Origin of the sequence: Mesorhizobium sp. BAC0120 (assembly GCF_033542235.1) — a bacterium.
In the GTDB taxonomy this organism is placed as follows: domain Bacteria; phylum Pseudomonadota; class Alphaproteobacteria; order Rhizobiales; family Rhizobiaceae; genus JAWRCU01.
This window is the reverse complement of sequence record NZ_JAWRCU010000016.1, coordinates 1-56117: the sequence shown is the minus strand read 5'-3', so window position 1 is coordinate 56117 and position 56117 is coordinate 1. Positions and strand designations below refer to the sequence as shown.

53 protein-coding genes and 1 tRNA gene are annotated in these 56117 nt (G+C 62.4%); 25 read left to right on the top strand and 29 right to left on the bottom strand.

The features are described 5' to 3' along the window. Positions 1-116: 116 nt before the first annotated feature. Positions 117-4415, bottom strand: a complete 4299-nt coding sequence (locus SAZ10_RS26910; protein WP_318612512.1) for an autotransporter domain-containing protein — start codon at positions 4413-4415, stop codon at positions 117-119. A gap of 273 nt (positions 4416-4688) precedes the next feature. Here SAZ10_RS26910 and SAZ10_RS26905 point away from each other — a divergent pair, with 273 nt between their 5' ends. Further along, positions 4689-5483 (top strand): hypothetical protein, encoded by a 795-nt coding sequence (locus SAZ10_RS26905; protein WP_318612511.1) that lies wholly within the window; start codon positions 4689-4691, stop codon positions 5481-5483. A gap of 136 nt (positions 5484-5619) precedes the next feature. Here the strand turns inward: SAZ10_RS26905 and SAZ10_RS26900 are convergent, their stop codons facing one another. The 4 genes from SAZ10_RS26900 to SAZ10_RS26885 are packed head-to-tail and all read right to left on the bottom strand — an operon-like array spanning position 5620 to position 7448. Further along, positions 5620-6000, bottom strand: a complete 381-nt coding sequence (locus SAZ10_RS26900; protein ID WP_318612510.1) for a DUF2255 family protein — start codon at positions 5998-6000, stop codon at positions 5620-5622. 5 nt (positions 6001-6005) lie between these two features. After that, on the bottom strand, positions 6006-6233 hold the full coding sequence (locus SAZ10_RS26895; protein WP_318612509.1) for a tautomerase family protein: 228 nt from the start codon (positions 6231-6233) through the stop codon (positions 6006-6008). A 42-nt stretch (positions 6234-6275) separates the two neighbouring features. After that, positions 6276-7019 carry an SDR family oxidoreductase gene (locus SAZ10_RS26890; RefSeq protein WP_318612508.1) on the bottom strand — a complete coding sequence of 248 codons (744 nt, stop codon included), beginning with the start codon at positions 7017-7019 and terminating at the stop codon, positions 6276-6278. Positions 7020-7052: 33 nt separating this feature from the next. Further along, on the bottom strand, positions 7053-7448 hold the full coding sequence (locus SAZ10_RS26885; RefSeq protein WP_318612507.1) for a cupin domain-containing protein: 396 nt from the start codon (positions 7446-7448) through the stop codon (positions 7053-7055). 141 nt (positions 7449-7589) lie between these two features. On the opposite strand from SAZ10_RS26885, the gene SAZ10_RS26880 reads away from it, so the two are divergent. Then, positions 7590-8483, top strand: coding sequence for a LysR family transcriptional regulator (locus SAZ10_RS26880; protein ID WP_318612506.1), 894 nt, complete (start codon positions 7590-7592; stop codon positions 8481-8483). 235 nt (positions 8484-8718) lie between these two features. On the opposite strand, the gene SAZ10_RS26875 is transcribed toward SAZ10_RS26880, so the two are convergent. The 5 genes from SAZ10_RS26875 to SAZ10_RS26855 all read right to left on the bottom strand — a co-directional run bounded on the left by SAZ10_RS26875 (position 8719) and on the right by SAZ10_RS26855 (position 18877). Next, the gene (locus SAZ10_RS26875; protein WP_318612505.1) at positions 8719-9006 is read right to left on the bottom strand and encodes a hypothetical protein; all 288 of its coding nucleotides are present in this window, start codon (positions 9004-9006) and stop codon (positions 8719-8721) included. 826 nt (positions 9007-9832) lie between these two features. Then, positions 9833-15706, bottom strand: a complete 5874-nt coding sequence (locus SAZ10_RS26870) for an autotransporter domain-containing protein (RefSeq protein ID WP_318612504.1) — start codon at positions 15704-15706, stop codon at positions 9833-9835. A 257-nt stretch (positions 15707-15963) separates the two neighbouring features. Further along, a complete protein-coding gene (locus SAZ10_RS26865; RefSeq protein WP_318612503.1) occupies positions 15964-16740 on the bottom strand; it encodes a helix-turn-helix transcriptional regulator in 777 nt (258 codons plus the stop codon). Positions 16741-17140: 400 nt separating this feature from the next. Further along, positions 17141-17217, bottom strand: a tRNA-Arg gene (locus SAZ10_RS26860). Positions 17218-17350: 133 nt separating this feature from the next. Continuing rightward, the gene (locus tag SAZ10_RS26855) at positions 17351-18877 is read right to left on the bottom strand and encodes a sensor histidine kinase (protein WP_412535305.1); all 1527 of its coding nucleotides are present in this window, start codon (positions 18875-18877) and stop codon (positions 17351-17353) included. 490 nt (positions 18878-19367) lie between these two features. Between SAZ10_RS26855 and rpmH the strand changes: the two genes are divergently transcribed. The 3 genes from rpmH to yidC are packed head-to-tail and all read left to right on the top strand — an operon-like array spanning position 19368 to position 21680. Then, the gene (gene rpmH, locus SAZ10_RS26850; protein ID WP_008833937.1) at positions 19368-19502 is read left to right on the top strand and encodes a 50S ribosomal protein L34; all 135 of its coding nucleotides are present in this window, start codon (positions 19368-19370) and stop codon (positions 19500-19502) included. A 14-nt stretch (positions 19503-19516) separates the two neighbouring features. After that, entirely contained in the window at positions 19517-19882 is a 366-nt protein-coding gene (gene rnpA / locus SAZ10_RS26845; RefSeq protein WP_318612493.1) for a ribonuclease P protein component, read from the top strand. Then, a complete protein-coding gene (yidC, locus tag SAZ10_RS26840; protein ID WP_318612492.1) occupies positions 19866-21680 on the top strand; it encodes a membrane protein insertase YidC in 1815 nt (604 codons plus the stop codon). The genes rnpA and yidC overlap by 17 nt, the downstream gene beginning before the upstream one ends. A 296-nt stretch (positions 21681-21976) precedes the next feature. On the opposite strand, the gene SAZ10_RS26835 is transcribed toward yidC, so the two are convergent. Next, positions 21977-22672: a TetR/AcrR family transcriptional regulator gene (locus SAZ10_RS26835; RefSeq protein WP_318612490.1), complete on the bottom strand. Its 696-nt coding sequence runs from the start codon at positions 22670-22672 to the stop codon at positions 21977-21979. Between the two features lie 115 nt (positions 22673-22787). Between SAZ10_RS26835 and SAZ10_RS26830 the strand changes: the two genes are divergently transcribed. The 3 genes from SAZ10_RS26830 to yihA all read left to right on the top strand — a co-directional run bounded on the left by SAZ10_RS26830 (position 22788) and on the right by yihA (position 24660). Continuing rightward, positions 22788-23273 carry a DUF1772 domain-containing protein gene (locus tag SAZ10_RS26830; RefSeq protein ID WP_318612489.1) on the top strand — a complete coding sequence of 162 codons (486 nt, stop codon included), beginning with the start codon at positions 22788-22790 and terminating at the stop codon, positions 23271-23273. 89 nt (positions 23274-23362) lie between these two features. Beyond that, positions 23363-24001 (top strand): CatB-related O-acetyltransferase, encoded by a 639-nt coding sequence (locus SAZ10_RS26825; protein ID WP_318612488.1) that lies wholly within the window; start codon positions 23363-23365, stop codon positions 23999-24001. Next, positions 23998-24660, top strand: coding sequence for a ribosome biogenesis GTP-binding protein YihA/YsxC (gene yihA / locus SAZ10_RS26820; RefSeq protein WP_318612487.1), 663 nt, complete (start codon positions 23998-24000; stop codon positions 24658-24660). Before SAZ10_RS26825 ends, yihA begins: the two co-directional genes overlap by 4 nt. A gap of 155 nt (positions 24661-24815) precedes the next feature. On the opposite strand, the gene SAZ10_RS26815 is transcribed toward yihA, so the two are convergent. Beyond that, complete coding sequence (locus SAZ10_RS26815; protein WP_318612486.1) at positions 24816-25511, bottom strand: TetR/AcrR family transcriptional regulator; 696 nt, start codon at positions 25509-25511, stop codon at positions 24816-24818. 114 nt (positions 25512-25625) lie between these two features. Between SAZ10_RS26815 and SAZ10_RS26810 the strand changes: the two genes are divergently transcribed. Together SAZ10_RS26810 and SAZ10_RS26805 are read left to right on the top strand one after the other, a co-directional pair. Beyond that, positions 25626-26867: an HlyD family secretion protein gene (locus tag SAZ10_RS26810; RefSeq protein ID WP_318612485.1), complete on the top strand. Its 1242-nt coding sequence runs from the start codon at positions 25626-25628 to the stop codon at positions 26865-26867. Positions 26868-26887: 20 nt separating this feature from the next. Next, positions 26888-28471, top strand: coding sequence for a DHA2 family efflux MFS transporter permease subunit (locus tag SAZ10_RS26805; RefSeq protein ID WP_318612484.1), 1584 nt, complete (start codon positions 26888-26890; stop codon positions 28469-28471). Positions 28472-28735: 264 nt separating this feature from the next. On the opposite strand, the gene msrB is transcribed toward SAZ10_RS26805, so the two are convergent. Together msrB and SAZ10_RS26795 are read right to left on the bottom strand one after the other, a co-directional pair. Then, positions 28736-29236 (bottom strand): peptide-methionine (R)-S-oxide reductase MsrB, encoded by a 501-nt coding sequence (msrB, locus tag SAZ10_RS26800; protein WP_318612483.1) that lies wholly within the window; start codon positions 29234-29236, stop codon positions 28736-28738. 290 nt (positions 29237-29526) lie between these two features. Beyond that, entirely contained in the window at positions 29527-30105 is a 579-nt protein-coding gene (locus SAZ10_RS26795) for a helix-turn-helix domain-containing protein (protein WP_318612482.1), read from the bottom strand. Positions 30106-30333: 228 nt separating this feature from the next. Here SAZ10_RS26795 and SAZ10_RS26790 point away from each other — a divergent pair, with 228 nt between their 5' ends. Beyond that, the gene (locus SAZ10_RS26790; protein ID WP_318612481.1) at positions 30334-31080 is read left to right on the top strand and encodes an MBL fold metallo-hydrolase; all 747 of its coding nucleotides are present in this window, start codon (positions 30334-30336) and stop codon (positions 31078-31080) included. On the opposite strand, the gene SAZ10_RS26785 is transcribed toward SAZ10_RS26790, so the two are convergent. Continuing rightward, complete coding sequence (locus tag SAZ10_RS26785; RefSeq protein WP_318612480.1) at positions 31067-31726, bottom strand: helix-turn-helix domain-containing protein; 660 nt, start codon at positions 31724-31726, stop codon at positions 31067-31069. The genes SAZ10_RS26790 and SAZ10_RS26785 overlap by 14 nt on opposite strands. A gap of 114 nt (positions 31727-31840) precedes the next feature. On the opposite strand from SAZ10_RS26785, the gene SAZ10_RS26780 reads away from it, so the two are divergent. Further along, positions 31841-32833: an NADPH:quinone oxidoreductase family protein gene (locus tag SAZ10_RS26780; protein WP_318612479.1), complete on the top strand. Its 993-nt coding sequence runs from the start codon at positions 31841-31843 to the stop codon at positions 32831-32833. 166 nt (positions 32834-32999) lie between these two features. Next, positions 33000-33890 carry an acetylglutamate kinase gene (gene argB / locus SAZ10_RS26775; protein WP_318612478.1) on the top strand — a complete coding sequence of 297 codons (891 nt, stop codon included), beginning with the start codon at positions 33000-33002 and terminating at the stop codon, positions 33888-33890. A 390-nt stretch (positions 33891-34280) separates the two neighbouring features. On the opposite strand, the gene SAZ10_RS26770 is transcribed toward argB, so the two are convergent. Continuing rightward, positions 34281-34757: an Lrp/AsnC family transcriptional regulator gene (locus tag SAZ10_RS26770; protein WP_318612477.1), complete on the bottom strand. Its 477-nt coding sequence runs from the start codon at positions 34755-34757 to the stop codon at positions 34281-34283. Positions 34758-34886: 129 nt separating this feature from the next. Between SAZ10_RS26770 and phhA the strand changes: the two genes are divergently transcribed. The 4 genes from phhA to SAZ10_RS26750 all read left to right on the top strand — a co-directional run bounded on the left by phhA (position 34887) and on the right by SAZ10_RS26750 (position 37650). Continuing rightward, positions 34887-35720 carry a phenylalanine 4-monooxygenase gene (gene phhA / locus SAZ10_RS26765; protein ID WP_318612476.1) on the top strand — a complete coding sequence of 278 codons (834 nt, stop codon included), beginning with the start codon at positions 34887-34889 and terminating at the stop codon, positions 35718-35720. Positions 35721-35797: 77 nt separating this feature from the next. Beyond that, positions 35798-36181: a VOC family protein gene (locus SAZ10_RS26760; protein WP_318612475.1), complete on the top strand. Its 384-nt coding sequence runs from the start codon at positions 35798-35800 to the stop codon at positions 36179-36181. 166 nt (positions 36182-36347) lie between these two features. Then, the gene (locus tag SAZ10_RS26755) at positions 36348-36722 is read left to right on the top strand and encodes a nuclear transport factor 2 family protein (RefSeq protein ID WP_318612474.1); all 375 of its coding nucleotides are present in this window, start codon (positions 36348-36350) and stop codon (positions 36720-36722) included. A 217-nt stretch (positions 36723-36939) separates the two neighbouring features. Next, on the top strand, positions 36940-37650 hold the full coding sequence (locus SAZ10_RS26750; protein WP_318612473.1) for a pyrimidine 5'-nucleotidase: 711 nt from the start codon (positions 36940-36942) through the stop codon (positions 37648-37650). 41 nt (positions 37651-37691) lie between these two features. On the opposite strand, the gene SAZ10_RS33655 is transcribed toward SAZ10_RS26750, so the two are convergent. After that, the gene (locus SAZ10_RS33655; protein ID WP_412535304.1) at positions 37692-38162 is read right to left on the bottom strand and encodes a helix-turn-helix domain-containing protein; all 471 of its coding nucleotides are present in this window, start codon (positions 38160-38162) and stop codon (positions 37692-37694) included. A 226-nt stretch (positions 38163-38388) separates the two neighbouring features. On the opposite strand from SAZ10_RS33655, the gene SAZ10_RS26745 reads away from it, so the two are divergent. From SAZ10_RS26745 to SAZ10_RS26735, 3 genes are all read left to right on the top strand, one after another. Beyond that, positions 38389-39408: an ABC transporter substrate-binding protein gene (locus SAZ10_RS26745; RefSeq protein ID WP_318612472.1), complete on the top strand. Its 1020-nt coding sequence runs from the start codon at positions 38389-38391 to the stop codon at positions 39406-39408. Between the two features lie 187 nt (positions 39409-39595). Continuing rightward, complete coding sequence (locus SAZ10_RS26740) at positions 39596-40468, top strand: ABC transporter permease (protein WP_318612471.1); 873 nt, start codon at positions 39596-39598, stop codon at positions 40466-40468. Continuing rightward, positions 40465-41517 (top strand): betaine/proline/choline family ABC transporter ATP-binding protein, encoded by a 1053-nt coding sequence (locus tag SAZ10_RS26735; protein ID WP_318612470.1) that lies wholly within the window; start codon positions 40465-40467, stop codon positions 41515-41517. Before SAZ10_RS26740 ends, SAZ10_RS26735 begins: the two co-directional genes overlap by 4 nt. A 20-nt stretch (positions 41518-41537) precedes the next feature. On the opposite strand, the gene SAZ10_RS26730 is transcribed toward SAZ10_RS26735, so the two are convergent. Together SAZ10_RS26730 and SAZ10_RS26725 are read right to left on the bottom strand one after the other, a co-directional pair. After that, on the bottom strand, positions 41538-42029 hold the full coding sequence (locus SAZ10_RS26730; protein ID WP_318612469.1) for a copper chaperone PCu(A)C: 492 nt from the start codon (positions 42027-42029) through the stop codon (positions 41538-41540). A 71-nt stretch (positions 42030-42100) separates the two neighbouring features. Continuing rightward, entirely contained in the window at positions 42101-42940 is an 840-nt protein-coding gene (locus SAZ10_RS26725; RefSeq protein ID WP_318612468.1) for an LOG family protein, read from the bottom strand. 147 nt (positions 42941-43087) lie between these two features. Here SAZ10_RS26725 and dapD point away from each other — a divergent pair, with 147 nt between their 5' ends. Together dapD and SAZ10_RS26715 are read left to right on the top strand one after the other, a co-directional pair. After that, positions 43088-43942 carry a 2,3,4,5-tetrahydropyridine-2,6-dicarboxylate N-succinyltransferase gene (dapD, locus tag SAZ10_RS26720; protein ID WP_318612467.1) on the top strand — a complete coding sequence of 285 codons (855 nt, stop codon included), beginning with the start codon at positions 43088-43090 and terminating at the stop codon, positions 43940-43942. 4 nt (positions 43943-43946) lie between these two features. Beyond that, positions 43947-44312: a DUF805 domain-containing protein gene (locus tag SAZ10_RS26715; RefSeq protein ID WP_318612466.1), complete on the top strand. Its 366-nt coding sequence runs from the start codon at positions 43947-43949 to the stop codon at positions 44310-44312. Between the two features lie 64 nt (positions 44313-44376). Here SAZ10_RS26715 and SAZ10_RS26710 read toward each other — a convergent pair whose 3' ends face one another. Further along, positions 44377-45408, bottom strand: coding sequence for a 2-dehydropantoate 2-reductase (locus tag SAZ10_RS26710; RefSeq protein ID WP_318612465.1), 1032 nt, complete (start codon positions 45406-45408; stop codon positions 44377-44379). A gap of 153 nt (positions 45409-45561) precedes the next feature. Between SAZ10_RS26710 and dapE the strand changes: the two genes are divergently transcribed. Then, on the top strand, positions 45562-46749 hold the full coding sequence (gene dapE, locus SAZ10_RS26705) for a succinyl-diaminopimelate desuccinylase (RefSeq protein WP_318612464.1): 1188 nt from the start codon (positions 45562-45564) through the stop codon (positions 46747-46749). Continuing rightward, complete coding sequence (locus SAZ10_RS26700; RefSeq protein ID WP_318612463.1) at positions 46749-47357, top strand: transporter; 609 nt, start codon at positions 46749-46751, stop codon at positions 47355-47357. The genes dapE and SAZ10_RS26700 overlap by 1 nt, the downstream gene beginning before the upstream one ends. Here the strand turns inward: SAZ10_RS26700 and truA are convergent. The 3 genes from truA to fmt all read right to left on the bottom strand — a co-directional run bounded on the left by truA (position 47338) and on the right by fmt (position 49664). Further along, positions 47338-48108, bottom strand: a complete 771-nt coding sequence (gene truA, locus SAZ10_RS26695; RefSeq protein ID WP_318612462.1) for a tRNA pseudouridine(38-40) synthase TruA — start codon at positions 48106-48108, stop codon at positions 47338-47340. The two genes, SAZ10_RS26700 and truA, sit on opposite strands and share 20 nt — an antisense overlap. Positions 48109-48231: 123 nt before the next feature. Further along, entirely contained in the window at positions 48232-48732 is a 501-nt protein-coding gene (locus SAZ10_RS26690) for an N-acetyltransferase (RefSeq protein WP_318612461.1), read from the bottom strand. Beyond that, positions 48729-49664 (bottom strand): methionyl-tRNA formyltransferase, encoded by a 936-nt coding sequence (gene fmt / locus SAZ10_RS26685; RefSeq protein WP_318612460.1) that lies wholly within the window; start codon positions 49662-49664, stop codon positions 48729-48731. The genes SAZ10_RS26690 and fmt overlap by 4 nt, the downstream gene beginning before the upstream one ends. 263 nt (positions 49665-49927) lie before the next feature. Here fmt and SAZ10_RS26680 point away from each other — a divergent pair, with 263 nt between their 5' ends. Beyond that, entirely contained in the window at positions 49928-50536 is a 609-nt protein-coding gene (locus tag SAZ10_RS26680) for an inorganic diphosphatase (protein WP_318612459.1), read from the top strand. Between the two features lie 56 nt (positions 50537-50592). Here SAZ10_RS26680 and SAZ10_RS26675 read toward each other — a convergent pair whose 3' ends face one another. From SAZ10_RS26675 to SAZ10_RS26650, 6 genes are all read right to left on the bottom strand, one after another. Further along, positions 50593-52179, bottom strand: coding sequence for a TerC family protein (locus SAZ10_RS26675; protein ID WP_318612458.1), 1587 nt, complete (start codon positions 52177-52179; stop codon positions 50593-50595). Positions 52180-52215: 36 nt separating this feature from the next. Further along, positions 52216-52878 (bottom strand): exopolysaccharide biosynthesis protein, encoded by a 663-nt coding sequence (locus SAZ10_RS26670; RefSeq protein ID WP_318612457.1) that lies wholly within the window; start codon positions 52876-52878, stop codon positions 52216-52218. Between the two features lie 135 nt (positions 52879-53013). Beyond that, positions 53014-53571 (bottom strand): DUF2076 domain-containing protein, encoded by a 558-nt coding sequence (locus tag SAZ10_RS26665; protein ID WP_318612456.1) that lies wholly within the window; start codon positions 53569-53571, stop codon positions 53014-53016. A gap of 27 nt (positions 53572-53598) precedes the next feature. Then, positions 53599-54315: a Bax inhibitor-1/YccA family protein gene (locus SAZ10_RS26660; protein ID WP_318612455.1), complete on the bottom strand. Its 717-nt coding sequence runs from the start codon at positions 54313-54315 to the stop codon at positions 53599-53601. A 24-nt stretch (positions 54316-54339) separates the two neighbouring features. Beyond that, entirely contained in the window at positions 54340-55113 is a 774-nt protein-coding gene (locus SAZ10_RS26655; protein WP_318612454.1) for an anti-sigma factor, read from the bottom strand. Beyond that, positions 55097-55642 carry a sigma-70 family RNA polymerase sigma factor gene (locus SAZ10_RS26650; protein ID WP_318612453.1) on the bottom strand — a complete coding sequence of 182 codons (546 nt, stop codon included), beginning with the start codon at positions 55640-55642 and terminating at the stop codon, positions 55097-55099. Before SAZ10_RS26650 ends, SAZ10_RS26655 begins: the two co-directional genes overlap by 17 nt. Positions 55643-56117: the final 475 nt, after the last annotated feature.

Sequence of the window (56117 nt, the reverse complement as noted above, 5' to 3'; positions counted from 1 at the left end):
AGTATTCGGTTTGAGCGCATTCTCAGCCGAAGGGAGAGCCTGCTGAATTGAGGATCGTCGCCATGGCGGCTACCGTCGCGATGGCCGTTGCAGTGTTCGTGCTGTTTTTCCTGCCATCAGAATCGTACATTGAAATCAGCTCTGAAGCCGTGCTGCCGGGCATCTTGGGCAATCTGTCCGCTGTAGGAAAGACCGAGGATGGTGGTCGGCGCCGGCTTGAAATCGAGCCCGGCCTCGATGACAGCCGCATCCTCTGCGATCGGCACGCCTGCAATGGTGAAGGCGTCACCCACCGACAAAGCCTGGGTGGAAAGTGGCGTGAGGTCGCCAAAGGCATGCCGCCAGCCGAGCAAGCCCCGCGCCGTCATCGCCACGCCGCCGAGATCGAAGTTCGTCGCGGCTCGCAGGCCGAGCGTGGAGAAGGTCGTGTTGGTGGTCTGGCCATCGCCATGAAGTGCCGCCGCGCCCCCCTGTTCTGTGAACCCGTCGGTGTGCAGGCTGACATGAGCGAGGTTGGCGAAAGGCTCGAAGGAGGCGAGGCTCGCGTCGAGGCGGTAGCCGAGATCGCCAAAGGCCTGGAAGGTTCCGGCACGATAGCCGCTCGCCAACCGATCGCTGAAGCCCGGAAAGGCGATGGTTCGGCTGGTTGAGATGTCCTGCCATGTGTAGGCGAGACCGGCGCGCAAACCAAGATTGCCAGATTGCGTGCCGCCATAGAGGCCGAGGTGATAGTTATCGCTGTCGCCCGACGAGGCGCGATCTCTTGCCGAAAAGCTGGAACGGCTGTAGCCGCCGAGCACGCCGAGACGCCATGTATCGAAGACCGGCGCATCGACACCAACCAGGAAACCGCCCGTGTCATGGCTGAGGTTTCCGGCGTTGCCGTCGCCGTCCAATTGGCCCCATGAGCCGAAGCCCTGTCCCCAGATCGCAAGGCCGTCGTCGGTCGGGTCTGCGGTCCTCGCCCGCTTGTCGTCATAAACCGTGACAGGAGCCGAGGATGCGCCGACATCTCCGAAAGCGGCGCGGATGCGGTCTGTGGCGGTTTCCCGGACGAAACGGCTGTCGTCGATCAGCGCCGTCGTCGCGCTGGCATATATCTCTCCGGAGAGTTGGTCGAAGCTTTGGCGGATGAGGTTTGTGTCATCGGGAAGCAGCGCGATGGCGTCGTAGACGGCGTCGCCTGCATCAAAGCCGATGCTCTCGATCCCGGTAGCCGTGGCGCGCTGGTTGCGGGTTTCCGCCATCGACGCAAAGTCGCGATTGTTGTGCACCAGTTCGAGCGAGACCGTACCCGCCCCGTAATCATAGGCGAGGTCCGGCGTCACGAAGGCATAGGCCGAAGTCGCATTGTCGAACCGGCCGGTTAGCTTGCCGTCCGCCGACAGGATCGTGTAGCTGGAATGCAGCCCATATCTGCCGGGATAGCCGACATGGACCACCAGCCCGCCATCGAGTGTGGCGTTGCCGGTGACATGGACCAGGTCGGACGTCGTGCCTTGCGGATCGACTTCGACGGCAAAGTGCGAGCCCTTCTCGATGATGAGATCACCATTGACGGTCAGGGTGCCGATAGAATTGCCGGGCGCCAGCGTCCCACCCGCAGCGACGGTGATCACCGAGCCGGCGCCCGAACCGATGATGCCCGTGCCGTGAAGCAGCCCCCCTGCGCCAATGATGGTCGAGCCGCCAAGAACTTCGTCGACTCTCAACACCGCGTCCGTGACCGTGGACAGCCCCGTGAAACCGGAGCTGTCGCCAGTGAGCTGTACCGCGCCCCCGCCGATGAAAGAAAGACTGCCCGATCCCGAGATCATCCCCGCATAGACACCGGCGTAAGCCTGATCGAAGACGAAGCTTGAACCAGCGGCCAGCGTCACGTCCCCGGTAAAGCGATCGGTAGCAGATATCAACCCGCCCGCCTCGACTGACCAGTCGAGATTGGAGATGCCGCCGAGCTTCAGAACGCCCGCCCCCTTTTTGATCATCGCGCCGCGTGTGCCGTTCAGCCCAAGGATATCGCCAGCAAAGGACCCGTCGGCCGCCTGCTCGAACACCACTGTGCCGGCATTGCCGATGTCACCGCGTATCGATGAGGCATTTCCGACCAGCGTCCCGGCCTCGACGAGGGTATTTCCGTATCCGTTTCCGGTATTGTCGAGGCGCAGAACGCCGTTGCCCAGCTTCACCAGATCACCCGAGCCGGAAATCGTGCCGGACAGGCCGAGTTCGGTGCTCGCGGCCACGTTGACGCTTCCGCCCCGTGTCAGCATGATCGCGCGGCTCGTATCGAAACTGGCCGTCGTCGCCAGCGTGCCACCGGAGAAAGTCAGGCCGCCGGATGCGGCGCCGAGATTGTTGTCTGCCGAGACCTGCAAGATGCCGGCGCGCAGTTCCGTCCCGCTGGAATGGGTATTGGCTCCCGTGATCACCAGAGTACCAAGGTCGTCTTTGACCAGGGCGGAAACACCGCTCAGACTTGAGGCAATGGTTGCCGTCATCGACACGCCCGCCGCCGTGCCGTCGCCGACCCTGATGATAGTCACGCCGTTCGTACCCTGGAGCGCCAGCGGGTCGCCTTCGATCCGGTAGCCGTTTGAGGCAAATTGCATCCCGCTCACGCCAAGGGCACCGGCATCGTCATCGACGGTCACGGTTCCGGATGCACCCTGAAATACCGCAAAGGTCGGGTTGGGCTTGAAGCGACCATTCACCATACCGCTCTGGTCGGTCCAATTGCGGCCGTCCGCGCGCCAGGAGCCGGAGCCACCGTCCACCCTTCCGTTGTCGTGCATGCTCGCATCGGCGCCATCCCAGAAGCCGAGCGTTGCACCTGCCGAGGAAACGAGATTGACCTGGTTTGTCACGGCCGTCTGAACGGAGAGGCTGTCAGCGCCTACCCCCGCAGGTTTCGTTCCAATGTCGAGGCCGTGGTCGATGAGGGTCCCGCGATAGTCGATGAGGCGATAGACGCCCGCGCCGAAGCCGCCCGCGTCCGAAACATTCAACTTCCCATCCAATGTGAGATCGCCGCCGACGCTGAATAGCGCGGCGTTGCCCGGCAGGCCGAGGCTCACATCGACAACAGAACTTGGTGCCAGCGACAGGTTGCCCCCAATAGAAAGCGTCTCACCGGAACGGCCGTGAAGGGTGCCACCACCGTAGATCTGCACGGTTCCGGCAATGCTGCCGTGGCCGCTAAGCGTTCCCCCCGTGCCGACATCGACGAGCCCGCTGGCAATCGATCCATCCACCGCCAGCGCGCCGCCGCTTACGAGGACCGCTTGTTGTGAATCGCTGGTTCCAGTCAGCGTGAAGGTGCCACTGCCCGTCTTCGTGAGACCATAGAGCGGCGGAAAGCCCGGCCTTGCCGGATCTCCGCCCGATATGTTGCCCGCGAACGTAAAATCGCGATCTGTGGCTCCGACCGTCAGCCCCAGATCGCCGGCATAGGTAATGTCGACCACACCGGCCCCGGCAAGCTCGCCGATCGTTTCCGCCTTCTGGAAGGCGATGACCGCGCCGGCGTCGACTGTCACGCGTGCGGTGTCGGCGATGGCGCGGTTGGGCTGGGCAGCCCAATTGTCGACCCAGAGCCTGCCTTGGCGGACATGAACGTCGCCCGCAAAGCTATTATCGCCATATAGGCTGAGTGTGCCGAGGCCGGTCTTGGCGAAGCCACCCGCGCCCGAGATCGTCCGGTTGAGCGATGCGTTCCGATACTGGTCGACCTCGAACGTGACATCGCCGCCAAGATCGACAGCGCCCATCGTCTGCCAGGGAGAGGTGGCGAAGCTGAGGGCAGTTCCCGCCAGCATGTTGATCGGGCCGCTCCCGAGCGCGCGGTCGTTCAGAATCCGTACGGTACCGGATCGGATGACGGTCCCGCCGGTATAAGTGTTGGTTCCGGCCAGCGCGAGCGTGCCGAGATCATCCTTGACGAGGCTGGAGTTGCCGCTGAGCACGGCTCCTATGGTCGCCGTCATCGACGCTCCCGCAGCTGTGCCGTCGCCGACACGGATCACGGTCGCATTGTTCTGGCCGTGAAGCGTGAGCGGGTCGCCCTCGATGCGGTAGCCATCCGACGCGAAATGCATGCCGGTGACGCCGACCGCCCCCGCCGTGTCATCCACCCTCACTGTACCGGCCGCGCCTTGGAACACGGCGAAGGACGGATTGAGATTGTAGCCGCCGTTCGACGCCCCGGTCTGGTCGGTCCAGTTGCTGTCGAGAGGTCCGAGCCCTGCAGTCCAGACGCCCGAGCCGCCGTCCACCACGTCATTGTTGTGCGAATCCGGGTCGCCGCCGTCCCAGTAAATACTCGGCTGAGCGAAGGACTGATCCTGCGACCGCGCCGGCTGACAACAGAGCACAAGCGAGAGGGTCGAGACCCCCGCCGCCAACGTCTTGGCCATGGCCGTCGTCCCGTATCCCGACCACCGAAGCCTTGACGACCGAACGGGCTCGAGCACCCCAACCGAGGCATGCGCGCAACGATCCTCAATGAACAGGGAACCAGGTCTTCTCGTCCTCGGCATTCCTTGCGAACTTTCCCGCTCTCGTCGCGTCTCACAGACTCGTCGTCCTTATCGCGGAACCGTGGGGGCGTTCGCCAATCCAAACTTTGCACCATTCCGGCTTTTCGTTACATATCGCGCGAAAGCATGTTACGGGCACCCAAGGGCCCCATGAGAGACAGCGCCAAGTTCAGAGAGTCCGCCGGGCAGTATTGCGAGACGATGATCGAGCCCTCCCCATTGAGTTGGCCGATCAGGAAGCTTCTCAATCAATTCGACAGATACTACGCCGCCTACATGCTCATCTGGAATTTCTACGGCTGGCGTGAACAGGGCGGTCCGGCTCCCACCTTGTCGCGACTGAAAACGGTTTCCAGCCTCAGTCCTCGCCAGTTGACGAGTTTCGTGAACCTCCTCAAGGACTCCGGGCTGGTATCTGCAGAGCCGGTGACGGGAAATCGGCGCCAGTCGGTCCTGCGGCCGCAACCGCGCCTCGTGCGGGAAATAGGCAGATCTTGCGTCGCCTTCCTCGCAGCCTACGATCATATCCATGGAGCCGCGCTAGCCCGTCTTGCCGAGTCGTCCGCGGACAGGATCGGCAGGATGATCTGGGGCTCGGCCCGGCATGTGCTCGAGGCGGGCACCGTCATCGCTCCGTTTCCGACGGTTTTTGCGATGGCCGGCTACGACGGCGGTTATCCCGTGCTAACCGCCATCATGGCCGATCATTACAGGCGGCTGGCCGGCAGGGACCGGATTGCGCTCACCTACTCGGCGCTGGCCGAGCGGTTTCAGGTTTCCCGTTCACATGTCGGAAACGTCGTCACCTGGCTGCACCGGTCGGGGGCCATCGAGGCCGACCGCTCCGCGAGCGCAGCGCTCGTGGATGAGTTCGAGCGCTGGTGCGTTGCCGAAATGTCGCATTACGCAGCGTTGGCGCCGTCTCTCGGGGAACCCATTCGATGATGGCCCCAGTCATCGCTCTCCGGAACACGCTCTGCTGATCCGACAGCGTCACACCGAGGCGATGGCGAGTGTCTCGCCCGGGACGCCGAGCGAGATCAGTGCCTTTTTGGCGATCAGGAGGGCCAGCATCGCCTGATCATGATATGGCTTCGCGTGGCTTGATCCTGACCGTGGCCGCGCGTGCACGCGCGCTTATCATGGGATCGAGATACTGGCTTTGCCGGTATTTCGAGCGGTAGGCGTCATCGACGCGGTCATTGATGTCCCCCTCAACCGTCTCGAACGTCACGTCCTTCGTCATCCCGGCGGCCGCGATGCGGCCGACCTTCTGGCTCTTGGCAGCCTTGTACCAGCGCGAGTCCTGGCCGTTATAGGCCCGCACATAAAGGTCGCCATCGACAGCGACCGACCAGATCCAGGTCGGCGTGCCGTAGGTCTTCCCATCCTCGCGCAACGGCGCGATGTGCAGATCGTCGGCGGCGGCGATCTGGGCGAATTCGGCTTTGTCCCACGGCATGGCAATCACATGCGGTAGCCGGGCTTCTTGTAGAGCGTCTCGTCCTTGGCGACGATATCGGGCTGATAGACCCGGTCGCGCCACGCATCGGCGCTCACCTCTTCGAAGCCGACAGAGACGGATTCCTCGCCATAGTTCAGGATGCTCATGACGTCCTGGGTGATGGCTTCAGCCAGCCTGGTCTTCTGCTCTTCGGATTTGCCCGGCCAGAGTTTGACTATGACGTGCGGCATGCGTTTCTCCTTTGTCTGGTATGTGCGGCCGACTTCTGCCTCTCACCAGGGTTGGTTCGCCGGCCCGACCGTGAACTCGTTGACCGTGGTATCTTCGGGAAGGTCGAGCGCAAAGGCGACGACATCGGCAATCCGGTCCGGCGAGATGCCGAACTTGGCGTACAGCCCATGCATCGCTTCGGAGACCTGCTTGTCGGTGATGGTGTCCAGCAGTTCGGTATTGATCGCGGCCGGATAGATCGTGGCCGTCCGGATGTTCGTCCCTTCCATGGCCGACTCCATGCGCAGCACCTCCATGAAGTCACGCAGGAACCATTTGGTCCCGCCATAGACGGCGCTGTTCGGGTAGGCCTTCAGCCCCGCAACCGACGAGGTCGCAATGAGATGTCCGGATTTCTGCTCGATGAAGGTCGGCAGCACGGCCGCGACACCGTTGAGGACGCCCTTGATGTTCACGTCCACCATCTTGTGCCACTCATCGGTCTTCAGCGCCGAGACTGGAGAACTCGGCATAAGCCCGGCGTTGAGAAAGATGGCATCGACGCCGCCAAAGGAAGTCTTTGCGAACGTCACGATGTCATCATTGTCGGACTGTCTGGTGACGTCCAGCACCTGATAAACGGCCTGGCCGCCCTCCTTGCCGATCTCCTCGGCGATGGACTTGAGCTTGTCTTCGCGCCGCGCGCCGAGGACGACTTTGGCGCCCTTCCTGGCGAGCAGCCTGGCGGTCGCTTCGCCGATTCCCGATGACGCGCCGGTGATGATCACCACTTTGCCTTTGATCATGGTATTTGCCTTCTCGAGCGCTGATGAAACTGATCAGGCGCCGTATTGTTCGTCTGTCACTTTCTCCATCCAGTCGACGGGCGATCCGTTCAGCTTCTCCTGGATGGCGATATGCGTCATTGCGGTGGCAGGCGCGGCGCCATGCCAGTGCTTCTCGCCCGGCTCGAACCAGACGACGTCGCCGGGACGGATTTCCTCGATCGGGCCCCCTTCGCGCTGCACCCGGCCGAGACCGGAAGTGACGATTAGCGTCTGGCCGAGAGGATGCGTATGCCATGCGGTGCGAGCGCCGGGCTCGAAGGTCACGTTCGCCCCGGCGACACGCGCCGGCTCCGGCGGGCTCATCAGGGGATCGATTCGAACGGTGCCGGTGAAATACTCTTCCGGTCCTTTTGAGGATGGCTGCGAACCGCTGCGCTGAATCTTCATATTTGGCTCCTTTGGCTCGACGCTCTGGTTCTGTGGTGTCTTGGGATGTGGGGCGCCGAACCTTTCCAGGCCAAAGTAGTTCCTTTCCTTACTCTCGATTAGCCTGTATTATTCGAATAGACTTATAAGGCAGGCTAATGAATGCCGCGTGCGGAGCTGAACGACCTGGCGGCTTTCCTGGCGGTGGCCCGGGAGCATAGCTTCACGAAAGCTGCGGCGAAGCTGGGAGTATCGCAGTCCGCACTCAGCCAGACCGTCCGGAATCTGGAAGCCCGCCTGGGATTGCGCCTGCTCACCCGCACGACCCGGAGTGTTCAGACGACCGAAGCAGGCGAGCGGCTCGCCCGCGCGCTCGGCGCCAGGCTGGACGAGATCGACGCGGAGCTGGCAGCCCTCAGCGAATTGCGGGAAAAGCCCGCCGGCACGATCCGCATCACAGCCGACGAACACGCCGCAAACATGGTGCTATGGCCGGCGCTCGAAAAATTCCTGCCGAACTATCCCGACATCAAGGTGGAGATCGTCATCGATTTCGGCCTGACCGACATCGTTGCCGAGCGATACGATGCCGGCGTCCGCAACGTCGAAATGGTCGCCAAGGATATGATCGCGGTGCCCATTGGCCCGGAAATGCGCATGGCGGTCGTCGGCGCTCCGGAGTACTTTTCAGAGAACAAGCACCCGCGGACGCCGCAGGAGCTGACGGCCCACCGGTGCATCAATCTCCGCCTGCCGACCCATGGCGGGCTCTATGCCTGGGAATTCGAAAAGAAAGGCCGCGAGTTGCGCGTGCGCGTCGATGGCCAGCTCACCTTCAACAGCGTTGCGCTTCTGCTGAAGGCCGCGCTTGGCGGCCTCGGCCTGGCCTATATTCCCGAAACGGAAGCCCTGCCCCACATCGAATCTGGGCGCCTTGTCCGCGTGCTTGAAGACTGGTGCGAGCCTTTTTCAGGCTACCACCTCTATTATCCGAGCCGGCGCCAACAGGCCCCCGCGTTCGCGCTTCTCGTGGAGGCTCTCCGCTACCGGGCGTAGCGGTCCGCAGGCGGCGCGAACGAACGCAGCAGTAAAAGACGTCCAGTGACCGCAAGTGCCCGGATTATTCCGCAGCGTGGAACTATGGCGCGCCATATGGGCATATTCACGATGGTCTTGGGCGTATGCTGGTCGAGATAGCTGGGGCCGAGCATCCGGTCATGGCCCCACTTCCTTCATCAGCACAAACGGCAACACGAGAATGGCCCTGGCACCGCAGCGGTGACCAGCCATCTCATGTTTGCCGCTCTTTCGTCTCGACCATCTCCTCAGTGACCAGGTGCGCTTTCTGAGCCAACTCGCTGTAGCACTGGCTGCACATGCCCGGTGCGACGTGGCCGCAGCTCCAGCGCTGCATCGGGCCTGGGCCAGGGTCGACGGTCAGCTCGGCCCATTCGGGGATCGGTCCATCCTCGGACAGGAACGCCGCCATCCGTTCGGCGGCCGGCAACGGCCAGCCGCGCTGGTTGGCGAGGATTCCCTTCCAGGTATCTGCAATCAGTCCGCGAAAAATCCGTCTCATGTCACCCCTCCAGCATCAGCATGGCGATGCCCGCTTGATGTCTTCAAACGGGCATCATCGCCCAAAACCGCCAGCTGACTGCCTCTCCAAAAGCGGTAATTTGTTAGTTCGCCCGATTCGGATGCGACGCTCGCCGATGACAGCGCAGGATCCCGCTCACGATGCGAAGCCGGCGCAACGCGCGATTACTGGAGGATACGATGCGGAACGCGAACAGCATAACGAGCATGCCGAGGACGGCCTGATGGGCTGAAAGTGGCCCATTGTCCTCTTTCGTACTTCCGATTTGGATGGGGACCGAACGGTTGCAGACGCCGCCCGCGATGATCGCCGATGCGGCGATAGGGGCTCGATCGCCTTGGTGGTATTCTGGTGTCAGCACATACAGAACGCCGAGAGAAGGAGGGAGCATGAAAAGGATCGCGATTGCTCTCTCACTTGTGCTCACAGTGGCACAAGCCTCTGCAATCTCGCGCTATGACATCGGCAATATGAGTTGCAGCAAGGTACAAGCGACCATTCAATCCGAAGGTGCGACGCTCCTGCGTTATCGATCACCCCGGACCGGCGTCACGCGCTACAATCGATATGTGAGCAATCGCCGCTATTGCGGGCATGGCGAGGCTGCCATTCGGGCGAGTGTACCGACAGCTGACCGTGCATCTTGCCCCGTCAGCAAATGTATTCTCTCGGCTGAACTCAATGGGCGATAAGGGACAGCATCTCTCGCGGCGCCAGGAAGAAACTCGACCTGCCGCCTCTCGATCAGCATGCCGGTCAGCTGGCGATGCCCATAATTGCGGCGATGGCTTCGCGGACCGCTGGACTAGAACCTGACGTTGAAGTTGGCTTTGACGCCCTGGTCGGTGGCATTGCTACCGAACTGTCCGCCATAGGATATGCCGAGTGTGGTGTTCCTCGCGACGGCGACGTCGAGCCCTACATCGAGCACCAGGGCATCCTTGGCAATCGGCGCGCCGGCGACGGTGAACGGCGAACCACCAGCAAGGGCGAAGGTCGAGAGCGGCGTTGTGTCACCGAAGGCATGGCGCCAGCCTAGCGTGCCGCGCACCGTTGCGGCGGTGTCCCTGAGGGCGAAGTCGGTCGAGGCATGCAGGCCGAGCATGGTGAAGGTGACGCCGGTGTTACTGTCTGCGCTTCGCAGCGCCGCCAAGCCGCCCTTCTCGGTGAAGCCGTCGGTCCGGAGGTTCACATAGGCGAGGTTGGCGAAGGGCTCGAAGCCGAAGTTGCCGACGCGGATGCCGTATCCGAGCTCGCCGAACACCTGAGCTGTCCCTGCGCGATAGTCTCCCTTTAGGCTGTCGACGAAGCCCGGGAAGACGACACTGCGGCTCGTCGAGATGTCGTGCCATGTATAGGCCGCACTGGTGCGGAAGCCGAGATTGCCCCATTGCGTGCCGCCATAGAGGCCGAGGTGGTAATTGTCGCTCGACCCTGACGAAGCGAGATCCCTCACATTGAAGTTAGTGCGGCCGTATCCGGCCATCATGCCCAGGCGCCAGGTGTCGAAGACGGGCGCGTCACCGCCAATCAGGAAGCCTCCGGCCGACTGGGAAAGGCGCGCCGCATTGCCGTCGCTGTCGGTATAGCCCCAGCCGCCAAAACCCTGTCCCCACAGGGCGAAGCGATCCGTGGTCGGCGCGACAGCGATAGCAGCTGTCGTCCGCGGTTCGAGCGAGGCAAAGGCCGCATAGGCGGCGCTGGACCGATCATCGGCGGGATTTGCATAAGCCATGACCGGCGCCTGCGAAGCGCCGACGGAGCCGAAGGCGGCGCGAATGCGGTTCGTCGCCGCGTCGCTTGTGAAGTGGTTGTTCTCGATCAAAGCGGTCAAGATCGAAGCATGGACTTCCCCCGACGCCTGGTCGAAGGCGGCGCGCGCTGCGCCGTCTGTCGGCAATGCGAGAACGGCCTTGTAGAGGGCATTCCCCGAGAAGAATGAGTTGCCGCCCGCCACGCTCTGGATTCCGGAAGCGGCCGCCTTCTGGTTACGGGTCTGGCCTGCATCGGCGAAGTCGCGCACCAGCATCACGTCGAGATAGGCATTGTAGGCGTCGTAGCTGTCAGTGACCCCGAGGAAGGCCGTGATCGGACTGATCCCTGTGACGGACCCGAAGGTTCCGGTGAGGCCGCCGCCGGTGGTCAGGAGCGTATAGCGTCCTATCTTCATGCCCTGCGCCGAAACGTCCAGCGTCGCGCCGTTGATATTGGCCGTGCCGGACACGGCGATGCGATCGGAGGCGCTGGTGCCGTCGATACCGGCAGCGAGATGCGATCGGGTCGCCATGCTGAGATTGCCTTGCACATTGAGCGTGCCGATGCGGCCGTTGGCGGGCGCGATCGTACTGCCGCTTTGCGCCACGACGCTGCCGACCGTGCCGGTGCCGCCCAAAATCGCGTTATTGGCAACGGTGACGGTGGAGTTGGCGAGCGATCCATTAACTGCCAGCAAGCCGGCCTCGATCGTCGTGGGGCCTGTCAATGCGCTGATCCCGGTAAGGGTCAGCGCTCCCGCGCCGGTCTTGGTGAAGGAGCCGCTGCCATTGATGGCATTGGCGAAGACAGCGTGGGTCGGCTGGTCGATGACGAGAGCGGCATTGTCGAGGATCGCGCCGCCGCCGAAGCTCGCTGCCGAGCCGCGCAGCATGCCCGCGCTGATCATGGTGCCGCCGCCATAGGTGTTGACGCCGGTCAGCGTCAACGTGTCGGCGCCGGCTTTCTCGAAGGTGCCGCTTCCGGAAATTGCGTTCGACAGAGTGCCGACCGTGCCCTGATTCAGGACCAGCGCGCCATTGTTGACGATCCCGCCCGTCCCGAAGGAGGCGGAGTTGCCGACCAGCGTACCGGCCGTGATCGTGGTGCCGCCGCCATAGCTGTTCACGCCGGTCAGGGTCAGCGTGCCGACGCCGGTCTTTTCGAAGGTGCCGCTCCCGGAGAGCGCGTTCGACAGGGTGCCAGCGGTGCCCTGATTCAGGACCAGCGCGGCATTGTTGACGATCCCGCCCGTCCCGAAGGAGGCGGAGTTGCCGACCAGCGTACCAGCCGTGATGGTGGTGCCCCCGCCATAGCTGTTGATGCCGGTGAGTGTCAGTGTCCCGGCGCCGGCCTTCTCGAAGGTGCCGCTGCCGCCGATCGTATTGGCGAAGACGGCGTTGGTCGGCTGGTCGATGACAAGGGCCGCGTCGTCGAGGATGGCGCCGCTGCCGAAGCTCGTCGCCGAGCCGCGCAATGTGCCGGCGCTGATCGCGGTGCCGCCGCCGTAGGTGTTGGCCGCCGTCAGCGTCAGATCGCCGGACAATAGGCGGACGCTGCCCGTGCCCGTGATGGTTCCGCTGAAGGTCGTGTTGTCCGAACGGTCGAAGGCCAGAACGCTATCGTTCAACACGTCGCCCGTGATGGAGCCGGACGCGCCGCCATTGCCGATCTGAAGCGTGCCGGCGGCGATGGTGGTGCCCCCGGAATAGCTGTTGGCCCCGGTCAGGATCAGCGTGCCGAGATCGCTCTTCACCAGCCGGCTGCTGCCGGTCAGCTCCGAAGCGATGCCAGCGGTATAGGAAGCGCCCGCCGCCGTGCCGTCGCCGACACGGATCGTGGTGGATCCACCCGCGCCTTGCAGGGCGATGGAATCGCCTTCGATGCCGTAGCCGTCGGCCGCGAACTGCATCCCGGTCACGCCGATCGCGCCGGCCGACGCATCCACCGTCACCACGCCGCCAACGTTCTGGAACACGGCAAAAGTCGGGTTGGGCTGATACTGCCCGTTCACTGCCCCATCGGCCTGCGTCCAGTTGCGCCCGTCCCCGCGCCAAACGCCCGACCCGCCATCGACCGCGCCATTGTCATGCCGTGCCGGGTTGCCGCCATCCCAGAAGCTTAGCGTGGCGCCCGTCGAGGAGATCAAGTTGATCCGATTGTCCACGGAGGTCTGCACGAAGAGATCGGACGGGGCGACGCCGGCCGGCGTAGAGCCGATCGCAAGGCCGTTGTCGGTGAGCGTTCCGCCATAGTCGAAGAGGCGATAGACGCCCGCGCCGAAGCCGCCCGCATCGCTCACATTAAGCGCGCCGGCGAGCGTCATGCTGCCGGTTACGTTGAACAACCCGGTGGTCGAGGGCGCCCCCAGCGCGACGTTGGTGCTGGAGCCGACGTCGAGCGTCAGGCTGCTCATCGTCAGTGTCGATCCAGCCGCGCCCGACAGCGCGCCGCCGGCATTGACCGTCACGGCGCCGCTGATCGAGCCGCTGCCGCTCAGCGTGCCGCTGGTGTCGACTGTCGTGGCGCTGGCAATGGAGCCATTGATCCGCAGTTGGCCGCCGTTCACCGTCGTCGGGCCGGTATAGGTGTTCGCTCCGCTCAGGGTGAGCGTTCCGCCCGAAACCGTCAGGCCGCCGCCGGCTCCCCCGCCAATACCGCCATCCTGGATCACACCGGCAAAGGTTCCGCCGTTCGATACGGTCAGCATCTGGCTGCCCAGCGCCACGGCTGCGGTCTGGCCGGCCGCGTTGTTGTTGAGTGCCTGGATCGTCGCGCCGCTCGTTTGCGAGATGTCCAGGGTCGTGCCGCTCGCCAGCGATACGCCGCTCGACGCCTCGACCGAGCCGGCGCCCGACAGCGCCAATGTGCCGCCACTGACCGTCGTGCCGCCGGTATAGCTGTTGACCGCGGTCAGATTGAGGACGCCGGCGCCGATCTTCTCCAGCGGGCGAGGACCGTTGCTCTCCGAAATCGCGCCACTCTGCGTCGCCGAACCAGCAAGCACCTGCAACTGCGTGTGCTCCGAATTGACGTTGATCGGAGCGCTGTTATCGATGCCGTTCGCATAATCGATAACCGAACCGGTGGTGGTGATCGTGCCAAAACCCGCGGCGAGCCCCTTCTGCAGGCTCAGCGTGCCACCCGCCAGCGTCAGGCCGGCCGAGTAGCCGGAAAGGTCGAGCGCGGAGCCGAACGTCAGTGTGCCGGTTCCGCTTTTTGTCAGCGTACCCGCGCCGGTGCTGGTCAGCGTCCCTGTCAGCGTCAGGTTGTCGGCGCCGGCGACATCGATCCCGCTCGCAGCAGAGGAGGCGATGATTGCACGCGCCGTCGAGAAGGTGCCCGTTGTTTGCAGCGTGCCGCCACTTAGGGCGACGCCGCTCATGGCAGCGCCAAGATTGCCGTCTGAACTCACTGACAGAACGCCGCCGCTGACTGTGGTGCCGCCGGTATAATCGTTCGCACCGGTCAGGATGGTCGTGCCAGCTGCCACGGTCATCGAGCCTGGCCCGGAGATCACCGGGGCGAACGTGTAATTCGTCGAGGTGTGGTTGAAGATGATTTGACCCGTGCCGGCCCCGAAAGTGACAGTGGGAGTGTTCAGCGTACCCGGCGCTACGGCGGGATCGCCGATCCCGCCGCCGATATTGAGCGTGCCGGTCGAACCAGCCGAGGCGGCGATGGTTGTGCTCGCGGCCGAGACCGCGCCGCCGTTCCGGATCGCCAGTGTGCCGGTGCCGTAATAGCCGACATTGAGGTCGCCGGAGTTGGTCCAGGACGAGCCTGGGCCATCGACCGTCACGGTACTTCCGGTCGAGACGGGCATAAAGCCGATATATCCGGTGGCGCTACTGACTTTGCCGCCGTTCTGGATCGTCAGCGCCCCAGCATCGCTTATGCCGACATAGAAATCACCGAAATTGGTCCAGGACGAACCAGTCCCATCGACCAGAACGGTGCTGTGTTCGATGGCACCACTAGAGGTGATTCCGCCGTAGGGAATTCCGTCGGCGCTGCTGATCGTTGCGCCGTTCTTGATCGTCAGCGTGCCGTAGCCAACACTGAGATTGCGAGAATTGGTCCAGGACGAGCCGGCCCCATCGACCGTAACGGTGCTGCGGTAGATATTTCCGGCGGCGCTGCTGACGTTGCCGCCGTTCTGGATCGTCAGCGTACTGCCGATCCCTGCGGAGCCGACAAAGAGATCGCCGGAATTGGTCCAGGACGAGCCCGTGCCATCGACCGTCACGGCGCCGGTCGAGTCCGGGGCGTAGCCGATATACCCATTGGCGCTGTTGACCGCGCCGCCGTTCTGGATGATCAGCGTGCCGGTGCCGCCCCAACCGACCGTGAGGTCCCCGGTATTCGTCCAGGACGAGGCCGTGCCATCGACCGTCACGATCCCGGTCGAGAAGGGTATGAAGCCGATAGCTCCGGCGCCGTTACTGACCTTGCCGCCGTTCTGTATGGTGACCGTGCCGGTGCCCGCGAAGCCGACATACAGGTCGCCGGAATTGGTCCAGGACGAGCCTCCGCCATCGACAGTCACGCTGGCGGGGGAGTTGGGGACGAGGCCTATGGAGCCGTTGGAGCTACTGAGCGCACCGCCATTCTGGATCGTCAGCGTCGCGGTGCCATAACCGCCCATGTTAAGATTGGACGCGGATGCGCCAGCCCGGTCGATCACCGCTGCGTAGGTGCTGTTCGTGGCGATATTCGCATCGACACTGCTGCTCGGCATGCCGTTCGACCAGTTTCCGGAGGTGAACCAGTCGGAGGATTGGGCACCGGTCCAGTCGGTGGCGAACCCAGGACTCGCGGCCGACAGCGCAAGGCCGAACGTCAGGAGCGAGGTGGTACCGAGAAGACGTCGAATGCGTGAGGTACGGCAATGCCAAATGCCGGATGCGCCCGCGACGTATCCCACCGAACAGGCAACGGATTCCGAGTTTGATGGACGCCTGACGGGCGCGCCAATGTTTCGACGCGCATTCTGAAATGATCTATGCAAAATCTTCCGCCCCTACCGTCGCTATTCGACAGCTCGTCCCCGCCCAGGATCGACGGAGGGCAACAAGTGCCGACAACACCCTTCGACCGCAGGTGATTTGGACGCTTACCGAGAGGAAGCGCGAAGGTCATCCCGACTAAACAGTAGGGGCGTCCGCTATGAGTACGGAAGTATCAGCCGCCGCGGTTCAGCCACAGGCTCATAAGGCCCGCGCGGCTGCGCACGCCGAATTTGCGGTATATGCTGACGATATACTGATGGGCGGTGGACGCCGCAATCTTCACCTGATGGGCGATGTCCTTCTCCGTGGCGTCGGTCAGCAATAGCTGCAGCACCTTGCGTTCGGTGCGCGTCAGCGGCGAGGACGCCATCAGGAGGCCATGGCTCAACATCAGATGGCGGTGGAACCACTTGATCCCCCGCAGGGCATAAGCAAGCCGCGCGATCTCGTCGTCCGTGAAGGTCTTGCGGGAATAGAAGCCGAAATGCGACTCGGCATCCTGATTGAGGGGGAACGCGACAAAGACGGCGTCACGAGTGCCGATCGAGCCGTAATGGATGTTGTAAAAAAGCGATTCGAACCATTCCGACGGCAACTCCCTCCGGAACGAATAGGTTCTGAATGTGCCGACGCTCCGCAGCGGAAGGAGAAAGGAAGGGTCGATTTTCCGCTGGTCCCAGAGCCGCAGAATTCCCTTGAAATGCCCTTCGTCGGGATGCGGGGCGACCGGGTGCAGTGCCTCCACCGCGCCAACGCGCCAACCCTGAAGCTCGTCATCGACCGAATCCCCATTGACGCGGATCGCTCCGGCCCAGGTGGCGTTCCATGCATTGCCCTGATCGCAGAGGAATGCCATCAGCTGAGAAGTGGCTTGCTTGGTTTGACTGGCTTCAAAATCCGACAACTCGTCCCATACACGATGTATTTCTTCCTGCGTCGCGGGATTCATGGCGTGTCACTCCTCGTTCAGGCGCTCTCCATCAGGGCGTCGCGTCTTGCTGCATGAATACCGGCGAAGAGACACAAGAAGGCGGCTTGGATCGAATGTCAGCTCATGCTCGCTTCCTTAACCGTTTGGATGGCCGCTTTGTAGCCGCAGGCACCGTGATCCACCTATTTCGCGGTCTTCACGCTCAAGGCGATTCGGGATCAGGCGGAGCCGATGCCGAGTGCACCCAGGCAACGCTCGACGGCGCGGGCAGTCCGGCGATCACCCCGGACATGATCGAGACCTTTCCGGTGCGGCTCGCGATTGGTTGCGGCTGGAAGGCGGCGGTTATCGGCGGGATCACCCGCGCGTTTGCGCAGCTCGTCGAGGTCGCGGAGAGCGAAGTCCGCATCATGGGAAATGGCGCGCCCGAAGAGATTCGAACTCCTGACCCCCAGATTCGTAGTCTGGTGCTCTATCCAGCTGAGCTACGGGCGCGCGGGAGACCGTATTAAGATCATTGAGATCAAGTCGGTCAAGGCTCACAACCGGAGGACCGACTGCAAGTGGCGAGCTAACTAGCGACTGGCGCTCGCAATTGCAAGCGGGGCTGACGCAAAACTTTCAGGCTTCATGCAGAGCGAAGTCCCTGCCGAACCTCCTCGAGGCTCACAGGGCGATCGGCGATCGTGATCGAGAAGACGGTGCGGCCGCTGACGCTCTCCACCAGCTTCAGCGATCCGCCATGGGCGCGCACCAACTCGTAGGCGATGGCGAGGCCGAGGCCAGTGCCGCCGCTGCGCGCCGAGCCGCGGAAGGCCGAGAAGAGGTTGTCGCGTGCCTTCGGCGGCAGGCCGGGGCCCGTGTCGGCGACGAAGATGGTGCAGACGGCGCCGACCCGCTCCGCCGAAATGGTAAGGCGTCGCACCAGTGCGCTCTCGCTGTCGGCGGACATTGCCTGCACCGCGTTGCGGCACAGATTGTTGAGAACCCGGAAAAGCTGCTCGGAATCGGCGTCGACTTCAAAGGCGGGGTCGACGCGATTCTCGAACTCGATGTCGCTCGCCTGGTCGAGCGGCAACATGCTGTGCACTTCGTCGACCAATTGACGCAGCCGGATGCGACGGCGCACCGGAGCCGGCTCCTGCGTGCGGCCGTAGGCGAGCACGCCTTCGGAATAGGAGACAGCGCGATCGAGCGCGCGCAGGAGCTTCGGCGCGAAGGTCTGCACGGTCGGGTCCTTCACCAGCCTCAGCCGATCGGAGATCAGCTGCGCGGAGGCCAGGATGTTGCGCATATCGTGATTGATCTTGGAGACGGCGAGGCCGAGATCGGCCAGATGCTTCTGCTCGCCAAGGATACGCTGGAGCTGCGTCTGCATGCCGGCTAGCTCGTGCTCCGTGACGCCAAGCTCGTCCGCGCGGCCGGTGACGCGGATGATGTTGTTCGGATCGTCGGGCGCGGCGGCAAAGGCGAGCATCGAATTGCGGAAATTGCGGATGGGCCGGACCAGCAGTGCGTGGATCGATGCGTAGACCAGGCCGGCCGTAATTGCCGAGATAAGCAGCGAGAGCAAGGCCGTGTTGCGGGCATACTCCAGCATCGCATTGTGCAGCCGCCTGTCCGACAGGATGAGCTCGAACTCCTTGTCGCTCTCGCCGACCTTGCCGTAGGCGCGGATGATGCTGTTGCCCCCGAAGAACAGCGTGTCAGCGGCCCCGGAGATCGCCTCCCACGGTCCGGTGTCGTCCAGATTGACCTGCATATCCACCTTGGGCGGCATATGGCTCACGACCATCAGCCGCGAGACGCCGCCCTCCCGCACCGCGATCGCTTTGACGCCGGTCGCCATCAGAACATCCCTCTGCACGGCCTGCGGGATCTGGTCCGTTCCCGTTTGCAGCAGCACGGTGCTGACAGCTGCCGCCGTGGCCAGCCGCTGCTGAAGCCACTGCAGGCGGAAGCTTGCGACCAGAGAGGGAAAGATCAGCAGTGCCGAGATCAGTACAAAGCTCACGGTCAGCACCAGCAGCTTCGTCGAAAGCCGGCGCGCAAAGGGCACTGTCCCCGACATCGCGTCGGCGAGCCTGGCTTTCTCTTCCACCGGGAGCGTTTCGTTTGCCATGCCGGTCCCAACGGCGCCGGATCGGTTCTTCATCCAAATACGCATCCAAATACGCACGGGAGAACGATCCGTTTCCCGGCGACAGACTTTCGCGCCATATTAGCAAGATAGGGAATCATAGCGCGCTTGCCAATTTCGCTGAAAGTCGCAGGCAGTAGGGCAGTAGGGCAGTAGGGCAGTAGGGCAGTAGGGCAGTAGGGCAGTAGGGCAGTAGGGCAGTAGAAACTGCTCCTGTGCTCCATTCCAGTCTGCAAGCTCCTTTTTTTGCTCGCTGACGCGCCCGGCGCTCCTTTGTCGTCGACGGCTCTTTCCCCTACTCCCCTACTCCCCTACTCCCCTACTCCCCTATTGCCCTACCACCCTACCCCTTCAGATTGACTCCGGCGCCCCCGCTCTCTATAAGCCCGGCCACGCTGGGATTTGAATTCCGGCGCAATGTCCGTTGCGCCAAGAACCATCCCAGCCCAGCTCCTGTTCCTCAGCGACAGAACGAAGAAGGGCCGCACGCCGCGGTATCAAATAAATGAAGCGCACCTATCAACCCTCGAAACTCGTGCGGAAGCGCCGCCATGGCTTCCGTGCCCGCATGGCGACCAAGGGCGGTCGCGGCGTCGTTGCCGCTCGCCGCAACCGCGGCCGCAAGCGGCTTTCCGCCTGACGGAAGGACCCGAATTGCCGGACCTCGTGCGGCCGTCCGGCATTAATATCCGGCGGCTGCGAAAGCGCGACGAGTTCCTGGCCGTCCGGCGCGGCGAAAAACGGCGCGGGCGGCTGTTCCTGCTCGAAGTGCTCGCGCGCGGCGATCAGGATCCCCCGCGCGTCGGCTTCACGGTAACAAAGAAGACCGGAAATGCCGTCATACGGAACCGCATTCGCCGGCGCCTCAAAGAAGCGTTGCGCGTGCAGGCCGCGGGTGACATGGCGGCCGGCAATGACTATGTGATCGTCGGGCGCGAGGACGTGCTCGCGGCCCCCTTCGGCCAGATCGCGGCCGAACTCTCTCGCCGGATTCGAAACAGGCATGGAAAACAACCGTAATTTCTTCATTACCATCGCGCTATCCGTGCTGATCTTGACGCTCTGGCAGGTGTTCTACGTGAACCCGCGCATCGAGACCGAGCGCAAGACAGCCCAGGTCGAGAGATCGCAGGTTGAAGAGAAGCAGGGCACGCAACCGGCCGCGCCGGGCGGAACGGTTCCGGGTGGCGCGTCAGGGACGGAGGGCGCGGCTGCGGAAACCCGCGACGCGGCGCTGGCCAAGACTGAACGCATCAAGATCGACACGCCGAGCATCGCAGGCTCGATCAGCCTCACCGGCGGCCGCATCGACGACGTGCAGCTCAAGCACTACCACGCCACCGTCGACGACAATTCACCTATCATCGAGCTGCTCAACCCGGCTTCAATGGGGGCCCCTTCACCACATGCGGACGAGTTTGTGGCGCGTCAGTTCGTCGAGATCGGATATTCAGGCAACGACGCATCGGGCGCAGTGCCCGGCGATAAGACCGTCTGGAAGGTCGAAGGCAACACGACGCTCACGCCCGCATCGCCGGTGACGCTTACCTACACCAATGACAAGGGGATCAACTTCAAGCGTACGATCTCCGTCGACAACGAATACATGTTCAAGGTGACCGACACGGTCACGAATGGCGGCGCTCAGCCGATCTCGGTTTCGAACTACGGGCGCGTCACGCGCTTCGACAAGCCGACGGTTGCCAGCACATATGTGTTGCACGAGGGCCTGATCGGGGTGACCGGCGAAGAAGGGCTGCAGGAGCTCAAATACTCGGCGATCGAGAAGGATAAGGAGCACGTACCCGGGAAATCCACCGACGGTTGGCTCGGAATCACGGACAAGTACTGGGCGGTGGCGTTGGTGCCCTCGGGCAAGCAGCCTTTCCAGCCGCGCTTCGCCTATTTCGAAGGTCCTTCCCGCTATCAGTCAGACTTCCTTTCCGATCCCATATCGGTAGCGCCAGGCCAGTCGCAGACCGTCGAGACATTGGTGTTTGCAGGCGCCAAGGTGGTGTCGACGATCAATGACTATGAGAAGAATCTCGGAATCCGCCAGTTCGACCTCCTGATCGACTGGGGCTGGTTCTATTTCATCACCAAGCCGATGTTCTGGCTGATCGACAGCCTCTACAAGCTGTTCGGCAATTTCGGGCTGGCGATCCTCGCCACCACCGTCCTCGTGAAGGCGGCTTTCTTCCCACTCGCCAACAAGTCTTACAAATCGATGGCGAACATGAAGAAGGTGCAGCCGAAGATGCTGGAAATCCGCGAGAAATATGCGGATGACAAGATGAAGCAGCAGCAGGCGATGATGGAGCTCTACAAGACGGAGAAGATCAATCCGATCGCCGGCTGCTGGCCGGTGCTCCTTCAGATCCCGGTGTTCTTCTCGCTTTACAAGGTGCTCTACGTCACTATCGAGATGCGGCACGCGCCTTTCTTCGGCTGGATCCAGGACCTGGCGGCGCCTGACCCGACCTCCATCTTCAACCTGTTCGGATTGCTGCCCTTCGCGGTGCCGCACGCGCTGATGATCGGGGTGTGGCCGCTGATCATGGGCGTCACGATGTTCCTGCAGATGCGCATGCAGCCGACGCCGCCCGACCCGACGCAGGCGATGCTCTTCAACTGGATGCCTGTCATCTTCACCTTCATGCTGTCGTCCTTCCCCGCGGGGCTGGTCATCTACTGGGCATGGAACAACCTGCTGTCTATCATCCAGCAGGGCGTGATCATGAAGCGGCAAGGCGCGAAGATCGAACTGTGGGGCAATCTAGCAGGGATATTCCGAAAGAAACCTACGCCGGCGGAGTAGCTGCGCTCCCCCTTCTCCCCTTGTGGGAGAAGGTGGCTCGGCGCTTTAGCGCCGAGACGGATGAGGGGTTTGCAGGGCGCGGCGTTGCAGGAATAAACACTGGTGCGATATGCTCCGGTCATGCCGCGTCAGTGCGCCTCGCGAACCATCATCGTCTACGCGCGGGATGTCAGCCTGCAATCATCGCGATAGCGCTTCTGCCGGCATCGCCGCGCTCCACGCAACACCCCTCATCCGTCTCGGCGCTGCGCGCCGAGCCACCTTCTCCCACAGGGGGAGAAGGGGGAGCCTGGCATTTAGGCTGGCGGCCAATCGCCACATCGAGGACCCGCGGCGAGTTCGGCGCATGTCACCCTATCTCCGCCAAGCTCCGCAAGCGACATGCGCTTGTAAGTCTCGACAAGAGCGTCGCCCTCCGCCCGCTCGACAGAAATGGCGAGCCGCATTGCCTCTTCGCCGAGATGCATCACCACGAAGGCCGAGCGTTCCAGCTCGGCCGGATCCGCGTGAGGCCGTAGCCGCTTGAGTACCTCGGCGACGAGAGCGCCGTTCCGACGGCTTTCCAGAAGCTGGATTTCGCGCAGCGCCTTGTCAGCCTGTGCGCCGGACCAAATGTCACGCATCGCCGGCTCGGCCAGGAATATCCGGTAATAGGTATCGATCAGCCCGGCGAAAGCGCGGCTGAAGTCGTGTTCGTCGCGAACGGAAGCCATTGCCTCCTCGATGCAGCGGCGGCTCTCGGCGTTGCAGCGCTCGACCAGGGCAGCGAGCAGCGCCGTCTTATCGGGAAAGAATTGATAGAGCGAGCCGATCGACACGCCTGATCGTTCGGCCACCTCGGCCATGCGCAGCGCATCGCTGCCTTTTTCGGCGATCAGCTCGGTAGCCACGGCGAGCATGCGTTCGACGCGCTCGCGGCTGCGCTTCTGCACCGGCATCCTGCGCGGCCCGGGCGATGTCGAAAGCTCCGGCGACGAATTCCGATTTTGCATGGGGGTCCCCGAAGGTAATCCGATTGACAGACATAATATGAGGATTTATCACATTCGCAAATATGAACATTCCTCATATTCAAGGCATCCCCAGGTACAGCCACACGAGGCCAAAATGACCGAACGCATCGCTCTGATCTCCACCTTCTTGGCTGCACTTGGCGCAGGCATGATGGGCGGGCTGTTCTTCATCTTCTCCAATACGGTCATGGCGGCGTTCGGCAAGCTGCCCGCCGTAGACGGCATCGCGGCCATGAACTCGATCAACCTGACGATCCTCAACGGCACCTTTCTTGGCGTGTTCATGGGGACCGCACTCATCTCGGCCGTGCTGCTCGTCTCCTGGTTTCTTGGCTGGATGCCCTCCGGGGGCACGCTCGTGCTTGCCGGAAGCCTGGTTTACCTCGTCGGCATTCTCGGCGTGACCATGGTCTTCAACGTACCGATGAACGATGCGTTGGCCGCTGTGCAGCCGGACAGCGCAGCCGCTGCGAGCCTGTGGCAGGATTATCTCTCACGCTGGACGATGTGGAACCACGTCCGCACGATCGCCGGGATCGGCGCGTCGACGCTGTTCATCCTGGCACTTGCGGCAGGATGAACAAGGGAGAAAGCCGGGCCCTTCCCCTGCCATCCGGCTGCCGGCTATAGATTACCCTGCAGACGGAACATTTATGGAGGGCGGTTGCCATGAATGGCCCCAATCCGGCGATCAAGCACCCGGTACAGATGCACACGCGCATCGGCTTTCTAAAGCCCCTGATCGACGCGCCCAATATCGAGATCGGGGACTACACCTACTATGACGATCCGGAGGGCCCAGACCGTTTTGCCGAGAAATGCGTGCTCCACCACTACCCGTTCATCGGCGACAAGCTGATCATAGGCAAATTCTGCGCTATCGCCGAAGGCGCGCGTTTCATCATGAATGGCGCGAACCACATGCTGTCGGGCTTTTCCACCTACCCTTTCAACATCTTCGGACATGGATGGGAGCATGGGTTCGAGACGAATGCCTGCCGGGGTGAGCTGCGCGGCGACACGGTGATCGGCAACGATGTCTGGATCGGCATGGAGGCCGTCATCCTGCCCGGCGTCAGTATCGGGAACGGATCGATCGTCGCAGCGCGCGCAAACGTCAGCCGCGACGTGCCGCCATATGCAGTCGTAGCCGGCAATCCCGCCAAGGTCGTCAAGATGCGCTTCGACGCTGCTACCGTGCGGCGCCTTGTCGCCATTGCCTGGTGGGACTGGCCGGCCGACAAGATCACCCGCAACCTCGATGCGATCCGCGGATCCGACATCGCCAGACTGGAGACCGCCCGGTGAGCGAGGCGAAGCGCAAGGCGGAGATCGCCGAAGCCGAAATTTTTGCCCGGCCCTGGGTGTTCATCCGTGGCGTGCCGACGATGAAGTTCCTGCCGCCGGAAGGTCCGCCGGAGGTCGCATTCGCCGGCCGCTCCAATGTCGGCAAGTCGTCGCTCATCAACGCCGTCGTCGGGCAGAAGGGATTGGCCAGGACATCGAACACGCCGGGCCGTACCCAGGAGCTCAACTTCTTTGTCCCGGACGGCTATTCCGGTGCCGCCGGCGACGAGCCGCCCATGGCGCTGGTCGATATGCCCGGCTACGGCTACGCCGAGGCACCGAAGGGCGAGGTCGACAAATGGACGAGGCTGGTCTTCGACTACCTGAAGGGGCGCGTAACGCTGAAGCGCGTCTATCTCCTGATCGACGCGCGCCATGGCATCAAGAAGAATGACGAGGAGGCGATGAACCTGCTCGACCGCGCCGCGGTCTCCTATCAGCTGGTTCTCACCAAAACCGACAAGATCAAGCCCCCGGCCGCGGCAAAGCTGGCCGAGGAGACCGCGGCGAAGATCGCCAAGCGGCCGGCGGCCTACCCGATTTTGCTATCGACCTCGTCGGAGAAAGGCGAAGGAGTTTCGGAGCTGCGCCAGGCGATCCTTCAGGCCGTGGCCGGCTAGAGTCTTCCGTTTCAGGTTGACGCTGCCCCTCACCGTCACCCCGTGAACAACCGGGAGAGGGGATTCTGCGACGTTGCCGCCCGCTCTCCCCGTCGTTTACGGGGAGAGGGTAGGCGTGAGAGGCAGCGCCTGAGTCAAGCGAATTGCCTAACGCTTTAGTCTGCCCCTGCGGCCTTCGGTCCGTAGGCGTTGAGAAACACGTCGACGCCTGCCGAGACCGTGGCGCGGATTTCCTCCAAGGGCGGGGACCCGGTCCGGTAGCCGAACAGATATTGCCGATAGTAGCCGCTCAAGCACAAATCCGTGAGCTGGTACGCGGCGAGCTCGAAATCGCCGATCTCGATCAGACCTTTTTGAGCCGCGCTTTTCAGGAATGCCGTCAGCTTTGCATGGCCCTGCTTGGGCCCGCGCTCGTAGAAACGGGCACCGAGCTCAGGAATGCGTTCGCAAATACCGATCACGGTGCGCTGCGCCATGATCACCTTCTCCGACGTGATCTTCGAAGCAAATGCCACACCAAAGCGGATGAGCGTCTCGCGCAGTTCGCCGCCCTGGTCGAGCGCAGCGTACATGTCGCTGAACATCTGCTTGCGCTCTTCGTCGATGAGGCACTCGAACAGCTCTTCCTTGTTGGCGAAATAGACGTAGATGGTGCCCTTCGAGACGCCGGCTGCTCGCGTGATGTCGTTCATCGAGGCGGCATCGAAGCCCATCTCGATGAAAACGCGGCGTGCGCCTTCCATGATCTGCCGTCGCTTGGCAGGATCCTGGCCCGCAGCAGGGCGGCCCCGACGCAGGCTTTCCAGCATCTCGCGCTGGTCCGCCCGGATCGGCGGATTGTCAGTAGTCATCGCTTCCTCGACGTGATTCGAACCAATTGGTTCGATTCCCCCTTGATATGCGTCTTCCCCTCCGTTAAGTCAACATCGAACCGAACGGTTCAGTTCAGTCAGGGGCCTATCTGCATGTCCTCCCAATCCTCAGCACAGCCCGCAGCGCCGCTTGGCGGCAAGAAGAACGAGCCGAGCTCCGAGATTCATCCTTTCCCCAACGTAAAGGCTGTGCCTGAAACGGACAAGACGGCGCCGAGCGTCGAGGCCCCGGCAGCTCACCCTGCCCCCGTGACCGTAGCGGAGGCGACGAAAAAAAAGCGCTCGGCCCGCTCCTTCATCCTGCCTGTTATCTTGCTGGCCCTCGCTGGCGGTGGAGCCTGGTATGGCTACAAATACTGGACCGACGGCCGTTTCCTGATTTCGACCGACGACGCCTATGTGCGGGCAGATATGGCTTCCGTCGCGCCGAAGATCTCCGGCTATGTCGCCAGCGTGCCGATCGTCGAGAACCAGTTCGTGAGGGCGGGTGAGCCGCTGATCATCATGGATGACGGCGACTACAAGATTGCGCTCGACCAGGCCGAAGCGCAGATCGCCACGCAGAACAAGACGCTTGCACGCATAGCCGCGCAAATCGAAGCGGCCAAGGCCTCGCTGCAGCAGGCCGAGGCGCAGAAACTTTCCGCAAACGCCGCGGCTGCCAACGCGAAGCGCGCGGCCGACCGTGCCGCGCAGCTCGTCAAGACCAGCGTCGGCACCCAGGCCAATTTGGACGATGCGCAGACGGCCCTGGATCAGGCCAATGCAGCCGTTGCCGGCGCAGATGCCCAGATCGCCAGCGCCAAGGCCAATATCGACGTGCTCGAGGCGCAATATGGGGAAGCGCAAAGCACGATGAAGACGCTGGAACTTGCCCGCGACAAGGCTCGACGCGATCTCTCCTTCACGGTCCTGCGTGCGCCCTATGACGGCGTGGTGGGCAACCGCTCCGTCGAGCAGGGCGACCTCATCCAACCGGGACAGAAGCTCGCGGCCCTCGTGCCGATGGACAAGCTCTACATCGTAGCGAACTTCAAGGAGACACAGCTCGCCCGGATCGTGCCGGGCGAAAAGGTCCGGGTCTCGGTCGATGCCCTGTCCAGCCATGAGGAGTTCGAAGGGACCGTGTCGTCGCTGGCGCCAGCCTCCGGCGCCGTGTTCTCGCTGCTGCCGCCCGAAAATGCGACCGGCAACTTCACCAAGGTCGTGCAGCGCGTGCCGGTCCGCATCGACGTGCCTGCCGATGTGCTGAAGACCGGCAAGCTGCGCGCCGGTCTCTCCGTCGTGGTCGACGTCGACAGCCGCACCGCACCCGGCGCCGCCGCTTCCAACTAAGCCGGAGGCCGGGGCTCGTCATGGCAACCGTTGAAGCCACGATTGGAGCGCGGCCCGCGCCTGCAGCCGACCATCTGGAGCCGCGCCGTGTCATCGCCTTCTTCGCGATGGTGTTCGGCATGTTCATGGCGATCCTCGATATCCAGATCGTGTCCGCCTCACTGGCGGAGATCCAGGCCGGATTGAGCGCCAGTTCCGACGAGATTTCCTGGGTCCAGACCTCCTACTTGATCGCCGAGGTCGTGATGATCCCGCTGTCGGGCTTCCTGGCGCGGATGCTCTCCACACGCGTGCTCTTCACCATTGCGGCTGCCGGCTTTACCGCTGCCAGCGCGCTCTGCGCCACCGCGACCAGCATCGAGCAGATGATCATTTACCGCGCCATCCAAGGCTTTATCGGCGGCGGCATGATCCCGAGCGTCTTCGCCGCTGCCTTTACGATCTTCCCGCCATCGCGTCGCGCTATCGTCTCGCCGATGATCGGGCTCGTCGCGACGCTGGCGCCGACGATCGGCCCGACTGTCGGCGGCTATCTCAGCAACACCTTCTCCTGGCATTGGCTGTTCCTCGTCAATGTCGTGCCGGGCGTGATGGTCACCGCCGCGGCATGGTCGCTGATCGATTTCGACAAGCCGAACCACGCGCTGCTCAGCAAATTCGACTGGTGGGGGCTAGCCGGAATGGCGGCCTTCCTCGGCTCGCTCGAATATGTGCTCGAGGAAGGGCCGAAGAACGACTGGCTGCAGGATCAAAGCGTCTCCCTGTTCGCGGTCGTGATGTCGGTCGGCGCGGTCGTCTTCTTCTGGCGCGTCTTCGTCGCCGAAGAGCCGATCGTCGACCTCAGCGCCTTCAAGAATGTCAATTTCGCCTTCGGCTCGGTGTTCTCCTTCGTGATGGGCATAGGCCTTTACGGTCTCACCTATGTCTATCCGTTGTTCCTCGGACGCATCCGCGGCTACGATTCGCTGATGATCGGAGAAGCGCTGTTCGTCAGCGGCCTTGCCATGTTCATGACGGCACCGGTGGCAGGCGTCCTGTCGCGCAAACTGGATCCGCGGATCATGATGATGATCGGCTTTCTCGGCTTTGCGGCCGGCACCTGGCGGATGACCCATCTGACGGCCGACTGGGACTTCTACGAGCTTCTGTTGCCGCAGATACTGCGCGGCACGTCCCTGATGCTGTGCATGGTGCCGATCAACAATCTGGCGCTCGGCACGCTGACGCCCGACAAGATGAAGAATGCTTCCGGCCTCTTCAATCTCACCCGCAACCTCGGCGGCGCGGTCGGCCTGGCGGTAATCAATACCGTGCTCACCGACCAGACCTATTTCCACTACCAACGCCTCGCCGAGCACGTGCATTGGGGCAATCCCGAGGCGCGGGACATGCTCGCCAACATGTCGCGCAAGTTCCAGGCGCACGGACTTGAGGGAGACACCACTGCGATCGCGAAGATCAGCGCCATGGTGCATCAGCAGGCATGGACCTTGTCCTTCATGGACGTGTTCTACCTGCTCACCGTGCTCTTCGCTTCGCTCGCCGTGTTCGCGCTCCTGATGCGCAAGCCCCCCGCCGCGGCCGGGGGTGGCGGCGGGCATTGATGGCAATGGCTTTAATTGCATAGGCCGCGGCGCCGGTGCCCCCCTCCCCCTTGTGGGAAGGGATTCAGGGTGGGGGTGCGCCGGCGATTTCCCCACAATATTAGCTTGAGCAAACAGCAGCGCCGGCTTGGCTTGGCGCGCTTCGCACCCCCACCCTGAATCCCTCCCCACAAGGGGGAGGGGGTCGTCAGCGTCGCGCCTTCCAAATGCGATGCGGGGCAGCGCAGTTGGTCCAGATTCGGGGCAAAACTACGAAGCCACTCCTCAAGCCGTCGCCGGCTTGAAGCTCAGCGCGACGCCGTTGATGCAGTGGCGCTTGCCGGTGGGCGGCGGGCCGTCGTCGAAGATGTGGCCGAGATGGCCGCCGCAGCGGCGGCAATGGCATTCGGTGCGCAGCATGAAGTGCGACGTGTCTTGCCTGATGCCGACGGCATTGGGCAGTGCTTCCCAGAAGCTCGGCCAGCCCGTGCCGGACTCGAACTTGGTGTCCGAAGAATAGAGCGGCAGATCGCAGCCGGCGCAATCGAAGGTGCCCTTCCGGTGCTCGTTCAACAGAGGACTGGTGCCGGGATATTCGGTGTCCTCCTGCCTGAGCACGGCGAATTGCTCCGGCGTGAGGATCGCCTTCCACTCGGCATCGGTTTTGGTGACTTCAAAAGTTTCCGCGGCAGCGGGCGCGGGCCGCCCCGTGCGCCATAGCGCAACCGTGCCTGCGGCCAAACCCGACGCGGCGGCAGCGCTCAGCAGAAAGTCGCGACGGTTCATGATCTCATTCCTCCATGATCCATTTGGCAGAGCTGCCCGCCACACGGAAATCAAATGCGGGTGACGATCAGTAGCGGGCAGTTCTGCGGATGCTCGGGTCTGTTGTGCGAGCGACGCGGACCTTGCCTTCGCACTTCTCGAATGCTCATGCTGATTTCTTCGCCAGCTGGGCCGTCTTTGTTACATCTTGGGCAGGACCCCTCGTTGCGACCAGACAATCGGGCTGTGCTGACCCAACGCAAAGGCAAGTCGTTCCGCCGAGGACACTTCGATGATCGTCGTCCTCGGGCTCAAGTCTTTCTGGCGCAGTCGACGGCCTGAACCATTGCCTCCACGGCACCCTCCGGTTTCAGACCGCTCTCGAGCACCAGGGTCCGCCATGTGAAGAAGCTCAGGGCGAGATGCAGCATGGCACGCTGTGCCGTGCTCAACTCGTCGCCGAGCACGTCGCGGTAGGCAGCCATAGTGGGCCCCCAACGCAGCGTGACGATCTCCCTCACCTGCGGATCTTGTTCGGCGTCCCGCAGCACATTGGCGGCGAGCCGGGCGTTGCGCTCATACCAGCCATAAAGAGCCGGAAGGCCGGTCCGGAGACGCTCGCGCCAGTCCTCGATGCCGCGCCACGGCGCGGGATCGGGCAGTGGCTCGCGCTCGCTGTACAGTCCTGAGCATTCAAGAAGCAGACTCTGCTCATCCGGAAAATGCGCATAGAGCGTGTGGCGCTGCACGCCAGCGCGCTCGGCCACCATGCTGAACGTCGTCTGCGCCGGCCCAACGGCGCAGTGGAGCTCGATCGCAGCCTCGACGATGCGCCGGCGGGTCTCCGCCTGGCTCTCGGCGCGCTTTTTAAGGGTGTAGGTCCGGGCCATGTCAATCTGGTTGCAAACCGTTTTCGTTACACGCAGCTGTATAGTGAAAACTCGACTGCAGTCCACCCACGCCCCAATCGTTCCAGCAGCGCTGCATTTTCACTGCACATCTATGTGCATTCATATTTGACATACACGCCAGATTTCACTACACATTTCTGTGTCGCCAAAACTGGCCGCATGTCTGTGCCGTCCGGTAGCGGCCCCAACGATTGCTTGGAGAAAGTCATGGAGACCAGGATCAGTGAGATCGCCGATGGCATCTACCGGCTCTCGACCTTCGTGCCGGATATCGCGCCCCCTGCCGGGTTCACCTTCAACCAGTTCCTCGTCATGGGCGACGAGCCGTTCATGTTCCACACGGGATTGCGCAAGATGTTCCCGCTCAATCGCGAAGCTGTCGGCCGCATCATCGCTCCCGAGAAGCTGCGCTGGATCGCCTTCGGCCACTATGAGGCCGACGAGTGCGGCGCCATGAACGAGTGGCTCGCGATCGCTCCACAGGCCGAGGCGGCGCAGGGCCAAACCGGCTGCCTGGTGTCGCTGAACGACATGGCGGACCGGGCGCCGCGTGTCTTGCAGCACGGAGAGACGATCGAGCTCGGCCGTGGAAAGCGGGTCCGCTACATCGACACGCCGCATACCCCACATGGCTGGGATGCCGGCGTCATGTACGAAGAAGCAACGGGAACGCTGCTGTGCGGCGACCTCTTTACCCAGCTCGGCAACGGCTCGTCCCTCACGGAAGGTGATATTGTCGGGCCGGCAATCGAGGCTGAAGACCTGTTCAAATATTCAAGCCTGAACCCGGATATGGGGCCGACGCTACGCACTCTTGCCAGGCTCGAGCCCCGCACGCTCGCGCTCATGCATGGCCCATCCTTCGCCGGCGACGGCGGGGCCGCGCTCCGTGCGCTGGCGGACGACTATGACCGCCGCGCATCCGACAGAACCAGGGCTGCTAGTGCGCATTGAGGGCGGTCTCCCGCTGCCCGGGTGTCGCTGCACCTGGGTCTGCGCGAGTAAGCGTCTCCCAGGCCGCCATCGCGCACGTGATGACTGCATCCAACTCGGCGCGGCTGGCGCCGTCGCGGGCTTGCACTGACAACCCATGCATCACGGTCGTATAATAGCGCGCGATAGCCTGCAGGCGGCCAGCAGAAACAGAGAGATCACCGTCGGAGACGCCCCGGGCCAGCCGATCCCTGATCTCGTTGAATTGAGCCCGACGTATGTCTGCCAGAAATTCCCGTACCGGATGGTTTTCCACCGCGCCGGTCGGCGCGGCCAGGACAAGCATGCATCCACGCGGCGCCCCCGGCATGGTGATGGCATCGGCGACGGCATGCAGCATGGCGTGGATCGCATCGTAGGCCGTGGGTTGCTCGCGAAGCGCGATCCTGGGCGGCTGTCCCTGGGTTGAACTATTGAGGGCCACCGCCTCACGGAATAGGGCCTCCTTGCTGCCGAAGCACGCATAGATACTGGCCGAGGCTATGCCCGTGGCCTCGGTCAGGTCCTTCATCGAGGTTCCCTCGTAGCCTCGCTCCCAGAACAGGTCCATCGCTTTGCGGAGCGCTGCGTCCCGGTCGAATATGCGTGGCCTTCCGCGAGCGCCCATCTGAGGCGGCCCTCCGATTTGTTTGTTGATCGACCAAGTTTAGCTTGACCGACGCCTGAGCGCCATGCAGATATTTATTGGTCGATCGACAAATAATTTAAAGGACCAATTCCCATGAGCACCCCCGCCGTCATGCGAGCCCTGCAGCAAACGTCCCTGAATGGTCCGCAGGACCTGCGGATGATCACCGACGTGCCGGTGCCAGTTCCGGGCGCAGGCGAGGTCCTCATCCGGGTCACCGCTGCCGGCGTCAATTTCGCCGATATCTCGCAGGCCCGCGGCAAGTTCCGCGGAGGGCCGCAGCCGCCCTATCTCGCAGGCTTCGAAGCCGCGGGCGAGGTCGTTAGCGTCGGTGAGGGGGTGACCGGCGTGGCGGTCGGCACTCGTGTCATCGGCGTCGGTTATGGCGCGTTTGCCGAGTACATGGTCCTCTCCGCGGCCGCTTTGGTCCCTGTGCCTCCAGGCTGGGGCGACGAGCAGGCGCTTGGTCTGGTCGTGAACTGGCCCACGGCGGTGGCTGCGCTCAAGTCGCTTGGCCAGATCGCCAGAGGCCAGACCGTGCTGATCCATGCCGCGGCAGGCGGCACCGGCCAGGCCACGGTAAAAATCGCCAAGCATTACGGCGCGACAGTGATCGCCGCAGCCTCACCCAGCAAGCACCAGATCGTGAGAGCGCTCGGCGCCGATCACGTCCTGGACTCCCGCAGTACCGACATCCTCGCCGAGGTGTTGCGACTGACCGAAGGCGCCGGCGCCGATCTGGTATTGGAGTCGGTCGGCGCTGCAACATTCGAGACCAGTCTCGCTGCGGCCAAGCGCGTCACCGGCCGCGTTGTCGTGTACGGATTGGCCGGCGGCGAAGCGGCGCTCACCAACTGGGATCTGGTCTATAAGCATCAGGTGCACATTATCGGCCTCAACATCGGCGCGCTGATCCAGGCCGCGCCGCAGATGTTCGGGGAAATCATGGGCGAGCTGTTCGCGCTCGCTGCGGCCGGCGTTCTCTCCCCCGGCCAGCCAACCGTCTACAACCTTGCAGATGGGTCGAAAGCGCTGGCAGCGCTGGAAAGCCGAGCCAGCGTCGGCAAGCTGGCCCTTCGGCCCTGACGTGAACTCGGAGATCGCAATGGCAGCCGGCGAGCTTGAGTTTCTGCGGAGCATCGTCCGCTTCCAGCGCCTTCGCCCCATCACTCGCCACAGCCGTATGAAGCGGCTTGGCCAGACGGTCGTTTCTCGCTAAGAGGCCGCTATTCCTGAGCCCGCGAGGACGATCATGACGGAATCTTCCACCGCTGCCGAGCAGGCCCGCCTGCTTTCCGAAGCCCTGCCCTACATGCAGCGCTACGAGCACAGGACGGTGGTCGTGAAATATGGCGGCCACGCCATGGGCGACATCGGGCTCGGCAGGGCGTTTGCCCGCGACATTGCGCTGCTCAAGCAGTCCGGCGTCAATCCGATCGTGGTGCATGGCGGCGGGCCGCAGATCGGCGCGATGCTCAACAAGATGGGCATCGAATCGAAGTTCGAGGGCGGTCTGCGCGTCACCGACCAGAAGACGGTCGAGATCGTCGAGATGGTGCTCGCCGGCTCGATCAACAAGGAGATCGTGGCCCTAATCAATGCCGAGGGCGAATGGGCGATCGGGCTCTGCGGCAAGGACGGCAACATGGTGTTCGCCGAGAAGGCGCACAAGACGATCAAGGATCCCGACTCCAACATCGAGCGCGTACTCGATCTCGGCTTTGTCGGCGAGCCGGTCGAGGTCGACCGCACGCTGCTCGACCTGTTGGCGCGCTCCGAGATGATTCCCGTTCTGGCGCCGGTGGCACCCGGCCGCGACGGCCACACCTACAACATCAACGCCGACACTTTCGCCGGCGCGATCGCCGGTGCGCTGAAGGCATCGCGCCTGCTCTTCCTCACCGATGTCCCCGGCGTGCTCGACAAGGACAAGAGGCTGATCGACGAGCTGTCGGTCGCGGAAGCGAAGGCACTGATTGCCGACGGCACGATCTCCGGCGGGATGATCCCAAAGGTCGAGACCTGCATCGAGGCGATCGAGCGCGGCGTGGAAGGCGTCGTCATCCTGAACGGCAAGACGCCGCATTCGGTGCTGCTCGAACTGTTCACCGAGCATGGCGCCGGCACGCTGATCGTGCCGTAGGCCATTCGGAGCGGCGCACGATCAAAATGGATCGCCCACCGCTTTGACTATTTGTTACGCGTCGGAGATTTTCCCGAAAACCCAGCACTTTTCGGTCCGATGCGCCATTTATCGCGCCTGTTGCGAGAGGCACCACGACCAAATGGGTTGGTCGCAGTCAGGATAGTTCTTGTTGCTTGGGTTCTTGTTGCTTGGGGCAGTCGTTCCAGTGGATGCGCAGCCTGCGACTGCAGCGATGATGAAGAGGACGCCAAGCCGGCTCAGCATAGCGAAGTTCCTTCCCTGCAAGCGCCCGTGCCTTTGCTGAACGAGTAGTTTAGCAGGTCGGCGTGTTTTCTACACTTGCCTGACAGACTCTCCTGACAGCTTCTCCGTTCACGCAGCAGAAGGCTACCGTCGCAGGTGTCCGAGCGGCACGCGCGACGGCCCCTTGATGTTCTGCAGTACCAGCTGGGTATGCACGTCACGTACGCCCTTCAGCCGCATCAGCCGGTGCATGACGAATTCGTTGAGGTCGTCGACCGAGGGCACCATGACGTGCAACAGGAAATCGTGCTCGCCCGTGAGCGTCCAGCAGGCCGACACCTCGTCCATGCGCTCGACCGCAGCCATGAAGGCCTCCGGCGAACCGTCGGTGTGGCTGGTGAGCCGGACCTGGATGAACACCTCGACCATCAGCCCGACCCCGCGACGGCTGATCACCGCCTGAAAGCCCTCGATGATACCGGCCTCCTGCAGCCCGTCGAAGCGGCGGGCGCAAGGCGTGGTCGAAAGGCCGATCTCTTGCGCCAGCTCCGAGACGGGCTTTCTGCCATCGTGCTGGAGTGCTTCCAGCATCTTGATCTCGAACTCATCGAGTTTAGGCATTTCACCTCTGAATTTGGCGATTGCGAGGCGATTTGCGTTCATATTAGCCCACACGGGGTTAAAGAGCGAAACAATTGTCGGCTTCCCGGCTTATGATTGATCAAAAGAACCTCAAATGGAGGATCGATCATGGAAATCAGCGTGAAGGACTATGCGCGCGAATGCGCCGAACGAGGCCTGCGCGGCGACTACTCGGTTTGCCGGGCCGACTTCACCGTCGAGCAGGGTTACGACTACAGCGACGACCAGCAGGAGGTCTGGCGCATCCTGTGCGACCGCCAGACGAAGCTCACCAGACGGCTTGCGCATCGCTCTTACCTCGAAGGCGTGGAAGCTCTGGGCCTGCTCGATCGCATCCCCGATTTCCACGAAGTGAGCAACAAGCTGCGCCGGCTGACCGGCTGGGAGATCGTCGGGGTGCCCGGCCTGATCCCGAACGCGCCCTTCTTCGAGCATTTGGCCAACCGGCGCTTCCCCGTCACCAACTGGCTGCGCAAACGCGAGGAGCTCGACTATATCGTCGAACCGGACATGTTCCACGACTTCTTCGGCCATGTGCCGGCTCTTAGCCAACCAGCCTTCGCCGACTTCATGCAGATGTATGGCGACAAGGGACAAAGCGTGGGCGAGATCGGCGGCGAGGACATGTTCGGACGGCTCTACTGGTATACGGCCGAGTTCGCCCTGATGCAGGAACCCGGGCAGCCCCTCAAAGCCTTCGGCGCAGGCCTGATGTCGTCCTTCAGCGAATTGCAGTTCGCGGTCGAAAGCAAGGATGCGCATCGCGTGCCGTTCGATCTCGAGACGGTGATGCGCACCGGTTATGAAATCGACAAGTTCCAGCGCGCCTATTTCGTGCTGCCGTCCTTCGAGGCGCTCAGGAGCGGGCTGCAAACCGCCGACATCCGTAGCATCATCAAACGCTGGAAGGATGCGCCGCCGCTCGATCCGGCGACTATCTGAGCGGTTGAACGAAGCGCCGGGAACTGGTTTGCTGCAGGTGAGTTGTGCGGGAGGCGCGGCTTGCCCGGAGGGATCTGATGGCCCGGATCAGCATTCGCTACATCGTCGCCGACGTGCCGGCGGCGGTGACCTTCTACACCGAAATGCTCGGCTTCGAAGTGATCATGCAGCCGGCTCCCGGTTTCGCAATGCTTTCGCACAGTGGCGTCCGGCTGCTGCTGAACCAGCCCGGAGGCGGGGGCGGCGCCGGGCAGGACGTGGCCGGCCGTACCCCGGAGCCGGGCGGCTGGAATCGGATGCATATCGAGGTCGAGAACCTTGCCGAGACGGCGAAGCGGCTGAAGCATGCCGGTTGTCACTTCCGCGGCGAGATCATTCTTGGACGCGGCGGTAAACAGGTTCTGGTCGAGGACCCTTCCGGCAATCCTGTCGAGCTTTTCGAGCCGACGACGCAGGGGTAGGCTCTGGCTTCGCCGGAGGCGATCAGGGCAGGCCAGGATTTGCCGTTGCGGTCCAGGTCGCCACGACCCGGCTCAGATCAGCGCCGCGAAGCCGGATGCGCGGAGCTGCTCGATAGTCGAGGTTTCCGGCATCACGTTGGGGATCGCTAGCTCGAGAGGAGCAACCATGCAACAGGATCCGACTGCGATTGCGCGCGCCAGTTACCAAGCCTATGTGGAGAAGGATCGCGCTGCAATCGAGGCGTTGCTGGCCGACGATTTTCACTTCACCAGCCCGTTGGACAACCGCATCGACCGGCAGACCTATTTCGAGCGCTGCTGGCCGACCAGCGAGACAATGAGCGGATTCGAATTCCTCCATGTGGTTCAAGACGGCAACCGCGTCTTTGTTACCTATGAGGGCCGTCGCTCGGACGGCAAACGCTTCCGCAATACCGAAATCCTGACGGTTCGCAACGGCAGGATTGCCGACGTCGAGGTCTATTTCGGCTGGACCATTCCGCACCCGGCTGCAGACGGCGGCTTCGTCAATCCCGCATGAGCTGATCGGGTCGTCACGGGCCAGTTCTCTTCGAGCACCGCGCGTTTGCGGCCGCCACGCTTTGCCGCATACAACTCCACCGAGATTGACAGGAGGCGCTGAAAGTCTTCTTTCGCTCCGCGGTGGAATTTTGCCTGACGCATCACTTCGCCATTTTCATATGATGGATCGAGCGCCCGCCTGCCGAGCAGGCCGGTGTCAAAGAGCAGGATAGCGCATGACGACAGAGGCTGACCCCATACGCTTCGCCCATGTCACGGACTGGGTCTTCGATCTCGACAACACGCTTTATCCGCACCATTCGAACCTCTTCGCGCAGATCGACGTGAAGATGACTGCTTATGTTTCGGAGCTCCTCAAGCTTTCCCGCGAAGACGCGCGCAAGCTGCAGAAGGAGCTCTATCTCGAATACGGCACCACGTTGAACGGCCTGATGACGCGGCATGGCATCGACCCGGATGATTTCCTCGAGAAGGTGCACGACATCGACTATTCATGGCTGAAACCGGATCCGGTGCTCGGCGCGGCCATCCGGCAGCTGCCCGGCCGCAAGTTCATCTTCACCAATGGCGACCGTGGACACGCCGAGCGGACTGCGCGGCAACTCGGCATCCTCGACGATTTTGACGACATCTTCGACATCATCGCGGCGAGGCTGACGCCGAAGCCGGCACCCGAGACCTATGGTCGCTTCCTCGAGCTTTTCGGCATCTCCAGTCCCAACGCCGTGATGTTCGAGGATCTTGCCCGCAATCTTGCAGTGCCGAAGGCGCTGGGCATGACGACCGTTCTCATCGTGCCGCGCAATTTCGAACCAACCTTCTCGGAAATCTGGGAACGCGACGTCAACAATGAAGACGAAGTCGATTTCGTCACCGACGATCTGGCCCGCTTCCTTTTCTCGATCGTCCAGGCGCCGGCTGCCTAGAAGGTGAATATCCTTAGCGCCGGCACCCAAAATGGTGCCTGTCAGCCATGACGGCCTCGGCACGATGGACAAGGTTGAGCCGGGAAGGCTTCTACCGATCCGTATGCGCTGGCCTCAAATTCCCTGTCCGTTTTGGACGCCCATTCTGCGTCTGCAACTGAGGGTCCTTCTCCCTTGCCTGCGACCAGCCAGAATGGGCTAATCCCCAGAATGGCAGCCATGGCAGGCACGAGATAGGCTTCAGGAACATCCCGGTCCCGCTCCCAATTGGACCATCGTTCCTTGGCCACACCCAACCGGCTTGCGGCCATTCCGATCGACAACGCTGCCGCCACTCGCGCCAGGCACAAACGCCCAGCCAATGTGTCTTGCGACGCGTCGTATTCGTCCTCGTCTTTGAATGAAATTACCCTGCCTCCGATGATCGTTTCGCGCTCGACTCGGGGACGAGCCGGAGCGTTCAGCCCAGCGAGCTGATACGCGAACGCGCCTGTTAATTCAAATATATCCACATATCAACCCGGCATTCCGATGCATGTTGCCAGATCGCGGCTTACGCAAGATTAGATCTTGATCTGTATTTTTGCATTATATCGACTGCGTCAGCGCCACAAGAAACGACAATAATCCCTACTTATTTTGATTTTTGTTATTTGAAGCACCCTTGTCGCGGTTGACCATCTGGCTTCGAGCCGCTACCCACCCCGCGGATATTGTCAGTCACGGAGATCGTACAGGATGACATCAAGCGGAAAAGGCTTGCTCATTGGAGCGGCCCTCGCCGGCGCAGCATTGTTTTCGACACCAGTTCTGGCTCAGGACAATGCCTGCGGCACCGACCGCACGATAGATATCGCGGAAATGACATGGCCATCGGCGGCAGCACTCGCACGCATCCACGCCGTGATCCTGGAAAAGGGGTTTGGCTGCAAGGTGGAGGTTGTCGCCGGAGACACGGTGCCAACGGCTTCCTCCATGTTGTCGCGGGGAAGGCCGGCGGTCGCGCCGGAATTGTGGACCAGTGTCATCAAGGCATCCTGGGACGAAGGACTGCAAAGCGGAAAGGTCGTCGAACTCGGTGACGCCATCACCGATGGGACAGTCGAGGGCTGGTTCATCCCCCACTATGTGCAAGAGGCTCACCCGGAATTGAAACGCGCCGAGGATGTCATCGCACGGCCCGACCTCTTCCCCGACCCTGAGGAATCGAGCAAGGGCCGGCTTTATTCCTGCCCGCCAGGATGGGCTTGCGAACTGTCCACGACCGCCTTGTTCAAAGCCTTCGACATGGGCAAGACTTGGAACCTGTTCTCTGCCGGTTCTGGCGGCGCTCTCGACGCATCGATCGCGCGCGCCTTCCTGCGCAAGGAGCCGATCCTCTTCTACTACTGGGGACCGACCGCGATTCTTGGCAAGTTCGATGCCGTCCAGCTCGACCTCGGCGAGGCGAAGCCCGAGATCTATGCCTGCAATACGGACCCTGATTGCACCAATCCCCCGGCTGTGACGGCCTATCCGTCCTCCCCTGCGGTCGTTGGCGCCGCCGGGTGGATCAAGCAGGATGCCCCGGCAATAGCCGACTACTTCTCCAAGGTCGGGCTGACCAATGCCCGAATCAGCGAACTCTTGGTCTATGGCGATGAGAACAAGGCCGATGCTGCTGCAACAGCACTCAACTTCCTGAAGACCAAGCCCGACATCTGGAAGAAATGGGTTCCTTCCGATGTCGCCGAGAAGGTCCAGGCTAGCCTCGACTAGACTCCTTGTTACTGCAAAAGATGCGCCCGGCCGGGCGCATCTCGCAAGAGAACCATCGGTGTCTTAGGGCGTCCCCGAAAAATCAAGCAATCCCGGACCAGTGCTGCCTTCAGCATCGGAGAATGTGCGCGTGTTCAGCACCATGTGCGAGACGTGCTCATTGAGCAATCATTATAGATAGAGCTAAATGTTCCCTGATTTTGTCAACACCAATCCTTGGCGGCGTGCCGTCGATGACGGCCTGAACTGGGTCGTGGGTAATTGGGGCGATAGCTTCGAGGCTGCAGCCCGACCGCTTCTCCTTCTTCTCAATGCGATCGAGAAACTGCTACTGATCACGCCGTGGTGGGTGATCGTCATCATACTCGTAGGCGTCGCATGGCTGGCGACTCGCCGCTGGCAGCTTCCCCTCGTGGTGTTCGTGGCCCTGATATTTCTCGGCATCATGGATCTGTGGCACGACGCCATGACAACGACAGCCTTGATGCTTGCCGCCACTATCAGCACCATCATCATCTCGATCCCCGTCGGCGTCTGGATGTCGCGCTCGTCGATTACCCGGCAGATCGTCACGCCGATCCTCGACCTGATGCAGACCTTGCCGAGCTTCGTCTATCTCATCCCCACCGTGATGATATTCGGGCCTGGCAAGATTCCGGCCTTGATTGCGACCATCGTCTATGCAGCTCCGCCGCTTGCTCGTCTCACGGACCTAGGCCTGCGTTCGGTGGACACCTCCGTGATGGAGGCAAGCCGTGCGTTCGGCACGACGCCAATGCAGCGTCTGTTCGGCGTGCAGATCCCGCTGGCCCTCCCGACGATCCTTGCCGGGATAAACCAGACCACGATGATGGCGCTCGCCATGGTCGTGATCGCCTCGATGATCGGGGCGGGCGGGCTTGGCTATCAGGTGCTGCAGGGGATCGGGCGGCTTGAGATCAGCCGCGGGCTTTTCGCCGGCCTCGGCATCGTCGCCCTTGCCGTCATATTCGACCGCGTCACCCAAGCATTCGGCCGGCAGCTCCAGGCCCGCATCGGCGTGTCGGAGGGGCGCGCATGAGCCGCGGCACCGACATGGATCTCGCCATTCAGATCAGGGGCGTCACCAAGATATTTGGTGGCAATCCGGAAGGCGCGATGAAGCTTCTGCGGGAAGGTAAATCGAAGACCGAGGTGCAGACCGCCACCGGCCATGTCATTGGACTGGACGATGTGTCACTTGATATCGCAAAGGGTCAGATCTTCGTTGTGATGGGGCTATCCGGATCAGGCAAGTCGACGCTCATCCGGCACGTGAACCGCCTTATAGAGCCAACGGCCGGCGAGATCCTTGTCAATGGCACCCAGGTTCTCAAGATGAGCCACGAGGCGCTCAGACACTTCCGGCGCAGTACCGTTACAATGGTGTTCCAGAAGTTCGGACTTCTGCCCCACCGATCTGTAATCGACAATGTCGCCTACGGTTTGCAGGTGCGCGGCGTCGACCGGAAGGTGCGGCTCAAGGAAGCGGAGAAGTGGATCGAGACGGTGGGTCTGTCCGGCTATCGGGATGCCAGACCGCGTCAGCTTTCGGGCGGACAGCAACAGCGCGTCGGCCTGGCCCGGGCGCTTGCCATGAACACCGACATCATCCTCATGGACGAAGCATTTTCTGCGCTCGATCCTCTGATCCGGTCCGGCATGCAGGACGAACTGATCAACCTTCAAAAAGCGCTGAACAAGACGATCCTGTTCATCACACATGATTTCGACGAGGCGCTCAAGATCGGCGACCGCATTGCCGTTTTGAAGGACGGCGCCGTGCAGCAGGTCGGCAAGCCTGAAGACATCGTGCTCAAGCCCGCCAATGAACATATCGAGGAGTTCGTCCGCGACGTGAACAAGGCGCGCGCAATCCATGTTCGCGCCATCATGGAAAGGGGCAATAGTGAACCGTGTGCCTATTCCGTCTCTGCCGACGCCCGGTGCGAAGATGTCTTGCCGCTCTTTGCACAATATGATTGGGTGGGAGTCACTGATGAAGGGGGAAGCCAGATCGGAAGGATCACTGCAAAGCAGGTCATCAAGGCTTTGGCGCGCCATTCCCGCACCACGGTTGACAGCAATTGATGATCCTGTCGTCCGATGGGCTAGCCGCCGAGACCGACAACCGGGAAAACGATCTCGACCTTGCCGGCCTTCTCGAATTCGAGCGTGACTGGGACCTCGCCGCCCTTCTTGAAGGGCTCCTTCACCTGCATGAACATCAGATGCGTGCCGCCCGGCTTCAGCTCGACAGTCGCGCCGGCCGGTATCTCCAGTCCACCATTCACCGGCCGCATGGTCATCACGTTGTTGACTACTTCCATCGTGTGGATCTCGACCATCCCCGCGCTTGGCGAGGTGACGGACAGCAGTCGATCCGCCGACGATCCATTGTTGGCGATTGTGAGAAAAGCGCCCCCTGTCGGCTGGCCGGGCAGCATGGCCTTTGCACGGTAGGCAGTGATCGTGAGATCGCCCGCGATAACTGGAGCGGATGCCTGCTCGGATGCCGACACAGCACTTGAGATCGGCGCGACGGCTGCCGGTAAGACCAGCGTGAACAAGGCTAGCAGGGAAGCGGTCAGCAGCTTTCGCATGGTTCGACCTGACTGTCTTTCGAGAAGCTTGCTTTATCGACTCGCGGCCTTTTCTACCATGTGGCGAAACGTCAGAGACCGTAGAAGCGGGAGATGATGGCCCATGCCTCATCGGCGGTATCGACGAGATCGATGATGTCCTGATCGCCCGGGCTGATCGTCCCCTGCTCGGCGAGGAAGTCGAGGTCCATCGCACGCGACCAGAAGTCGCTGCCGAACAAGATGATTGGGACGCGCTCCATGCGGCCGGTCTGAATCAGGGTCAGCGTCTCGAAGAATTCGTCCAATGTACCGAAGCCGCCTGGAAAGACGGCCATCGCCTTCGCGCGCATGACGAAATGCATCTTGCGGATCGCGAAATAGTGAAAATTGAAGCAGAGATCCGGGGTCACGTAAGCGTTCGGCGCCTGCTCATGCGGCAGCACGATATTGAGGCCGATGGTCGGCGCGCCGACATCGTGCGCACCGCGATTCCCGGCCTCCATCACGCCGGGGCCGCCGCCCGTGACAACGACGAATTCGCGGAAGTCGGATCGAGCCGAATGCTGCGAGCACAATCGGGCGAATTTGCGCGCCTCTTCGTAGTAGCGGCTGTTCGCCTCGAGGTTGCACTTCTGCGCTTCGTTCTTGGCCGCCCAGGCCTTGCCGCCGGGCTCAGGGATGCGTGAACCGCCGAAGATGACGACGGTGGACTCAATGCCGCGTTCGGCGAGGGTCATCTCGGGCTTCAGCAGCTCGAGCTGCAGCCGGACCGGACGCAGCTCGCGCCGCGTCATGAAGTCGGGGTCATCCCATGCGAGCCGATAGGTCGCAGCGCGCGTCTGCGGCGTATCCGGCACGCGCTTGATGTGCTCGAGATCCTCGTCCGAATGAGGCAGCGGGGTCCACCCCGCTTTTTCCATCGGATTCATATTTATCCCCGGCGCGCGCCTGCGCGCCGTCCCATGACGTTGGCGCAATTGACCCTCGGTGATGGTTCGCCTAGAGCAACAGCGCCTGATTTCTCGACCGAAGCCTAGGCTTCTGCCCTTAACAGCGCGTGTAGCGGAGTATTCTCAATGACGAAAGCCGATCTTTCGAGCCTCGAAGCGACAATTGAGAGGGCCTTCGAGGAACGGGACGGGATCACGACCGCAACGCGTGGCGAGGTCCGTGAAGCGATCGAGACCGCTCTCGACCTGCTCGACCGCGGACAGGCGCGCGTTGCGGAACGGCAGAACGACGGACAATGGACGGTCAATCAGTGGCTCAAAAAGGCCGTGCTGCTCTCATTCCGCCTCAACCCCATGGAGATCATCAAGGGCGGGCCCGGTGACGCGGTGTGGTGGGACAAGGTTCCTTCGAAATTCTCCGGCTGGGGTGCCGTCGATTTCGAGAAGGCCGGCTTCCGTGCGGTACCTTCGGCGATCGTGCGCCGTTCGGCCTATGTCGCGCCGGGCGTCGTGCTGATGCCTTCCTTCGTCAATCTCGGAGCCTATGTCGATAAAGGCACGATGGTCGACACCTGGGCGACGGTCGGCTCCTGCGCGCAGATCGGCAAGAACGTACATCTGTCGGGCGGCGTGGGCATCGGCGGCGTGCTCGAACCGCTGCAGGCCGGACCGACCATCATCGAGGACAATTGCTTCATCGGTGCGCGCTCGGAGGTGGTCGAGGGCTGTATCGTGCGCGAAGGCGCGGTGCTCGGCATGGGCGTATTCATCGGCAAGTCGACGAAGATCGTCGACCGCACGACCGGCGAGGTTTTCTACGGCGAGGTGCCGGCCAATTCGGTGGTCGTTGCCGGGACGCTTCCGGGTAAGCCGCTCCCCAACGGCGAGCCCGGCCCGAGCCTCTACTGCGCCGTGATCGTGAAACGCGTCGACGAGAAAACGCGCTCGAAGACCTCGATCAACGAACTCCTCAGAGATTGATCGTTTGCCTGAAAAGAATCAGCTCTTTTGGCTTTTCTTCAGCCTGAAAGGCCGCATCAGCCCGGGCGTCTATTTTCTCGCCGGGCTGCTGCTCCTGGTCGTTCGAGGATTCCTGCTCTACCGACTTGCTCTCTCGCCGCAAGATAGTGCGGAGCAGGCTGACTGGGCGGGTGCATTCCTGGCAGCCGTATTCATTTCAATGTGGTCGAACATCGCGTTGACCGGGAAGCGGCTGCATGATTTCGGCAAGCCGGCGCCCTGGGCACTGATCACAATCATCGTCGACTTCACGATCTTTTTCGTACTGCCCTTCGTGAAAGGCGACCCCGGACCCAACAAATACGGAACCAGAACCAATGCACCCGCCTGACTGGGCAGCTAGACTGTTGTGCAATTCGCTTGAGGTAGCAAGGCGAATGACACGCCGAACGCGGTCAGCTTGCTGGCAGCTTGAAGTCGTCGGGCGCGAGCCGCGGTGACCCCTTACCGGCTTGTTCCGCCGCCCGGATGCGGCGAAGAACAAGCCGCGATAGCGGCGCTGCCGTCCCTACTTGCTCGGAAAGTCGCACGATCGCGCCCTGGAACTCGTCCGTTTCCGTCTTTCGGCCGCGTTCGAGATCCTGCAGTGTGGACGGTTTCGCCTTCGGGTCCACGGTCAGCATGCGCCGGGCGATGATACGAAAGAGGAAATCCGGCAGGCGCAGCAGGTAGGGCAAAAAAGCTGGCCGCAGAGCGCCGACCTTGGCGGGATTGATGCCGGCCGCGCGCATTGCTGCAAGCGCCTCCTCGATCTGGGCAGCAAGGACCAGCCGCCACCGCCGATCGGAGAGATATTCGACGAGCGGCAGTCCGGACAGGGCGTTGATTGCGTTGGTGAGGTTGAGGATCAGCTTGCCCCAAAGGACGGCCGTCATATCTGCAGCGGATTCGACAGGAAGGCCGTCGACATTCAGGAGCTCGACGAGGCCCGGTACGCCGGCTTCGACAAGCACCTCGCCGCCGGTCGTGCGACGAAAGACCGGCGCACCGTCGGCCGAGCGGTCCTGAATGACGTTGAACGACACCATGCCGGCGACCACGCGCTGGGTTGCCGGCAAATGCTGCCTGAGCCGCGCCGCGTTTGCTGCCCCGTTCTGCAGGCTTACCACTGTCGCATCCGGGCGTGCGTGGCGGGCGATGAGCCCTGCCATCTCGGCCGTATCGCCGCTCTTCACCGTCACCAGGACCAGACCCGCGTCATTGAACGCCACGGCCGGATCGACGGCCGCGTCGATCGCCGACGGCGCAAGCTTGCGCTCGCTTCCGTCGAGATCGACGATCGTCAGGCCATCCCTGCCGATCGCCTCTGCCAGAGGCTGTCGGGCGAGCAGCGTGACGCGGCGGCCCGCCAGCGCCAGGCAGCCGCCGGCATGGCAGCCGATGCTACCCGCGCCGGCAACGGCAATTCGAGTTGTCCGATCGAGCATTCCGCCCTCCAAGCCGCCGCTCTGCAGAATGGCTACCCCACGAAGCAACCGTCAACGGTGATGTCGAGCAGGCCCTTCACCGGACGCGACGCGCTCCCTGGTCCAGCAAGCCTTGCGTGACAGGTTAATCTGTTTCGACTATCCCTCGCCGCCATGACAATGCCTACCGATCCTGTCGAGAACCTGGCCGCCCTGATCCGTTGTCCCTCCGTGACGCCGGCAGAGGGCGGCGCGCTCGCGCTGATCGAAGGGCTGCTGAGGCCGCTCGGCTTCAATGTGGAGCGGCCGGTCTTCTCCGAAGAGGGCACGCCGGATATCGAGAACCTCTATGCTCGCCGCTCGGGCAACGGCCCGCATCTGATGTTTGCCGGCCACACCGACGTGGTTCCGGCCGGCGACGAAGCAGCGTGGACGCATCCGCCCTTCTCGGCTGCGGTTTCGCGCGGCGAGATGTATGGACGCGGCGCCGTCGACATGAAGGGCGGCATCGCCTGCTTCATCGCTGCCGTCGCGCGCCACATCGAGCGGCATGGCAGTTTCAAGGGATCGGTCTCGTTCCTGATCACCGGCGACGAGGAAGGTCCGGCGATCAACGGCACGGCGAAGTTGCTGGAATGGGCGGCAGGCAAGGGCGAAAGCTGGGATGCGGCGATCGTGGGGGAGCCGACCAATCCGGACAAGCTCGGCGACATGGTCAAGATCGGCCGGCGCGGCTCGCTCACCGGCATCGTCACGGTCAATGGCCGGCAGGGCCATTCCGCCTATCCGCATCTGGCCGATAACCCGGTCCACGGTCTCCTGCAACTCGCGGATGGCCTGCTTGTACCGGTCTTCGACGCAGGCACGAAGGACTTCCAGCCGTCCAACATCGAGATCACCTCGATCGACGTCGGCAACAGCGCTGCCAATGTCATCCCGGCCAGGGCTTCGCTCGCCTTCAACGTCCGCTTCAACGACAGCTGGACGACCGAAACCATGCAGGCCGAGATCCACAACCGGCTCGACCGAGCCGCGGCCGACGAAAAATACCGAAAGGGCCGCGAACAACCGGTCGACTACGATCTTGCTTGGCGCGACCGGCCGAGCCAGATTTTCCTCACGCGTGACGACAAGCTGATCGAGACGCTCGGTCGCGCCGTGAAGCAGGTTACCGGGCGAACCCCGGAGCTCTCGACATCCGGCGGCACCTCCGATGCGCGTTTCATCAAGGACTACTGCCCGGTCGTCGAATTCGGTCTGGTCGGCAAGACAATGCACATGGTGGACGAGCGCGTGGCGCTGGCCGATCTGGAGACGCTTACCCAGATATATGGGCGTCTTCTGGAAGAGTGGTTCGCCTGATGCCCGAGATGGTCGAAGTCCAGCAATATCTGGTCGGTTCATGGCGTATGATGACCGGCAAGCCCGATGGCATCAAGCTGCTCGACATTTCGGCCGACGGTTTCTGGAATTCCTTCTTCGCCATCGTGATCGCGCTGCCGGCGCTGATTGCCGGCTGGGTGACTATCGCCAACACGCTGACGCCCGGCCATGCGCCGTTCGGCGACCGGCTGTCGATCATGCTGCGGCTTGCCACCGTCGATATCGGCTCGTGGGTCATTCCGCTGGCGGCCTTTGCGGCAGCAGCTCGCTCGGCCGGCCTCGGCGACCGGCTCGCGCATTACGTCATATCGAGCAATTGGGGATCGGCGCTCATCGTCTGGATGATGCTGCCGCCGACGCTGCTGCGCATGTTCTTCCCCGGCACCGACGATCTGGCCTCGGCGATCTCGATCTGCCTGTTCATCGTCTCGCTGGTTCTCACCTGGCGGCTGACCAACAGCGCGCTACGCAAGGGCGCGGGCACCGCAACGGCAGTATTCGGCGCGATGTTCGCCGTCTCGCTGGTGGTGCTCTACGCGCTTCAGCTCCTGCTTGGGCTGGGCTCGATCAATCCGCCGGCCGGTTAAGCGCGCCGAGATAGTCAACCTTCATGAGGTAGAGTCCGTCGGGCGGCGCGACCGGGCCGCAAGCCGCACGGTCGCATGCTTCCAGCGCGCCCCGGAGATCGGCTTCGGTCCATCCCCCTTCGCCCACTCGTTTCAGGGAGCCGACCATCGAGCGAACCTGATTGTGGAGGAAGGACCGGGCGGAAGCGCGGATCTCGATGGCATCGCCGTCCCTTGTCACATCGAGGCGGTCAAGCGTCTTCACAGGGCTCTTGGCCTGGCACTGGATGGAGCGGAATGTCGTGAAGTCGTGCTTGCCGACGAGGAACTGCGCTGCTGCGTGCATCGCTTGCGCGTCGAGCCTCTTCGGCACCCACCAGGCTTTTCTCGCCTGCAGCGCGAGCGGGGCGCGGCGATTGACGATGCGGTAGAGATAATGCCGCGCGATTGCCGAGAAGCGCGCGTCGAAATCATCCGGAACCAACGAGGCAGCAAGCACGCTCACTGCTTCGCCTGCCATCTGCAGGTGCGCGTTCATGGCATCGCGAACCGTGTCCGCCGGCCAATCCCTTTCGAGGTCCACATGTGCGACCTGGCCGGCAGCGTGGACGCCGGCGTCCGTCCGGCCGGCGCCGCGGATCGTCACCACCTCGCGCGAGAACTTCTCGATCGCCTGCTCCAACGCCGCTTGCACCGAATGATGGCCCGCCTGGCGCTGCCAGCCGGCATAGGGGCTGCCGTCATATTCGATGTCGAGGCGGTAGCGCGGCATAGGCCCTCTGTTTCCCGCAGGTTCTCATCGCAAAACCGTCGGCCACGTCGGCCAATTTGCGGAACCTGCTTTGAGCTTGTCGCAGGTTCTTATCGCAAACCGGGCGACTTCTTGCGAAACTGCTTAGAACCCGCCGAAGGCCGGCGCGTAGACCAGCCGTCCGCTCTCCGGGGCGTCGCCCCAGGCCAACGCCTGCAGCGCCTCACCCTGGTAGTCGCTTTCAAAGAGGGCGGCGCGACTGCGATCGTAGCCGAAACGGCCGTAATAGGCCGGGTCGCCAAGCACGACCGAGAGCTTCTCGCCGGCATCCTTCAGCCGGATATGTGCCTCGCGGACCAGCGCCCCGCCGATGCCAGTACCGTGGAAGGACGGCTCCACCGCGAGCGGTGCCAGCGCGACAGCCGGGAACCTGTCGCCGTCCTGCTCGACGAATAGCCGCGAAAAGAGGATGTGACCGACAACGGCGCCGTCATCCTCGGCAACGAGCTCTGCCAAGACATCGCCGCTCGCGACAAGCGCGTCGACGAGGCCTGCTTCCACCGGCTGGCCGAAGGCGTGCTCCTCGACCAGGCGGATCGCGTCGCGATCCCTCGGGGTTGCCGCCCGGATTGACATCATACTCATAAGACACTCATTCCTTTTTGCAGTTTGACCCCGCGCAGAAACTCCGCGGAAGTCGTCGGTCTGCCTCCTGCCCGCTGCACCTCCATGAGCCGCACGGCTTTTTCGCGGCAGGCGACAGTCAACTCATCGTCAATCAGGATGCCCGGCTCGCCGGATCCTTCGATCTCTGCCGAACGGAGAACCTTGAGCCGCTCGGGCTTGCCGGCGATCAGCACCTCGCACCATGCGCCGGGAGCGGGTGAGAGGGCCCGGATATGGTCGTGCACCTCGCGCGCCGGCCGCTTCCAGTCAATACGCGTCTCGGCCTTGTCGATTTTCCTGGCGTAGGTCGTCCCATCGGAGGCCTGCGGCGTCAGGGTCAAGCTTCCCGCTTCGAGCCTTGCCAGTGCCTCGACCATCAGCGGAGCGCCGATCTCTTTCAGGCGGTCATGCAGCTCGCCGCCCGTCATGGAACGGTCGATCGCAATACGCTTGATGAGCGCAACCGGCCCGGTGTCCAGTCCCGCCTCCATTTTCATGATCATCATGCCGGTCTCCTTATCGCCGGACATGATCGCACGTTGGATCGGGGCAGCGCCGCGCCAGCGCGGCAAGAGCGAAGCGTGGCCATTGAAGGCGCCAAGCCGCGTCCCCTCGAGAATGGCGACCGGCAGCAGCAGGCCGTAGGCCACGACGACGGCCGCATCGGCGCCCAAAGCACGAAACGCCTCCTGCTCGGCCGCGCCTTTCAGCGAGACGGGTGTGCGGACCTCCAGGCGCAGCCGCTCCGCTTCCTGCTGAACCGGCGAAGGTGTGAGCTCCAGCCCACGGCGGCCGGCCGGCCGCGGCGGCTGCGTATAGACCGCCGCGATCTCGTGGCCGGCACCGGCAACGGCGCGCAGCGTCGGCACGGAAAATTCCGGCGTTCCCATGAAGACGAGGCGAAGGGGCATGCTGGTTCGGCTGTGATCTCGTTAGGGCGTCATCCCGCAGAAAGGGCGGCTCAAGCACCCGTTTCAAACGGGTTCACGAGCTCCAGGTCAAGCCCATCGATCACCTCAAATCCCAATGCGGAGTCGGTGCGGTGGGAGCTCGACCTCATATGGCTTTTCCGGGTTAATCCCTTCGTTCTGTTATCTTGTCGTTGCAAAAGCCAGCTAGGGCCTGAAATGCAAGGAAAATCAGATACTCCGATCAGACACGACAAGGGGCTTCAATGCGTAAATTCCTACTGGCCGGCATCGTTGCGGCAAGCGTCTTCACAACCGCCTGTTCGGCATTTGCCGATTTCGTGAACCCGTTCGAATATCCGCAGCCCAAGGAAGGCAGTGATTTCTTCGCGGTGATCGAGATACCTGCCGGCAGCTTCACCAAGTACGAAATCGATGCCGAGAACGGCCACATCATCGTCGACCGCTATCAATCCATGCCGGTGATCTATCCGGCAAACTACGGCTCCATCCCGAGCTCTCTGGGCGGGGATGGCGATCCGCTCGACGTGCTGGTCTATACGCGCGAGCCGATCGTTCCCGGCGCCTTGATCAAAGTGCGGGCCATCGGCGTTCTGAAGATGATCGACGGCGGCGAGACCGACGACAGGATCGTAGCAGTGCCGGCATCCGACATCGATCCGACCTATGATGCGGTGAAGTCCATCAATAATCTTCCCCAAATTGAACGCGCGCGACTGGAGTCATTCTTCCGCGTCTACAAGCAACTCCCGGCCGGCCGCAAGGAAGTGGTCCTAAATGGCTTCGAGGATGTTGCGGTCGCGCAGGAGCTCGTGTCGGCTGCGATCACCAATTTTCGTGGCAAGAACCAGTAGCGTCATGCACACCCAAAGTGGGCAGATGGCGGGGTCTCCGCCATTTGCCAAATCTGTCATGCAGCATTTGATCGATTTGCTTCCGCAGCTGCCGGATCGATTTTCCTGACGCGGACGCGTTCGATATTGCGTCCCTTGATGGACACAACCTCCAGAACCAGTTCGTCGGTTGCGACCTTCTCTCCGGCCTGCGGCAGGTGGCCGAGCTTCCAGAGAATGAAGCCTGCAAGCGTGGAATAGCGGTCGGCGACATCAACGAGGTCGACGTCGAGAAGGCTGGAGGCCTTGCGGATGTCGATCCATCCGTCGACCAGCCAGGAGCCATCCTCCGCGCGTTCGGCGAGAAGCTGATCATCACCTTCGTCGGGGAAGTCGCCTGCGATTGCCTCGAGGAAATCGATTGGGGTGACGATGCCCTCCAGCGAGCCGTATTCGTCAACGATCACGGCCATTTGCAGCGGCGATTTTCTGAGTTGTTCCATCAGATGCAGCACGTCGACGCTCTCATACACAATCAACGGCTGACGCAACGATCGTTCGAGATTGATCTTTCCCTCCTCCAGGAGGTCGCGCAGCAGATCCTTCCCTAGCGCCACTCCGATGAAGTCATCCAGGTTTCCCCGCGCAAGCATGAAGCGCGAATGGCCGAGGGCGAGGATCTTCCGCCGAAGCTCTTCCGGAGCATCGTCCACATCCAGCCAATCGATCTCCGTGCGCGGCGTCATGATGGAGACGACGGAGCGTTCGGCAAGCGTGAGTACGCCTTGGATCATCTCCTTTTCTTCCGGAGCGAAGAGAGCGTGCTCCTTTGCCCTCTCTGCAATCGCCTCTGCTGCCTCGCCCAGACCCAGCTTGCCATGCTTGCCGCCGAGAAGTCGCAGGACCGCGTCAGCAGTCCGGTCGCGCAGGTTTCCAGTTGTCAGCACTCTTTCCTTGTTTCGGCGGGCGAGCTGGTTGAAGGCTTCGATCAAGACAGAGAAGCCGATTGCCGCATAGAGATACCCCTTCGGGATATGGAAGCCGAAACCCTCCACCACCAGCGAAAAGCCGATCATCATCAGGAAACCGAGGCACAGGACGACGACGGTTGGGTGCTTCGAGACGAAAGCCATCAAGGGCTTCGACGAGAGCATCATCACACCGACCGCGACGATCACCGCGATCATCATCAGCGAGACGTGCTGGACCATTCCGACAGCGGTGATGACGCTATCCAGCGAGAAGATGGCATCGAGCACGACGATCTGGACGATAACCTGCCAGAAAACGGCGGGCCGGACCCTTTTCTCCTTCTGGCCGATTGAGCCTTCGAGCCGCTCGTGCAGTTCCATCGTGCCCTTGAAGAGCAGGAACACGCCACCGAAGATCAGGATCAGATCGCGACCCGAAAAGTCGAAACCAGCAACGGTGAACAGAGGCCGCGTCAGGGTGACGATCCATGCAATGGAGGCGAGAAGGGCCAGGCGCATCACCAGGGCGAGTGACAAGCCGATCAGGCGCGCTTTGTCCCGTTGATGCGGAGGCAGCTTGTCAGCCAGGATCGCGATGAAGACCAGATTGTCGATGCCGAGCACGATTTCCAAGATGATCAGCGTCGCCAGGCCCGCCCAGGCAGCGGGATCGGCCATCCATTCAAAGAGCATTACCGGTTAGCCGGCGACGATCAGCCGCCGCCCTCCTCAGTTGAACACATTGGTGAAGACAAAGATTGCGCCCTTGGCGAGGGCGAACATCACACCGCCGACGATGACGAGCGAAGCAATGGCTATAACCCATCCGGCAATTGCCCAAAGGCCGTCCCTTTCGATTATCGCGAACGAGAACAGGCAGACAGCGAATGCCGGTGGAATATTCCCGAGTGGGATCGGCAGGACGAGGATGACAGCAAGAACGAGGCAGATGCCGCCGATCAGGTATTCGGCGGGTGCCCGCACGCAGGAATAAAGACGCGGCTTCAGCAATCGCTCAGCTCGCGCGAGCCATGGCGTGGCCCGCTCCGTCAGCGCTGCAAAATCCGTTCTCGAGATCGAGCGGCGGGCGACAACCTCCGGCAGCCATGGCTTCTGACCGAGCATCAACTGTGCAGCGAGGAACACCAGCGGCAGGCCGAGGATCGCCGACGTGCCGGGTGGCGTAGGCAAGACATTGGGGAGAGCGAAGACCAACATCAAAGCGCCGAAGGCGCGATCTCCCATCGCCCTCAGCAAATCCCCGACCGAAACGCGTTCGCGTCCCGGATCCGAGGCGATCTCAATCAGTATCTCGGAGAATCTTCGTCCACGCGCCGGATCTTGGGCCGACGGCGCGTGGACGACGGTACTTGGGGGCTGATCGTCAGGCATTCTGGTCGATCCGGACCCGTCCCGCTCGCGCCGTGAAAGATCGCAGCAGTCTTATGTCCGGGGAGTAGATCTCTTCGGGTGAGCCTCGGCTGCCGGGAAGCGAAGCAAGTAGCTCGTTGCCTGGCCGCCTTTCTATCAGAGTTCCATGTCCTCGAACCCACCTCCGTCGAAGCCCGTGTCCGACTCATCTTCCCCTTGCTGGGGAGCTTCCGTCGCCTGAGCCTGATCGGCTCCGAACAGGCCGCCGATCGCATTGGCGAGCAACATGCCTCCCGCCACGCCCATCGCCGTTTGCGCCGCTCCAGCGAGGAAGCCGCCACTCGCCCGCTGTTGCATCGGCGCGGCAGTCTGAGTCGGCCCGTTCGAAGCAGCGAGGCCGGCACGGCCGATTCTCGGCACCGATCCGGAACGTTGTGCTCGGTTGTCGCCGAACACGCCGGCGAAGAAGCCGCCGGATTGGCGCGCAGCCTTTGCGGCCTCCGCCTCGAGCTCCTCGATGCGGGCCTGCGCGTCCTGCAGCGCAAGCTCCTGCACCACAATCGTCTGGGCCATGTAGTAGGGCGCGCCGGGCTGTGCGGTAATCTGGTCACGGATGTAAGCTTCAGAGGCAGCATCGCGCGGCGGAGACTGGCGCTCGACTGCGGCGAGTTTGCCGAACAGCTGCTCGATCGCCTGCTGGTCGTTTCTGTCCATGATCAAGAACTCCTGCTTCCGGTGTTGCTATTCACGCTCCCCGGTGAAGTTGAGCAGCAGTTGGAAGATGTTGATAAAGTTGAGATAGAGCGAGAATGCGCCCCATACGGCGAGCTTCTGCTGCGATTGCGCATCGAAGTTTTCCGCATATTGCTCTTTGATCGTCTGCGTATCCCAAGCCGTCAGCCCGAGGAACACGAAGATGCCGATCACCGAGATGGCGAACTGCAGCGCCGACGAGCCGAGGAATATATTGACCAGACTGGCTATGACGACGCCGATCAGCCCCATGATCAGGAAGGACGAGAACCGCGTGAGGTCGGTCCTGGTCGTGTAGCCGTAGAGGCTCATCGCGCCGAACATGGTCGCCGCAATGAAGAAAGTCCGCGCGATGGAGGTGCCGGTGAACACAAGGAAGACCGAGGCGAGCGACAAGCCCATCACGCCGCAGAAGGCCCAGAACATGCCCTGAGCACCGGACGCCGACATGGTCTGGAGGCGGAACGAGAACAGGAAGGCGAAGGCAAGCGGCGCGAGCATCACAACCCATTTGAGCGGGGTCGAAAAGATCGGCACGTAGAGCGCAGGTGTCGATGCAACGACGAATGCGACAACGCCGGTCAGCACCAGTCCAAGTCCCATATAGTTATAGACGCGCAGCATGTGCTGGCGCAGGCCTTCGTCGAACAGCGCTGCGCTCTGCTGGCCGAAGCCGGTGCGGTACCCGTATTGCGGGGTGTTCATGGATGGTCTCCTCTTTCGTCTGAATCAATAAAGCGTGTCGGACAGCCGTTCGGCTGTGCGGTCGAGGTCGTGCACGTCGCCGCGGGCGACAAGCACGTACGCCACCTCGCCGATCTGAAAGTACGCCGAGGAAATATCAGCGGCGGGACCGATCGTCGGCTTCACCACATCGAATGTTCCGGGCCGCACGGCAAAGAGCGAGACAAGTCCCAAACCCTCGCTGCTGGCAGTCATTTCGACGCTCGGGCCGAACTGGGAGGGATAGATCTGCACATCGCTGACCTTCCAGTCCTTCGGCAGCTTAGGCATGACAATCGCCGTGGCTGCGCGGATCTCGTTAGCGTCGTAATCAGGCGATTCGGACTGCGAAGTCATCGAGGCCCTGAGAACCGACGTACGGTAGGCCCGCATCGCCTCTTCCACATAGGCCGGCGGCGTCGGCGACGCGACGACCTCGGTCACCGACATCGGGCCGATCGTTTTACTTGCAAGCCAGCCGCCAGCTGCGATGAGCATGATCGCAGCCATGCGATGAATCGTGCCGAGTATCCGATCACGCGCCAGCCCTCGCTCCAGTTTGCGCGCCGCATGGGCTGTTCCTGGTCGCGACATGCCGCGGTCGACGGCAAACGCCAGACGCAGTTCATCGCGCGCCCTCAGGTCGGACATGACACGGGCGGCCATTTCGGGATGAGCAGAAAGGAATGCCTCCACCTCGATTCGCCGACCGGCATCGAGCTGGTCGTCGACATAGGCATCGAGGTCTTGTTCCGACACGGGATCAAACCACGGGGCCATCGCGCCCTCCAACTATCCTCAGGTGATCTCTACGACTGGCCGCTTCGCCATCCTCGACTTTGCGCAGCGCAGCGCGGGCCCTGCCTATCCGAGACATCAGTGTCCCGACCGGAATACCGAGGATGTTCGCCGCCTCCTGATAGCCAAGCCCCTCGATGGCAACGAGATCGAGGGCGGAACGCTGCTCTTGCGGCAGGTCGAGAAAGGCTTTGCGTATCTGGGCAAGCCGAACGGCATGCTCCTGCGAAGCTCCGACGGCCGACTCGACAAGTTGCCCCGCAAGCTCCTCCCGGGCCGCTTCAGACTTTCGGCTCCGCATCCTGTCGATGAACACATTGTGGAGGATGGAAAGCAGCCAGGCCCGCAGGTTGCCGCCTGATCGGAACGTGTTCCTGCGTTCGTACGCCCTTACAAGCGCGTCATGGACGAGATCTTCAGCGTCCTCGCCGCCCGCTGTCAGCGACCGCGCGTAGCGGCGAAGCGAGCCGAGCTGGCCGACGACGTCGAATCGGGGTTTGGACGAGTTCATGCACCGTATACGGAGCCGGATGCCTTTTTAATCCACCGGGCCGTCGCCGTTTGACGAGCTTGCCAGATCGAGCCAATTGCATCCGTGGGTCAAATGCAGATCAAGGAGTTCAGGTCAGGGGTCTCGGATATCCCTTCACTAACGCTCCCGTGCCTTGCCGCCATATTGAATGTACCGACATGCTTCGGATATCGAAGCGCCTGGCGCCATCCCACCTCTTCTAAGAAATTGTAACGGCGCCATTCTGCGCGCGCCGGCTTCTAATGGCGATCGCACAGGTGCCGCCCGCGACCGCGATTCGCATCCGACGCGCCGAGCACTCTCGATTCACAAGAATGCCCATGCAATTAGTCGACCGTGAACTATTGCGATTTCACGTTGATACGAGGCGAAGCTGAGTGCTGAAGGCAGCCAGCATCAGGCACAGCAAAAGACTGAGCCAGCGGATGAGGCGGCGGAAGTTGTAGCCGGCGGC

Coding starts and splice junctions, on each gene's coding strand:
- SAZ10_RS26910 (WP_318612512.1), bottom strand. CDS start 4,415: ATGGCCAAGACGTTGGCGGCGGGGGTCTCGACCCTCTCGCTTGTGCTC.
- SAZ10_RS26905 (WP_318612511.1), top strand. CDS start 4,689: ATGAGAGACAGCGCCAAGTTCAGAGAGTCCGCCGGGCAGTATTGCGAG.
- SAZ10_RS26900 (WP_318612510.1), bottom strand. CDS start 6,000: ATGCCGTGGGACAAAGCCGAATTCGCCCAGATCGCCGCCGCCGACGAT.
- SAZ10_RS26895 (WP_318612509.1), bottom strand. CDS start 6,233: ATGCCGCACGTCATAGTCAAACTCTGGCCGGGCAAATCCGAAGAGCAG.
- SAZ10_RS26890 (WP_318612508.1), bottom strand. CDS start 7,019: ATGATCAAAGGCAAAGTGGTGATCATCACCGGCGCGTCATCGGGAATC.
- SAZ10_RS26885 (WP_318612507.1), bottom strand. CDS start 7,448: ATGAAGATTCAGCGCAGCGGTTCGCAGCCATCCTCAAAAGGACCGGAA.
- SAZ10_RS26880 (WP_318612506.1), top strand. CDS start 7,590: ATGCCGCGTGCGGAGCTGAACGACCTGGCGGCTTTCCTGGCGGTGGCC.
- SAZ10_RS26875 (WP_318612505.1), bottom strand. CDS start 9,006: ATGAGACGGATTTTTCGCGGACTGATTGCAGATACCTGGAAGGGAATC.
- SAZ10_RS26865 (WP_318612503.1), bottom strand. CDS start 16,740: ATGAATCCCGCGACGCAGGAAGAAATACATCGTGTATGGGACGAGTTG.
- SAZ10_RS26855 (WP_412535305.1), bottom strand. CDS start 18,877: ATGAAGAACCGATCCGGCGCCGTTGGGACCGGCATGGCAAACGAAACG.
- rpmH (WP_008833937.1), top strand. CDS start 19,368: ATGAAGCGCACCTATCAACCCTCGAAACTCGTGCGGAAGCGCCGCCAT.
- yidC (WP_318612492.1), top strand. CDS start 19,866: ATGGAAAACAACCGTAATTTCTTCATTACCATCGCGCTATCCGTGCTG.
- SAZ10_RS26835 (WP_318612490.1), bottom strand. CDS start 22,672: ATGCAAAATCGGAATTCGTCGCCGGAGCTTTCGACATCGCCCGGGCCG.
- SAZ10_RS26830 (WP_318612489.1), top strand. CDS start 22,788: ATGACCGAACGCATCGCTCTGATCTCCACCTTCTTGGCTGCACTTGGC.
- SAZ10_RS26825 (WP_318612488.1), top strand. CDS start 23,363: ATGAATGGCCCCAATCCGGCGATCAAGCACCCGGTACAGATGCACACG.
- SAZ10_RS26815 (WP_318612486.1), bottom strand. CDS start 25,511: ATGACTACTGACAATCCGCCGATCCGGGCGGACCAGCGCGAGATGCTG.
- SAZ10_RS26810 (WP_318612485.1), top strand. CDS start 25,626: ATGTCCTCCCAATCCTCAGCACAGCCCGCAGCGCCGCTTGGCGGCAAG.
- SAZ10_RS26805 (WP_318612484.1), top strand. CDS start 26,888: ATGGCAACCGTTGAAGCCACGATTGGAGCGCGGCCCGCGCCTGCAGCC.
- msrB (WP_318612483.1), bottom strand. CDS start 29,236: ATGAACCGTCGCGACTTTCTGCTGAGCGCTGCCGCCGCGTCGGGTTTG.
- SAZ10_RS26795 (WP_318612482.1), bottom strand. CDS start 30,105: ATGGCCCGGACCTACACCCTTAAAAAGCGCGCCGAGAGCCAGGCGGAG.
- SAZ10_RS26790 (WP_318612481.1), top strand. CDS start 30,334: ATGGAGACCAGGATCAGTGAGATCGCCGATGGCATCTACCGGCTCTCG.
- SAZ10_RS26785 (WP_318612480.1), bottom strand. CDS start 31,726: ATGGGCGCTCGCGGAAGGCCACGCATATTCGACCGGGACGCAGCGCTC.
- SAZ10_RS26780 (WP_318612479.1), top strand. CDS start 31,841: ATGAGCACCCCCGCCGTCATGCGAGCCCTGCAGCAAACGTCCCTGAAT.
- argB (WP_318612478.1), top strand. CDS start 33,000: ATGACGGAATCTTCCACCGCTGCCGAGCAGGCCCGCCTGCTTTCCGAA.
- SAZ10_RS26770 (WP_318612477.1), bottom strand. CDS start 34,757: ATGCCTAAACTCGATGAGTTCGAGATCAAGATGCTGGAAGCACTCCAG.
- phhA (WP_318612476.1), top strand. CDS start 34,887: ATGGAAATCAGCGTGAAGGACTATGCGCGCGAATGCGCCGAACGAGGC.
- SAZ10_RS26760 (WP_318612475.1), top strand. CDS start 35,798: ATGGCCCGGATCAGCATTCGCTACATCGTCGCCGACGTGCCGGCGGCG.
- SAZ10_RS26755 (WP_318612474.1), top strand. CDS start 36,348: ATGCAACAGGATCCGACTGCGATTGCGCGCGCCAGTTACCAAGCCTAT.
- SAZ10_RS26750 (WP_318612473.1), top strand. CDS start 36,940: ATGACGACAGAGGCTGACCCCATACGCTTCGCCCATGTCACGGACTGG.
- SAZ10_RS26745 (WP_318612472.1), top strand. CDS start 38,389: ATGACATCAAGCGGAAAAGGCTTGCTCATTGGAGCGGCCCTCGCCGGC.
- SAZ10_RS26740 (WP_318612471.1), top strand. CDS start 39,596: ATGTTCCCTGATTTTGTCAACACCAATCCTTGGCGGCGTGCCGTCGAT.
- SAZ10_RS26735 (WP_318612470.1), top strand. CDS start 40,465: ATGAGCCGCGGCACCGACATGGATCTCGCCATTCAGATCAGGGGCGTC.
- SAZ10_RS26730 (WP_318612469.1), bottom strand. CDS start 42,029: ATGCGAAAGCTGCTGACCGCTTCCCTGCTAGCCTTGTTCACGCTGGTC.
- SAZ10_RS26725 (WP_318612468.1), bottom strand. CDS start 42,940: ATGAATCCGATGGAAAAAGCGGGGTGGACCCCGCTGCCTCATTCGGAC.
- dapD (WP_318612467.1), top strand. CDS start 43,088: ATGACGAAAGCCGATCTTTCGAGCCTCGAAGCGACAATTGAGAGGGCC.
- SAZ10_RS26710 (WP_318612465.1), bottom strand. CDS start 45,408: ATGCTCGATCGGACAACTCGAATTGCCGTTGCCGGCGCGGGTAGCATC.
- dapE (WP_318612464.1), top strand. CDS start 45,562: ATGACAATGCCTACCGATCCTGTCGAGAACCTGGCCGCCCTGATCCGT.
- SAZ10_RS26700 (WP_318612463.1), top strand. CDS start 46,749: ATGCCCGAGATGGTCGAAGTCCAGCAATATCTGGTCGGTTCATGGCGT.
- truA (WP_318612462.1), bottom strand. CDS start 48,108: ATGCCGCGCTACCGCCTCGACATCGAATATGACGGCAGCCCCTATGCC.
- SAZ10_RS26690 (WP_318612461.1), bottom strand. CDS start 48,732: ATGAGTATGATGTCAATCCGGGCGGCAACCCCGAGGGATCGCGACGCG.
- fmt (WP_318612460.1), bottom strand. CDS start 49,664: ATGCCCCTTCGCCTCGTCTTCATGGGAACGCCGGAATTTTCCGTGCCG.
- SAZ10_RS26680 (WP_318612459.1), top strand. CDS start 49,928: ATGCGTAAATTCCTACTGGCCGGCATCGTTGCGGCAAGCGTCTTCACA.
- SAZ10_RS26675 (WP_318612458.1), bottom strand. CDS start 52,179: ATGCTCTTTGAATGGATGGCCGATCCCGCTGCCTGGGCGGGCCTGGCG.
- SAZ10_RS26670 (WP_318612457.1), bottom strand. CDS start 52,878: ATGCCTGACGATCAGCCCCCAAGTACCGTCGTCCACGCGCCGTCGGCC.
- SAZ10_RS26665 (WP_318612456.1), bottom strand. CDS start 53,571: ATGGACAGAAACGACCAGCAGGCGATCGAGCAGCTGTTCGGCAAACTC.
- SAZ10_RS26660 (WP_318612455.1), bottom strand. CDS start 54,315: ATGAACACCCCGCAATACGGGTACCGCACCGGCTTCGGCCAGCAGAGC.
- SAZ10_RS26655 (WP_318612454.1), bottom strand. CDS start 55,113: ATGGCCCCGTGGTTTGATCCCGTGTCGGAACAAGACCTCGATGCCTAT.
- SAZ10_RS26650 (WP_318612453.1), bottom strand. CDS start 55,642: ATGAACTCGTCCAAACCCCGATTCGACGTCGTCGGCCAGCTCGGCTCG.